This is a genomic window from Marinobacterium rhizophilum DSM 18822 (assembly GCF_000378045.1).
Taxonomy (GTDB): Bacteria; Pseudomonadota; Gammaproteobacteria; order Pseudomonadales; family Balneatricaceae; genus Marinobacterium_A; species Marinobacterium_A rhizophilum.
Genome location: NZ_KB899102.1, coordinates 1 through 57195 on the forward strand (window position 1 = coordinate 1; position 57195 = coordinate 57195).

54 protein-coding genes are annotated in these 57195 nt (G+C 58.0%); 28 read left to right on the forward strand and 26 right to left on the reverse strand.

The features are described 5' to 3' along the window. On the reverse strand, nucleotides 1-209 hold a 209-nt coding region (locus F451_RS28715; protein WP_156826507.1), incomplete at its 3' end, for a transposase. 339 nt (nucleotides 210-548) lie between these two features. Here F451_RS28715 and F451_RS0114950 point away from each other — a divergent pair. Then, nucleotides 549-803, forward strand: coding sequence for an FAD assembly factor SdhE (locus tag F451_RS0114950; protein WP_026291792.1), 255 nt, complete (start codon nucleotides 549-551; stop codon nucleotides 801-803). A gap of 22 nt (nucleotides 804-825) precedes the next feature. Continuing rightward, nucleotides 826-1230 carry a hypothetical protein gene (locus tag F451_RS28840; protein ID WP_420835278.1) on the forward strand — a complete coding sequence of 135 codons (405 nt, stop codon included), beginning with the start codon at nucleotides 826-828 and terminating at the stop codon, nucleotides 1228-1230. Here the strand turns inward: F451_RS28840 and nadB are convergent. After that, on the reverse strand, nucleotides 1199-2809 hold the full coding sequence (gene nadB, locus F451_RS0114960; protein WP_020682198.1) for an L-aspartate oxidase: 1611 nt from the start codon (nucleotides 2807-2809) through the stop codon (nucleotides 1199-1201). The genes F451_RS28840 and nadB overlap by 32 nt on opposite strands. Before the next feature lie 259 nt (nucleotides 2810-3068). On the opposite strand from nadB, the gene rpoE reads away from it, so the two are divergent. From rpoE to rlmB, 20 genes are all read left to right on the forward strand, one after another. Then, nucleotides 3069-3656, forward strand: a complete 588-nt coding sequence (gene rpoE / locus F451_RS0114965; RefSeq protein WP_020682199.1) for an RNA polymerase sigma factor RpoE — start codon at nucleotides 3069-3071, stop codon at nucleotides 3654-3656. A 43-nt stretch (nucleotides 3657-3699) separates the two neighbouring features. Beyond that, nucleotides 3700-4554, forward strand: a complete 855-nt coding sequence (locus F451_RS26775; RefSeq protein WP_020682200.1) for a MucB/RseB C-terminal domain-containing protein — start codon at nucleotides 3700-3702, stop codon at nucleotides 4552-4554. Then, a complete protein-coding gene (locus F451_RS0114975; RefSeq protein ID WP_020682201.1) occupies nucleotides 4555-4989 on the forward strand; it encodes a SoxR reducing system RseC family protein in 435 nt (144 codons plus the stop codon). It abuts the gene before it with no gap. A gap of 23 nt (nucleotides 4990-5012) precedes the next feature. Then, nucleotides 5013-6413, forward strand: coding sequence for a DegQ family serine endoprotease (locus tag F451_RS0114980; RefSeq protein WP_020682202.1), 1401 nt, complete (start codon nucleotides 5013-5015; stop codon nucleotides 6411-6413). Between the two features lie 192 nt (nucleotides 6414-6605). Next, nucleotides 6606-8405: a translation elongation factor 4 gene (gene lepA / locus F451_RS0114985; RefSeq protein ID WP_020682203.1), complete on the forward strand. Its 1800-nt coding sequence runs from the start codon at nucleotides 6606-6608 to the stop codon at nucleotides 8403-8405. A gap of 9 nt (nucleotides 8406-8414) precedes the next feature. Further along, nucleotides 8415-9227 carry a signal peptidase I gene (lepB, locus tag F451_RS0114990; RefSeq protein ID WP_020682204.1) on the forward strand — a complete coding sequence of 271 codons (813 nt, stop codon included), beginning with the start codon at nucleotides 8415-8417 and terminating at the stop codon, nucleotides 9225-9227. A 32-nt stretch (nucleotides 9228-9259) separates the two neighbouring features. After that, entirely contained in the window at nucleotides 9260-9643 is a 384-nt protein-coding gene (locus F451_RS0114995) for a DUF4845 domain-containing protein (RefSeq protein ID WP_020682205.1), read from the forward strand. Beyond that, nucleotides 9640-10329: a ribonuclease III gene (gene rnc, locus F451_RS0115000; RefSeq protein WP_020682206.1), complete on the forward strand. Its 690-nt coding sequence runs from the start codon at nucleotides 9640-9642 to the stop codon at nucleotides 10327-10329. Before F451_RS0114995 ends, rnc begins: the two co-directional genes overlap by 4 nt. Beyond that, on the forward strand, nucleotides 10322-11254 hold the full coding sequence (gene era / locus F451_RS0115005) for a GTPase Era (protein ID WP_020682207.1): 933 nt from the start codon (nucleotides 10322-10324) through the stop codon (nucleotides 11252-11254). The genes rnc and era overlap by 8 nt, the downstream gene beginning before the upstream one ends. Before the next feature lie 98 nt (nucleotides 11255-11352). Beyond that, nucleotides 11353-12078: a DNA repair protein RecO gene (recO, locus tag F451_RS0115010; protein WP_020682208.1), complete on the forward strand. Its 726-nt coding sequence runs from the start codon at nucleotides 11353-11355 to the stop codon at nucleotides 12076-12078. 19 nt (nucleotides 12079-12097) lie between these two features. Beyond that, nucleotides 12098-12868 (forward strand): pyridoxine 5'-phosphate synthase, encoded by a 771-nt coding sequence (gene pdxJ, locus F451_RS0115015; RefSeq protein WP_205624022.1) that lies wholly within the window; start codon nucleotides 12098-12100, stop codon nucleotides 12866-12868. Then, nucleotides 12865-13245 carry a holo-ACP synthase gene (locus tag F451_RS0115020; RefSeq protein WP_020682210.1) on the forward strand — a complete coding sequence of 127 codons (381 nt, stop codon included), beginning with the start codon at nucleotides 12865-12867 and terminating at the stop codon, nucleotides 13243-13245. Before pdxJ ends, F451_RS0115020 begins: the two co-directional genes overlap by 4 nt. A 75-nt stretch (nucleotides 13246-13320) precedes the next feature. Continuing rightward, nucleotides 13321-14220: a cysteine synthase CysM gene (gene cysM, locus F451_RS0115025; protein WP_020682211.1), complete on the forward strand. Its 900-nt coding sequence runs from the start codon at nucleotides 13321-13323 to the stop codon at nucleotides 14218-14220. A 285-nt stretch (nucleotides 14221-14505) separates the two neighbouring features. Then, a complete protein-coding gene (gene relA, locus F451_RS0115030) occupies nucleotides 14506-16779 on the forward strand; it encodes a GTP diphosphokinase (protein ID WP_020682212.1) in 2274 nt (757 codons plus the stop codon). Nucleotides 16780-16817: 38 nt separating this feature from the next. Continuing rightward, on the forward strand, nucleotides 16818-17627 hold the full coding sequence (mazG, locus tag F451_RS0115035; RefSeq protein ID WP_020682213.1) for a nucleoside triphosphate pyrophosphohydrolase: 810 nt from the start codon (nucleotides 16818-16820) through the stop codon (nucleotides 17625-17627). Between the two features lie 291 nt (nucleotides 17628-17918). Further along, entirely contained in the window at nucleotides 17919-20522 is a 2604-nt protein-coding gene (gene ppc, locus F451_RS0115040; RefSeq protein WP_020682214.1) for a phosphoenolpyruvate carboxylase, read from the forward strand. A 328-nt stretch (nucleotides 20523-20850) separates the two neighbouring features. Further along, the gene (gene adk / locus F451_RS0115045) at nucleotides 20851-21501 is read left to right on the forward strand and encodes an adenylate kinase (protein WP_020682215.1); all 651 of its coding nucleotides are present in this window, start codon (nucleotides 20851-20853) and stop codon (nucleotides 21499-21501) included. A gap of 157 nt (nucleotides 21502-21658) precedes the next feature. Beyond that, nucleotides 21659-22129 (forward strand): thiosulfate oxidation carrier protein SoxY, encoded by a 471-nt coding sequence (locus tag F451_RS25680; protein WP_169434520.1) that lies wholly within the window; start codon nucleotides 21659-21661, stop codon nucleotides 22127-22129. Then, nucleotides 22126-22416 (forward strand): thiosulfate oxidation carrier complex protein SoxZ, encoded by a 291-nt coding sequence (locus F451_RS0115055; protein WP_083928444.1) that lies wholly within the window; start codon nucleotides 22126-22128, stop codon nucleotides 22414-22416. The genes F451_RS25680 and F451_RS0115055 overlap by 4 nt, the downstream gene beginning before the upstream one ends. 446 nt (nucleotides 22417-22862) lie before the next feature. After that, a complete protein-coding gene (gene rlmB, locus F451_RS0115060; protein WP_020682218.1) occupies nucleotides 22863-23606 on the forward strand; it encodes a 23S rRNA (guanosine(2251)-2'-O)-methyltransferase RlmB in 744 nt (247 codons plus the stop codon). 118 nt (nucleotides 23607-23724) lie between these two features. Here rlmB and F451_RS0115065 read toward each other — a convergent pair whose 3' ends face one another. The 4 genes from F451_RS0115065 to F451_RS0115080 form a co-directional block, all read right to left on the reverse strand. Beyond that, entirely contained in the window at nucleotides 23725-24918 is a 1194-nt protein-coding gene (locus F451_RS0115065; RefSeq protein ID WP_020682219.1) for an acetate/propionate family kinase, read from the reverse strand. A 30-nt stretch (nucleotides 24919-24948) separates the two neighbouring features. Continuing rightward, the gene (locus F451_RS0115070) at nucleotides 24949-25896 is read right to left on the reverse strand and encodes a bifunctional enoyl-CoA hydratase/phosphate acetyltransferase (protein ID WP_020682220.1); all 948 of its coding nucleotides are present in this window, start codon (nucleotides 25894-25896) and stop codon (nucleotides 24949-24951) included. Next, a complete protein-coding gene (locus F451_RS27800) occupies nucleotides 25883-26062 on the reverse strand; it encodes a hypothetical protein (RefSeq protein WP_156826508.1) in 180 nt (59 codons plus the stop codon). Before F451_RS27800 ends, F451_RS0115070 begins: the two co-directional genes overlap by 14 nt. Before the next feature lie 68 nt (nucleotides 26063-26130). Continuing rightward, nucleotides 26131-27051 carry a LysR family transcriptional regulator ArgP gene (locus F451_RS0115080; RefSeq protein WP_020682222.1) on the reverse strand — a complete coding sequence of 307 codons (921 nt, stop codon included), beginning with the start codon at nucleotides 27049-27051 and terminating at the stop codon, nucleotides 26131-26133. A gap of 124 nt (nucleotides 27052-27175) precedes the next feature. Here F451_RS0115080 and F451_RS0115085 point away from each other — a divergent pair, with 124 nt between their 5' ends. From F451_RS0115085 to acnA, 3 genes are all read left to right on the forward strand, one after another. Then, nucleotides 27176-27790, forward strand: a complete 615-nt coding sequence (locus F451_RS0115085) for a LysE/ArgO family amino acid transporter (RefSeq protein ID WP_020682223.1) — start codon at nucleotides 27176-27178, stop codon at nucleotides 27788-27790. A gap of 53 nt (nucleotides 27791-27843) precedes the next feature. Then, complete coding sequence (locus tag F451_RS0115090) at nucleotides 27844-28260, forward strand: VOC family protein (RefSeq protein WP_020682224.1); 417 nt, start codon at nucleotides 27844-27846, stop codon at nucleotides 28258-28260. A 129-nt stretch (nucleotides 28261-28389) separates the two neighbouring features. Then, entirely contained in the window at nucleotides 28390-31074 is a 2685-nt protein-coding gene (acnA, locus tag F451_RS0115095; protein WP_020682225.1) for an aconitate hydratase AcnA, read from the forward strand. A 219-nt stretch (nucleotides 31075-31293) separates the two neighbouring features. Here acnA and F451_RS25685 read toward each other — a convergent pair whose 3' ends face one another. Continuing rightward, the gene (locus F451_RS25685; protein WP_020682227.1) at nucleotides 31294-32520 is read right to left on the reverse strand and encodes a Bcr/CflA family multidrug efflux MFS transporter; all 1227 of its coding nucleotides are present in this window, start codon (nucleotides 32518-32520) and stop codon (nucleotides 31294-31296) included. Between the two features lie 289 nt (nucleotides 32521-32809). Between F451_RS25685 and F451_RS25690 the strand changes: the two genes are divergently transcribed. After that, nucleotides 32810-33571 carry a glycerophosphodiester phosphodiesterase family protein gene (locus F451_RS25690; RefSeq protein WP_020682228.1) on the forward strand — a complete coding sequence of 254 codons (762 nt, stop codon included), beginning with the start codon at nucleotides 32810-32812 and terminating at the stop codon, nucleotides 33569-33571. 89 nt (nucleotides 33572-33660) lie between these two features. On the opposite strand, the gene F451_RS0115115 is transcribed toward F451_RS25690, so the two are convergent. The 19 genes from F451_RS0115115 to aroQ form a co-directional block, all read right to left on the reverse strand. After that, nucleotides 33661-34023, reverse strand: coding sequence for a histidine triad nucleotide-binding protein (locus F451_RS0115115; protein WP_020682229.1), 363 nt, complete (start codon nucleotides 34021-34023; stop codon nucleotides 33661-33663). Between the two features lie 45 nt (nucleotides 34024-34068). Continuing rightward, complete coding sequence (locus tag F451_RS0115120) at nucleotides 34069-35595, reverse strand: SpoVR family protein (RefSeq protein ID WP_020682230.1); 1527 nt, start codon at nucleotides 35593-35595, stop codon at nucleotides 34069-34071. Then, nucleotides 35592-36878 carry a YeaH/YhbH family protein gene (locus F451_RS0115125; protein ID WP_020682231.1) on the reverse strand — a complete coding sequence of 429 codons (1287 nt, stop codon included), beginning with the start codon at nucleotides 36876-36878 and terminating at the stop codon, nucleotides 35592-35594. The genes F451_RS0115120 and F451_RS0115125 overlap by 4 nt, the downstream gene beginning before the upstream one ends. A 108-nt stretch (nucleotides 36879-36986) precedes the next feature. After that, nucleotides 36987-38909, reverse strand: coding sequence for a PrkA family serine protein kinase (locus tag F451_RS0115130; protein ID WP_020682232.1), 1923 nt, complete (start codon nucleotides 38907-38909; stop codon nucleotides 36987-36989). Nucleotides 38910-39111: 202 nt separating this feature from the next. Beyond that, on the reverse strand, nucleotides 39112-40221 hold the full coding sequence (locus F451_RS0115135) for a dihydrolipoamide acetyltransferase family protein (RefSeq protein WP_020682233.1): 1110 nt from the start codon (nucleotides 40219-40221) through the stop codon (nucleotides 39112-39114). After that, the gene (locus F451_RS0115140) at nucleotides 40218-41201 is read right to left on the reverse strand and encodes an alpha-ketoacid dehydrogenase subunit beta (RefSeq protein ID WP_020682234.1); all 984 of its coding nucleotides are present in this window, start codon (nucleotides 41199-41201) and stop codon (nucleotides 40218-40220) included. The genes F451_RS0115135 and F451_RS0115140 overlap by 4 nt, the downstream gene beginning before the upstream one ends. Before the next feature lie 48 nt (nucleotides 41202-41249). Then, a complete protein-coding gene (gene pdhA / locus F451_RS0115145; protein ID WP_020682235.1) occupies nucleotides 41250-42338 on the reverse strand; it encodes a pyruvate dehydrogenase (acetyl-transferring) E1 component subunit alpha in 1089 nt (362 codons plus the stop codon). Beyond that, nucleotides 42316-43413 (reverse strand): Leu/Phe/Val dehydrogenase, encoded by a 1098-nt coding sequence (locus F451_RS0115150; protein WP_020682236.1) that lies wholly within the window; start codon nucleotides 43411-43413, stop codon nucleotides 42316-42318. Before F451_RS0115150 ends, pdhA begins: the two co-directional genes overlap by 23 nt. Nucleotides 43414-43822: 409 nt before the next feature. Further along, the gene (locus F451_RS0115155; RefSeq protein WP_020682237.1) at nucleotides 43823-44911 is read right to left on the reverse strand and encodes a tetratricopeptide repeat protein; all 1089 of its coding nucleotides are present in this window, start codon (nucleotides 44909-44911) and stop codon (nucleotides 43823-43825) included. A 102-nt stretch (nucleotides 44912-45013) separates the two neighbouring features. Further along, nucleotides 45014-45628 (reverse strand): homoserine/homoserine lactone efflux protein, encoded by a 615-nt coding sequence (rhtB, locus tag F451_RS0115160; RefSeq protein WP_020682238.1) that lies wholly within the window; start codon nucleotides 45626-45628, stop codon nucleotides 45014-45016. Nucleotides 45629-45784: 156 nt separating this feature from the next. Beyond that, nucleotides 45785-47074: a phosphoribosylamine--glycine ligase gene (gene purD / locus F451_RS0115165; RefSeq protein WP_020682239.1), complete on the reverse strand. Its 1290-nt coding sequence runs from the start codon at nucleotides 47072-47074 to the stop codon at nucleotides 45785-45787. Between the two features lie 18 nt (nucleotides 47075-47092). Beyond that, a complete protein-coding gene (gene purH, locus F451_RS0115170; protein WP_020682240.1) occupies nucleotides 47093-48682 on the reverse strand; it encodes a bifunctional phosphoribosylaminoimidazolecarboxamide formyltransferase/IMP cyclohydrolase in 1590 nt (529 codons plus the stop codon). A gap of 42 nt (nucleotides 48683-48724) precedes the next feature. Further along, nucleotides 48725-49012 (reverse strand): DNA-binding transcriptional regulator Fis, encoded by a 288-nt coding sequence (gene fis / locus F451_RS0115175; protein ID WP_026291796.1) that lies wholly within the window; start codon nucleotides 49010-49012, stop codon nucleotides 48725-48727. A gap of 26 nt (nucleotides 49013-49038) precedes the next feature. Beyond that, nucleotides 49039-50025 (reverse strand): tRNA dihydrouridine synthase DusB, encoded by a 987-nt coding sequence (gene dusB / locus F451_RS0115180; protein ID WP_020682242.1) that lies wholly within the window; start codon nucleotides 50023-50025, stop codon nucleotides 49039-49041. A 147-nt stretch (nucleotides 50026-50172) separates the two neighbouring features. Beyond that, a complete protein-coding gene (locus tag F451_RS26780; protein ID WP_020682243.1) occupies nucleotides 50173-51552 on the reverse strand; it encodes a DUF3426 domain-containing protein in 1380 nt (459 codons plus the stop codon). A 4-nt stretch (nucleotides 51553-51556) separates the two neighbouring features. After that, on the reverse strand, nucleotides 51557-52450 hold the full coding sequence (gene prmA, locus F451_RS0115190; RefSeq protein ID WP_020682244.1) for a 50S ribosomal protein L11 methyltransferase: 894 nt from the start codon (nucleotides 52448-52450) through the stop codon (nucleotides 51557-51559). Nucleotides 52451-52641: 191 nt separating this feature from the next. Continuing rightward, on the reverse strand, nucleotides 52642-53982 hold the full coding sequence (accC, locus tag F451_RS0115195) for an acetyl-CoA carboxylase biotin carboxylase subunit (RefSeq protein ID WP_020682245.1): 1341 nt from the start codon (nucleotides 53980-53982) through the stop codon (nucleotides 52642-52644). A 31-nt stretch (nucleotides 53983-54013) separates the two neighbouring features. Then, nucleotides 54014-54484: an acetyl-CoA carboxylase biotin carboxyl carrier protein gene (accB, locus tag F451_RS0115200; RefSeq protein WP_020682246.1), complete on the reverse strand. Its 471-nt coding sequence runs from the start codon at nucleotides 54482-54484 to the stop codon at nucleotides 54014-54016. Nucleotides 54485-54566: 82 nt separating this feature from the next. After that, nucleotides 54567-55004 (reverse strand): type II 3-dehydroquinate dehydratase, encoded by a 438-nt coding sequence (gene aroQ, locus F451_RS0115205; RefSeq protein WP_020682247.1) that lies wholly within the window; start codon nucleotides 55002-55004, stop codon nucleotides 54567-54569. Between the two features lie 295 nt (nucleotides 55005-55299). Here aroQ and F451_RS0115210 point away from each other — a divergent pair, with 295 nt between their 5' ends. Both F451_RS0115210 and F451_RS0115215 read left to right on the forward strand, forming a co-directional pair. Beyond that, nucleotides 55300-56334, forward strand: coding sequence for a DUF2333 family protein (locus F451_RS0115210; protein ID WP_020682248.1), 1035 nt, complete (start codon nucleotides 55300-55302; stop codon nucleotides 56332-56334). 22 nt (nucleotides 56335-56356) lie between these two features. Next, nucleotides 56357-57121: a ParA family protein gene (locus tag F451_RS0115215; protein WP_020682249.1), complete on the forward strand. Its 765-nt coding sequence runs from the start codon at nucleotides 56357-56359 to the stop codon at nucleotides 57119-57121. Nucleotides 57122-57195 lie beyond the last annotated feature (74 nt).

The window sequence follows — 57195 nt, forward strand, 5'->3', positions numbered from 1 at the left end:
AACGCGATCGGCAAGAAAGACGGGGATGGCGACGGTTGCCGCGACGCTCGGATCCATTTATGGACCAGGTTGGCGTTGAGTCCGTGGTCCAGGGCAATCCGGGCGACCGATGCCCCTGGTTGCTGGCAATCCGCCACGATCCCGGCTTTAAACTCGGCAGTGAAGCGGCGACGCTTATGTGGGGCTTCCGGTGGTCTTAGCAGTGTCATATTAGGTGTCCACTTATGAATAGGTGGACACTATCGCCAGCGGCCGGCCGGGGGCTCAAGACGGGTTCGCCGGACGCTTACGCAGAACCCGACGTAAAAAAGTCACCTGATCCCATCCGTGCGAGTAATGCACCAGGCATTTAATGGCGCAACGCTGACGTTTCTGTCGCTGCATTTTTGTATCTGGCGTCAAAGCAGCATTATTTCGCGTTACTTTCAGTGCTTTATTTTTGTACTTGTCCTGAAAAACTATAGTTAAATACCATCTCAAGCTTTGCCATTGGGCCTGAACGTGCTAAAACGCCTGCATCTTTCACATGAATGGTATTGAGAGTCTTTATGTATAGTGATGAAGATATTAGGCGCCTGAGATGGCAAAGCCGTCGGGGCATGCTTGAACTCGACGTGCTGCTGGTGCCTTTTGTTGATGAGGCATTCAGGCAGCTGTCGCTGGAAGATCAGGCAAGCTTTGAGAAGCTGCTTGCGTGTGAGGACCAGGATCTGTTCGTCTGGTTCATGCAGCGGGAGCTTGCTTCGGATCCTGAAATTGCGCGCATGGTGAAGATGATACTGGATCGTGTTCAGCCCGCTTGAGGTTGAGATTAAGCCTTCCCATATGCTTTGGTGGCTGCAGCTATTGAGCCACTTGGGCTTCGTTGTACTGCTCGTTCAGTCTGTATTTCCAGCGCCTGTTATCCTGTGTCTGATCGCTGTTTCGGGCCTCAGCCTCGTTATTGGCTATCGTCAGCGGGCGGCTGGTGTTCAGGGGCTGCGCTGGGATGCAGATTTGCAGAGTGTCGCTCTTTTGGAGCCTGGGCAGGGCTGGGTGGCGGCAGAATCGCTGGAATCGATACTGGCCTGGCGTTGGCTGCTTGTATTGCGGATTCGTGCAGGCGGCCGGCACAGGCGACTGGTGCTTTTACCCGATAGCGTAACAATTGCCGCGTTCCGGCGCCTGAGCGTGATAGCCAGGCTTGCGCCAATGAAGCTCAATGCACCTGATCAGGCCACTCATAATTGATGGGTGTGAGAATGGTATCGCGTGCCTCGGGCGCAAGGCCAGGGTAGTCGAGAGTGTAATGCAGGCCCCGGCTTTCAGTGCGCTGCATGGCTGAGCGAATAATCAGGTCGGATACCAGTGCAAGGTTGCGCAGCTCCAGCAGGTCCCGGGTGATGCGATAGTTGCTGTAGTACTCCGTGATTTCCTGTTGTAGCAGGTCTACCCGGTGTTTGGCGCGCTGCAGGCGCTTGTTGGTTCTGACGATTCCAACATAGTCCCACATGAAACGGCGCAGCTCTTCCCAGTTGTGGGAAATGATGACGTCCTCGTCCGAGTCGGTGACCTGGGATGAGTCCCAGGCAGGGATGCTGATGCTGCTGTCCGGAGACACTGTCTGGTTGGCGGCTATGTCGGTCGCGACCGCATTGGCAAATACCAGGCATTCCAGTAAGGAGTTGGACGCCAGGCGGTTTGCGCCATGCAGGCCGGTAAAGGCGGTTTCTCCGATGGCATAGAGGCCTGGTATATCGGTGCGTCCATGAATATCGGTAATGATGCCGCCACAGGTGTAGTGCGCCGCCGGCACTATGGGAATGGGGTGGCGTGTTATGTCGATGCCGAGCTCCAGGCACTTCTTGTAAATGGTCGGGAAGTGGCTCTTGATAAAGTCAGCGGGCTTGTGGGATATGTCGAGATACAGGCAGTCGCAGCCCAGGCGTTTCATTTCGTGGTCGATGGCTCTGGCGACGATATCACGGGGCGCCAGCTCGCCGCGTTCATCAAAACGTAGCATGAAACGTTCGCCGTCCGGCAGTAGCAGGTGCCCGCCTTCTCCACGCACGGCCTCGGATACAAGGAACGACTTGGCCTGCGGATGGTACAGGCAGGTCGGGTGGAACTGGTTGAATTCCATGTTGGCAACCCGGGCGCCTGATCGCCAGGCCATGGCAATACCATCTCCCGAGGCACCATCCGAGTTGCTGGTGTAAAGGTAGGCCTTGGAGGCTCCACCGGTGGCGAGTACGACCTGGCCGGCTCGGAAAAGCTGGACCTCGCCGGATTTGCTGTCCAGTACATAGGCGCCGACGCAACGCTTGTTGGGCAGGCGCAGCTTGTCACGGGTAATCAGGTCAACGGCAATACAGTTTTCGAACAGGGTGATGTTGCTGGCAGACTGGGCCTGCTGAATCAATGTTTCCTGAACGGCTTTCCCGGTCGCGTCGGCAGCATGGATAATACGTCGGTGAGAATGACCACCTTCCTGCGTCAGGTGCAGGTGGCTGTTTTCGCGAGTAAAGGGCACTCCCTGCTCAATCAGCCACTGGATGCTGCGATTACCCTGGGTCACGGTGTACTCGACCGCTTGTGGGCGGCTCAGGTCTGCCCCGGCAGTCATGGTGTCAATGTAGTGGGCCTCGGGTGTGTCCCCCTCATCCAGCACCGCCGCAATGCCACCCTGGGCGAGCCAAGTCGAGCCGCTGGTGAGCTGTCCCTTGCTTAAAACTGCGACGCGTAACTCCGCGGGAAGCTGCAGGGCCAGCGTAAGGCCGGCAGCTCCGCTACCGATGATCAAAACGTCATGTATATGTTCGCTGGCCATGCTCAACCTTGAAAACTTTAGTGCGGGATGCCTAAAGGTAATTATGCAATGCAGGGGCGGTGGGCGTGAACCTTTTGTGTCAGTTCGCGGGATATTTTTGATAATTGGCCGGAACTAACCATTCACGCACGGTTCATATTGAGTAGCTTGCGATACCCGGCTCTTGAGAGGTTGCAATGACGTAGTCGCCACAGCCATACTCTCGTCATTAAATCCCCTGCTTTAAGGGGAGTAGTACCTTGGAACATAAGGATCTGGAGTGTCAAACGAGAGTCAGAGCGCGATTGACGGGCAGCTGGTGAAACGTGTGCAGGCGGGTGATAGTCGAGCCTATGATTTGCTGGTGAAAAAGTACCAGCACAAGATTATCGGCTTGATTGGGCGTTATGTGTATGACCAGCATGAAGCACTTGACGTGGCCCAGGAAGCTTTCATAAAGGCGTATCGAGCCTTGCCGAAATTCCGTGGCGACAGTGCTTTTTATACGTGGTTGTACCGAATTGCGATTAACACGGCTAAAAACCACCTGGTTGCGAAAGGGCGCCGCCCGCCGGATGTCGATGTGACGGTCGAGGATGCACATTATTTCGGCGGAGACAGTGAGCTCAAGGATATTGAAAGTCCCGAGAACAATCTTTACAGGGACGAACTGGAAGCCATCGTTAAGCGTGTGCTCGATAAGTTGCCCGAGGATCTTCGGGTGGCGCTGACGTTACGTGAGTTCGATGGTTTGAGTTACGAAGATATCGCCAATGTCATGGATTGCCCGGTGGGGACAGTACGTTCCCGTATTTTCAGGGCGCGAGAGGCGATCGATAAAGAGATAGTGCCTTTTCTTGCGGATTAACGGACATCCGCCGGGAACATGAGAATGTGTTTGAGGGATAACCATGAGTGATCAGTTCAACGATACCCTGTCGGCGCTTGTGGACGGAGAGGCCAGTGACTTTGAGATGCGCCGACTGTTATCTACTCTGGATGAGCAGCCGGCACTGGGTGAAAAGTGGCGCCGCTACCATCTGACGCGGTCGGCCCTGAAAGGTGAACGGGATACGGTATTTGCCGATATCAGCGCGGGCATTATGGCTCAGATTGACAGTGCAGCTGTAGAGCCCGAGCCTGCGGCTGATACCGGCAGGCAGGATGAACAGGGAGTGGTCGCTCCTCGCAAGGTCGACAGCGGGCGCTATTGGAAGCCGCTGATAAGCATGGCTACAGCAGCCTCGGTTACCGCTGCGGTAATTCTTGGCGTGCAGGGCTTTAATGCGGAACCGGTAAACACGGTTGCGAGCAATCAGCCACAGTACGTGTTGCCCTCGCTCGGCAGTTCCGAAGATTTCGTACGTGCCCGCTACGGGCATGAAAGCAGTTACGCCACTCAGGGCGTACCGCAGGCGGACGTGATACGACTGTCTCGTGGGCTTGAACGCTATATCAACCAGCATCAGCACATGCTCGGCGCCAGGCAGCCCGGTTGGCGCGCCCAGTGGCTGCCGGATGGCTTCACCAAAGTGCGGCACGAAGTGATGCCTGATGCCGAGGTGATGCTGTTTTCCGACGGACGTCACTCTGTCTCTGTCTGTATCGAACCGTTCGGACGTCAGACGGTCGCAGCCGGTGCTGCTCAGTCAAAAGACATGATTGCGGTCGGCAAGCGTCGTGGGGACGATTTTGTTACGGTGGTGGGTGATGTGCCATTGATGGTCGCTGATCGCATTGCCGCCTCGGTTCAGGCGCGCAATTAAATGATGGAAGAAGAGGCGATTGTTGTCGCGGTGGATGCCGGGGGTATCTGGGTTGAGTCTGACCGGACTGGCGCTTGTCAGAGCTGCAGCGCCAGCAAAGGTTGCGGTCAGCGTGCATTGGCGGAATACGCCAGTAAACGCAGTGAGCGCCTGCTGATTGATAATCCCCACGGCCTTGTGGCGAGGGTCGGTGACAGGGTCAGGGTTGGCATTGAAGAAGGCAGCTTCCTGCAAGCCTCCATTCTGTTGTACACCCTGCCGCTGGTCTTGCTTTTTCTGGGTGGTTATCTGGGCTCTTTTTATGGCACGTCTGAGCTGCCCTCTGTTGTAGCTAGTTTCGCTGGCTTGGCTGCAGGGTTGTGGCTAGCCAGAAGTGCCGGACAGCGTCTGGCGCGCTCCTGTCGTTACCAGCCTGTACTGATGAATATTATCTAGTGTGCCCTCAAAGGTTTGAATCCATGCAGTCGATAAAAATAGTATTCAGTATTTTGTTGTGCCTGGTGTGGTTTCCTGCGCATGCGGAATTGCCTGATTTTAAAAGTCTGGTAAAGGAAGCAGCGCCCGCAGTGGTCAATATCAGTACGGTACCTAAAGAGAAGAGCGGTCAGGGGTCTGCCCTGAACCCTTTTGAAGGGCCTGATGCTGAACAGATTCCGGAGATGTTCAGGCATTTTTTTAAGCAGTTTCCGGAGCTGGGAGATCAGCCACGTCCTGCGCCGCGTTCGCTAGGTTCCGGATTTGTCATTAGTGATGATGGTTACATCCTTACCAATCATCATGTGGTCAAGGGCGCGGGGAAAGTGCTGGTTCGCCTCAGTGACAGGCGTGAGCTTGAGGCACAGGTGATTGGTTCCGATGAGCGCTCCGATGTGGCTGTGCTGAAGATTGATGCGACTGATTTGCCGAGTGTACGCATAGGTTCCTCTGAAGCACTGGAAGCGGGGGAGTGGGTTCTGGCGATCGGGTCGCCGTTTGGATTTGACCATTCGGTGACCGCCGGAATTGTCAGTGCTACCGAGCGAGCATTGGCCAACGAGACCTATGTCCCCTTTATCCAGACCGATGTGGCGATCAATCCGGGTAACTCCGGTGGTCCGCTATTTAACCTGAATGGTGAAGTTGTCGGTATAAATTCACAGATTTACACCCGTTCGGGCGGCTTTATGGGGTTGTCCTTCGCTATTCCAATCGATGTCGCGATAGATGTTGCCGAACAGCTCAAGAGCCAGGGGCATGTTACACGCGGCTGGCTGGGCGTAATTATTCAGGAAGTGAGCCGTGATCTGGCTGAATCTTTCGGACTGGATAAACCTGCCGGTGCCTTGATTGCAAAGGTGCTGCCTGGAAGCCCGGCTGAGAAGGCAGGCTTTATGGAAGGGGATGTGATTTACCGTTTTGATGGCAGGGATATCGATTTGTCCTCAGACCTCCCGCCTCAGGTGGGCCGCGTCAAACCCGGCGAGTCCGTCTCAATTGATATTGTGCGTAACGGCAAGCATGAAGAGCTTGATGTCACTATTGAGGCACTGCCTGAGAATAGCGATCAGCTTGCAGCCTCCGGCCATACCGGTGAGTACAAGAGCAACCGACTTAACCTGGTGGTTGGCGAGCTGGATCATGAACGCAAGGAAAAGTGGAACCTGCGCTCAGGGGTTGTTATCCGCGCGGTAAATCCGGGGGCTGGCGCTGATGCAGGGCTCGTGGCCGAGGATGTGATTACCATGGTCAACGGTGAAGTTATTGAGAGTGTGAAACAGTTCGAACAGGCGCTGGAAGACCTCCCCGTGGATCGGCCGGTGCCACTGCGCATTGTGCGTCGCGGCAGTCCGATGTTTATTCCCCTCAAGCTCGAGCAATGACAGACAGGGGCCTGCCGGGCCCCTGCTTCGTTTTGGTTGTCGTCAGTTGTCAGTTTTGACCGAATCCGTCCAGCGCAGAGGTCTTGCAGGCCGCATGCATTCGATAGCCGAGCTGCGGTAAATACGGTAAACTTCGTCGCTTTGAATTATCGCCCTAACATCCAGGGTCTGCTGATCCCGAGTATCCTACACGTGAGCAATCTCGATCATATTCGCAACTTCTCCATCATCGCCCATATCGACCACGGTAAATCGACCCTGGCCGACCGCTTCATTCAGACCTGTGGTGGTCTGGCTGAGCGGGAAATGGCCGCTCAGGTTCTGGACTCGATGGAGCTGGAACGCGAGCGTGGCATCACGATCAAGGCCCAGAGTGTAACGCTCAAATACACGGCCAAGAATGGAGAAACCTATCAGCTGAACTTCATCGACACCCCCGGGCACGTCGATTTCTCCTATGAGGTGTCTCGTTCTCTTGCCGCCTGCGAAGGTGCATTACTGGTGGTGGATGCCGCTCAGGGCGTAGAAGCCCAGTCAGTCGCCAACTGTTACACGGCCCTGGAACAGGGACTGGAAGTGCTGCCCATCCTGAACAAGATGGACCTGCCCCAGGCTGAACCTGAACGCGTGCGTGAAGAGATCGAAGAAGTTATCGGTATCGACGCCAGTAACGCTGTTGCCTGCTCAGCCAAGAGTGGCATGGGGGTTGGCGATGTGCTGGAGGCGCTGATTGAACACATTCCGGCGCCGGTTGGCGACCTGGATGGGCCGCTGCAGGCGCTGATTATCGATTCCTGGTTCGACAAGTATCAGGGGGTTGTCTCTCTGGTACGGGTTAAGCACGGTGTTTTGCGTCGCAAGGAAAAGGTTCTGGTGAAATCCACCGGGCTGTCCTATCCCGTTGATCAGGTGGGTATCTTTACGCCCAAGCAGACGCCGACCAATGAACTCAAGGCGGGGGAGGTCGGCTACATAATCGCCGGCATCAAGGATATTCACGGCGCCCCGGTCGGGGATACCCTGACCCACGCCAAGACGCCCGATACGCCCACGCTGCCGGGCTTTCAAAAGGTCCAGCCGCAGGTGTATGCCGGGTTGTTTCCGACCGACGCGGATGACTACCAGGATTTTCGTGACGCTCTGGACAAACTGACGCTTAACGATGCGTCGCTGTTTTTCGAGCCTGAAACTTCTGATGCGCTGGGCTTTGGTTTCCGCTGTGGCTTTCTGGGCATGCTGCACATGGAAATCATCCAGGAGCGGCTGGAGCGTGAGTACGATCTGGACCTTGTGACGACGGCCCCCACCGTTGTCTATGAGCTTGAGCTCAACAGCGGCGAAGTGGTACACATCGACAGCCCGTCCAAACTGCCGGACCCTGGGGCGGTGCGCGAAATGCGCGAGCCCATCGTGGAGGCCAATATACTGGTGCCGCAGGAGTTCCTGGGGCAGGTAATTGGCCTGTGCGTTGAAAAACGAGGCGTTCAGAAAAACATGCACTATGTCGGGCGACAAGTGCAGGTGAAGTATGAGCTGCCCATGGCCGAGGTTGTACTCGACTTTTTTGACCGGCTTAAGTCTGTCAGTCGCGGCTATGCATCACTGGAATACAACTTTATCCGTTTCGAAGCGGCCCGCCTGGTGCGCATGGATATCCTCATTAACGGCGAGAAGGTCGATGCCCTGGCGGTCATCCTGCACAAGGATAATGCCGAATACCGTGGCCGCCAGTTGTGCGAAAAGATGAAGGAGTTGATTCCGCGTCAGATGTTCGACGTGGCGATTCAGGCGGCGCTCGGTGGCAAGGTTATAGCCCGTACCACAGTGAAGGCGCTGCGCAAGAACGTGCTGGCCAAGTGCTATGGCGGTGACGTAAGCCGCAAGAAAAAATTGCTCTCCAAGCAGAAAGAAGGCAAGAAGCGCATGAAACAGGTCGGTCGGGTCGAAATTCCGCAGGATGCTTTCCTCGCCGTACTGAAAGTTGACAGTTAAGGACAGACGATGAATTTCGATTTTGCTTTGGTACTCGTGGTTGCGACCTTCCTGGCCGCAATCGGCTGGTGTGTTGATAAATTCTGGTTGGCGCCGGCCCGCAGTGCCCGAGTTCAGAAGGCCGAGCTGCAGCTGGCCGGAGGCCTCTCGCAGGATGCGCTTAGCAAGCTTAACCACGTGCCCGGCTGGATCGATTTTTCCCGTTCCCTCTTTCCTGTGCTCTTCGTGGTGCTGATGCTGCGCTCCTTTCTGGTTGAGCCATTTCAGATCCCGTCGGGTTCCATGCTGCCGACCCTGAACATTGGTGACTTTATTCTGGTGAATAAATACCACTATGGTTTGCGCCTGCCCGTGCTGAATACAAAAGTCGTCGAGCTTAACGACCCCAAGGCCGGGGATGTCGTTGTGTTCAAGTACCCGCGTGACCCTTCGATCAATTACATCAAGCGCGTCATCGGCCTGCCGGGGGATCGAATCCGCTATCAGAACAAGATGCTGTTCGTGAACGGTAAGCCGCAGGCACAGCAGCTCTTGGCGCAACTTCCGCCGCTTAAGCCAGAGCAGTTGCTGCTGACGGAGAATCTGGACGGCATCCAGCACCAGGTCTACCATGACGTTGCCAGTAGCGGAATCGTCGGAGAGTGGGTGGTGCCGCAAGGGCAGTACTTTGTCATGGGTGACAACCGTGACAACAGCAATGACAGCCGTTACTGGGGCTTCGTACCGGACGAGCTGCTGGTAGGCAAGGCTTTCGCCGTCTGGATGCACTGGGAAACCTTTTTCAGTCTTCCGTCGTTCGGTGATGTGCGTCTGATCAAGTAATTGTGTATCAGCCTGATGAATAGGGGATTGTTATGATCAAGGCAGCGAAGAGGGAACAGGGTGCGTCGTTTGTCTCTATCCTGATAGTGATGATCATGGTCGGCGTATTTCTGGCCGTTGGGTTTAAGCTGTTTACGCCATACAAGGATCACGCCACCGTTAAATCCATTCTCGAGAATGTGATCTACGATCCTGATCTTGTGGGCAGGGATTCACGTTCAATTCGAAGTACCATCAGTAGCCGGGCTACTATTAACCAAGTCCGTACAGACCTTTCGCGCGAAGACTTCCTGAAGATTGAAAATATAGACGGCAAGATTCATTTTGATCTTGTCTACGAAGAGCGGGTTCCGATGTTTTATAACGTGGATGCCGTGGTTAAATTTAATGAGCATTACGAAGTTATAAAACCTTGATCAAACCGACCACAGATCTTAGCCGGCGCCTGGGCTATACCTTTAACGATCCGTCCCTGCTGGAACTCGCACTCACCCACCGCAGCTGCGGCAAGCGCAACAATGAGCGGCTCGAGTTTCTTGGCGATTCCATTGTCAATTTTGTCATCGCAGATGCACTGTTCAGGCAGTTTCCGCAGGCGCGCGAAGGCCAGCTGAGCCGGCTTCGGGCGCGGTTGGTCAAGGGTGAAACCCTGGCCGAGATTGCCCGTGAACTGAACCTGGGCGATTACCTGCGCCTGGGTTCCGGTGAGCTGAAAAGCGGTGGCTTTCGACGCGATTCCATCCTGGCCGATGCTACCGAGGCCGTGATGGGCGCCATCTATCTGGATAGCGACCTGGAAACCTGCCGAGGCTTTATTCATCGCTGGTTTGAGGAACGGCTGCATGAGCTCGATCTGAACGAATCGCTGAAAGATGCCAAGACACGTCTGCAGGAGCACCTGCAGTCGAGACGCCTTGCCCTGCCTGATTATGAGCTGGTGGCTGTTGATGGCGAAGCGCACTCCCAGACGTTTTTTATACGTTGCCATGTGACCGGTTTGAGCGCTCCCAGCGAAGGTGTCGGCAACAGTCGCCGGCAGGCGGAGCAGGAGGCTGCGAGACTTGCTCTGGTGGGACTGCAGGTGGAGAAGGCGCATGAGTGACGACTTTGAAATGCCAGAAGGCGAGTCTTACGACGGTGACCAGCGCTGCGGCTTCGTTGCAATCGTTGGACGACCCAATGTAGGCAAGTCGACGCTGCTAAACCATATTCTTGGCCAGAAACTGAGTATTACCTCGCGTAAGCCTCAGACCACGCGGCACCAGATTCTGGGTATCAAGACGGAAGATGACCTGCAGGTCATTTACGTTGACACGCCGGGCCTGCACCGGGATCAGGGCAAGGCGTTGAACCGCTACATGAACAAGACCGCCGCGGATGCAGTACGCGATGTCGACCTGGTGATATTTCTGGTTGATCGTACCGCCTGGACCGATGAAGACGATCTGGTGCTGGAGAAGCTCACCTGGGTACGCTGCCCGGTAGTGCTGGTGGTTAACAAGGTTGATCAGCTCAAGGACAAGGCGGAGCTTTTGCCGCACCTGGAGATGATCACTGCCAAACGGGAATTTGCTGAAGTCATCCCCATCTCCGCCAAGAACGGACACAACGTGCCGCGCCTGGAAACGCTGGTCGAGCAGCATATGCCTGCCGGCGAGCATTACTATCCAGAGGATCAGATTACTAACCGCAGCTCGCGCTTTGTCGCCGCCGAGCTGGTGCGCGAAAAGCTGATGCGTAACCTGGGGGAGGAAATTCCCTACGGCACGACGGTCGAGATTGAGCAGTTTGTCCAGGACGAGTACGGCCTGCTGACGATCAGCGCGCTGATTCTGGTCGAGCGGGAAGGGCAAAAACGTATCGTGATTGGCGACAAGGGTGCGCGCATGAAGACCATCGGGCGGGATGCCCGGCTGGACATGGAGCGCATGTTTGACAGCAAGGTCATGCTTAATCTCTGGGTCAAGGTACGCAAGGGCTGGGCCGATGACGACCGGGCGTTGCGCAGCCTGGGTTATGACGACTAAGCATGTAGCCTGCAGAGCGCCCCGGCGGCGATCTGTACCGTTATCGATGGCCTGCATGCTCCACGTTCGAGCCTTGTCATGAATACTGAGCACTGCTGATGGACTATCGCCTCGACGGGCAGGCCGCTTATGTGCTGCATGCCCGTCCCTACCGTGATACCAGCTTGCTGGTAGACTGCTTTACGCTGGAGTACGGCAAGGTCAGTCTCGTTGCCCGCGGTGCACGTCGCCCGGGCTCCCGGTCCCGTGCCAGTATTCAGTCTTTCGTTCCGCTGCAGCTGGGCTGGTCCGGGCGCAGCGAGCTGAAGACTCTCAGCCAGGCCGAGGCCGTTGCGCCACCGGTGTTTCTGCAGGGGCGGGCCCTGTTGTGCGGGCTCTATCTCAACGAGTTGTTGCAGCGCCTGCTGCAGCCGATCGACCCCCATCCCAGACTTTACGTCTACTACCAGTATGCGCTTAACGAGCTGCTCTCAGGGCAGGACATCGAGGGAGCACTGCGTACCTTCGAGCGGCATTTGCTGAGCGAGCTGGGTTATGCGCTGGAACTGAGTGGTCTTGACGCCCGAGCATTATACGTTTTAAGACCCGAAGGCGGGCTGCAGACTGTTGTCGCACCCACCGATACCGAGCGGCAGCGTTGTTTTGTCGGTGAGCAGTTGCTGGCCATTGGCGAAGATGACTATAGCGAGCCGCATACTCGCCGGGCGGCCAAAAGGCTGATGCGTCTGGCACTTGATCAGATGCTGGGCGGCAAGGCATTGAGAAGCCGTGAACTTTTTCAGCGTCCTGCCGAGCCTGCGGGCATTGGCGCAGGGCACTCTTGAATGAAAGGAGATAAATGTGATTGAGCCAAGCCGCTTGCTGCTGGGAGTCAACATCGATCATATCGCTACCCTGCGCCAAGCTCGGGGCACCCGCTATCCGGACCCCGTGCAGGCTGCGCTGCTGGCCGAAGAGGCTGGTGCCGACGGCATTACGGTGCATTTGCGTGAGGACCGGCGTCACATTCAGGAGCGAGATATTCGCCTCTTGAAGGAAACCCTGCAGACCCGTATGAATCTGGAAATGGCCGTCACCGACGAAATGCTGGCTTTTGCGGAAGAGATTCGTCCGGCGCACAGCTGCCTGGTACCGGAAAAGCGCGAAGAACTGACCACCGAAGGTGGCCTCGATGTCGCTGGGCAGGAAAGCAAGATGAAGGCTGCCTGCGACCGCCTTGCGGCAGCCGGTATCGAGGTTTCGCTGTTTATCGATCCCGATCGCGCGCAGATTGATGCGACAGTGCGCTGCGGTGCTCCGGTTATCGAACTGCACACCGGCGCCTATGCCGATGCGACGACGTCAAAGGCGCAGCGGGCGGAGCTTGCACGCATTCGTGATGCCGCCCGCTATGCGTGGGAGCAGGGTCTGATCGTGAATGCGGGGCATGGCCTGCACTATCACAATGTCGAGCAGATTGCTGAAATTCCCGAGCTGAACGAGCTTAATATTGGTCATGGCCTGATTGCCCGCGCGCTCTTTGTCGGCCTCAAGGATGCGGTTGCGGAGATGCGCAGGCTGATGCTGGAAACCCAGGTGCGGGTGCAGTCGCAGCGGGATGCGCTGAGCCGATGATCGCCGGTATCGGTACCGATCTGGTACAGATTGACCGCATAGCCAAGGCCCTTGCCCGTACCCCCGGCCTGGCGGAACGGATCCTGAGGCCGCAGGAGCTGGCAGGGTTCACCACCAGCAGGGACCAGGCGCGGTATCTGGCCAAGCGTTTTGCGGCCAAGGAGGCGGCAGTCAAGGCGCTGGGTACGGGTATTGGTCGTGGTGTGAGCTGGCAGCACCTTGAAATCGGACACGATGCCCTGGGCAAGCCCTGTTTGCATCTCACGGGGGGCGCCGAGGCCCGTGCGCTCGAGCTGGGGGTGAGTCGCCTGCACCTGTCCTACAGCGATGAGCAGCAGCTCATAGTCGCTTTTGTGGTCGCCGAGCAGAATGCCTGAGCCTAACGGGTGCTCAGTTCGCCGATCGGGTCACCCTGTTTCGTCAATTTACGTATTTAGTCACCGGTGATAGACATGACTTCAGAATTCCCAACCATTGAACACTATGTCGGCAAAACGCCCCTGGTGCGGTTGCAGCGCCTGCCGGGCGATACCTCGAATATTATTCTGTGCAAGCTTGAGGGCAATAACCCGGCGGGCTCGGTCAAGGACCGTCCGGCTCTGAGCATGATTCAGCAAGCAGAATCTCGCGGTGATATTCGTCCGGGGGATACGCTCATTGAGGCCACTTCGGGCAATACGGGGATCGCGCTCGCCATGGCGGCAGCCATCAAGGGTTACAAGCTGATTCTGATCATGCCGGACAACGCCAGTGCCGAGCGCAAGTCGTCCATGACGGCCTACGGTGCAGAGCTCATTACGGTTACGCCGGAACAGGGTATGGAAGGAGCGCGTGACCTGGCGGAACAAATGGAAGCGGCCGGCAAAGGACGGGTGCTGGACCAGTTCGCCAATCTGGACAATCCGGATTCGCATTACCTGGGGACCGGTCCGGAAATCTGGCAGCAGACCCATGGCCGCGTGACCCATTTTGTGTCTTCCATGGGTACCACGGGCACCATTATGGGGACGTCCCGTTACCTGAAAGAGCAGAATCCGAATATCCAGGTGATCGGGTTGCAACCCAGCGACGGTTCGCAGATTCCGGGCATACGGCGCTGGCCCCAGGCTTACCTGCCCAAGATCTTCGACCCGGCGCGGGTGGATCAGGTGCTGGACATCGAGCAGCGCGAAGCTGAAGACTGTATGCGTGCGCTGGCACGCCAGGAAGGTATCTTTTGCGGCGTCTCGTCGGGCGGGGCCGTTGCCGGCGCCTTGCGCCTGTCGGCTCAACTGGAGAATGCGGTGATCGTCTGCATTATCTGTGACCGGGGTGATCGTTATCTGTCGACCGGTGTCTACAGTCAGGCATAGACCTTGCTAGCGAGCGCACCGTGCTGGGACGTCACACTGACATTCGTGTGAATGTCAGTCCGGGGGGTTAGCCGTACATTGAACTTGCTCGCGAACACAGGTCATAACGACTAGAATGTGCCGCTTGTTGGCAGGGGCCATTTTTTTCTAGGTATTGTCAGGTGTACTTGGCCCCGAAGAAAAATAAATAGCAGAGATTCATGGCAAGCCGACGCGATGGGACCGGGCTCAGGTTGTTCCCCGGATTCCCGTCAACGGCTTCCAGACTATAGGAGTGGCTCTGCCATGGTGAAAGTCAGAGAAGATCATCCCATTCGAGAGGATGGCACCGTGGATCTGGACCTGTGGCTGCTAAATCTGCAGCGGCAGGTCGACATTACCGATATCAGTCAGATCCGCCAGGCCTGCGAGATGGCCAAGGCCGCTGAGCAGCGCGCGCATGCGGTAAACGAAGATGATATGTGGTCAAAGACCAGCCTTGGCAGTTACCGCACGGGCCTGGACATGGCCAACATCCTGGCCGAGTTGCAGCAGGATTCGGTGACCCTGGTGGCGGCCATTCTGTACCGCGCGGTGCGCGAGAACAAACTTTCTCTCAAGCAGGTTAGCGACAAATTCGGTGCCGAGGCGGCACAGCTCATTGACGGCGTGCTGCAGATGGCGGCGATCGGTACCCGCAAAAACCCCCGCTTTGAAGAAGGCGTTCTGGGCACGGGCTCGAACCAGGTCGATAACGTCCGCAAGATGCTGGTGGCGATGATCGACGATGTGCGGGTCGCGCTGATCAAGATTGCCGAGCGCACCTGCGCCATTCGCGGCGTAAAGACCGGTACTCGTCGCAAACGCTATCTTGTCGCGCGTGAAGTCTTCGACATCTATGCACCGCTGGCGCACCGGCTGGGTATCGGGCATATCAAGTGGGAACTTGAAGATCTGTCGTTCCGTTATCTCAAGCCTAATGACTACAAGGACATCGCCACGCTGCTGGATGAGAAGCGGCTGGATCGGCAGGAATTCATCAATACCGTTGTCGCCAAGCTCAAGCAGGATCTGAAAGCCGTTAACATTGACGGTCAGGTGATGGGGCGAGCAAAGCATATCTACAGCATCTGGCGCAAAATGCAGCGCAAGAACATCGAGTTCAGTCAGGTCTACGATGTGCGGGCGGTACGTATTCTGGTGCCGGAAACCCGCGACTGCTATACCGCGCTTGGCATCGTTCACGGCCTGTGGCGCAATATTCCGCATGAATTCGATGACTACATCGCCTCGCCCAAGCCCAACGGATACCGCTCTCTGCATACCGCGGTGATCGGCCCGGAAGGCAAGGTGCTGGAAATTCAGATTCGCACCCATGCGATGCATGAAGAAGCGGAACTCGGTGTCTGTGCGCACCATCTCTACAAGGGGACCGATCTTAATAGTCGCAGTTCGTCCTATGAGGACAAGATCGCCTGGCTGCGTCAGGTTCTGGAATGGCACGATGACCTGGGCCAAAGCGAAGCTTTCGGCGACATGTTGCGTGGCGATGTGACGCAGGATCGAGTCTATGTCTTCACGCCCGAGGGCCACGTGCTGGATCTGCCCCATGGTGCCACGGCGTTGGACTTCGCCTACCGTGTCCATACCGAGATCGGACATCGCTGTCGCGGCGCCAAGGTTAACGGGCGCATCATTCCCCTGACCCGCCCCCTGAAAACGGGCGATCAGGTTGAAATCATGACCGCGAACGAAGAGCGACCGCGACGGGACTGGCTCAACACCAACCTGGGCTATGTGACCACGTCCAGAGCAAGGGCCAAGATTGCGCACTGGTTCAAGGAACAGGCGCGGGATCAGAACGCGGAAGCTGGCCGGCATATTGTCGAGCGCGAGTTCAAGCGCCTGGCGCTGGATATCAGGGAAATCAATCTGGAACGGATTGCCCATGAGCTGAGTTATCGTCAGGCTGAAGACATGTTTGCCGGGCTGGGCGCGGGGGATTTGCGTCTGTCGCAGATCATCAATGCGGCCCAGCGACAGGTTGAAGTTGAGCACACCGACGAGCAGCTGGATCTGGCACTGCCGGCGATCAGCACTGCCAAGGTCAAGGGTGACGACCGCATTCGGATTCGCGGCGTGGGCAACCTGCTCACGACGATGGCATCCTGCTGCAAGCCGGTACCGGGGGACCAGATTGTCGGTTATATAACCCAGGGTCGAGGGGTGTCGGTCCACCGCGAAGACTGCAGTAACGCCTTGGCGCTGCGCGAGCATGAAAGGGAGCGCATGATCGAGGTCGACTGGGGCGAAGAGGGTGAGGCAACCTACCCGGTGGATATCTTCATCGAGGCCTACGACCGCTCTGGGTTGCTGCGTGACATCATGATGGAACTGGCCAACAGCAACCTCAATGTGCTGGCCGCCAATACCCTGACGGATTCCAAAAGCAATGTGGCGCGGCTGTCGATCACGGTGGAGATTTCCCGCCTTGAGATGCTTGGCCGCATCATGGACAAGATAAACCAGATACCCAACGTCATTGACGTGCACCGTCAACGCAGCGGCTTCACTACCTGACAGGAGCGACCTGATGAGCCCCTCTACAGAGAATGCCAATGGCTGAGTACAACCTGGACGATTTGCTTACCCTGATGGCGCGCCTGCGTGACCCCGAGGATGGCTGTCCCTGGGATCTCAAGCAGAACTTTGCCAGCATCGTGCGCCATACACTGGAAGAAGCCTATGAGGTGGCAGACACCATCGAGCGGCAGGACTGGCCTCATCTCAAGGACGAGCTTGGTGATTTGCTGTTCCAGGTGATTTTTTACGCCAGGCTCGGCGATGAGAGCGGTCATTTCGACTTTTCCGATATTGTCGATAATCTCGTTCGAAAGCTGCTGCGCCGTCATCCCCATGTGTTTCCGGCCGGCACCTTGGCATCCCGTGCCGGCGACATGCAGCGCAGCGAACAGCAGGTCAGCGAAACCTGGGAGCTGATCAAGCAGGAAGAGCGTGAAGGCAAGGCCAGCCTGGGTGTTCTGGATGATATACCGGCGGCGCTGCCGGGCCTGAGCCGCGCGGTTAAACTGCAAAAGAGAGCGTCCGGGGTCGGGTTTGACTGGAATGACCCGTTGCTGGTGCTCGACAAGATCGAAGAGGAAATCAGCGAGCTGCGTGAAGCCATCGCCCGCGGCGCGCAGGATGAAATCACCGATGAAATGGGGGACCTGCTGTTTGCTCAGGTCAACCTTGCGCGCCATCTGGGGGTTGATCCCGAAACGGCTGTGCGTAGCACCAATGCCAAGTTTGTGCGCCGCTTCGGGTATATCGAAAGTGTCGTAAAGGCCTCGGGGCGTGACTGGGACAGCTTTAGTCTCGATGAGCTCGATTCGTTCTGGAATCAAGCCAAGGTGCGCGGTCTCTAGGACGGCGCCAGGCGCGCAGGTTCCCCGTTTTTGTGTGCTCCTTTTTGCGCCCTCTATTGCACCAGACCGGTGCGTTTGAGGCACGTCTTCTCCCGCCTGTTCGCGCTGTTGCGAGTGATACGTTGTCCCTGACCGGCGCAGCCCTGCGTCGGTTTGTAAAATCTACCAAAAACTGCGATCTTCTATATTTTCCGTTTACCTTATCGGCTGCGAATCCATTATGCTCGAAGGGCAGATGCGACTGGGCCCGGGCGTTAAACCCGGCTGATTTTCATCAAAGGGAGAGATTGGATGGCTGATCTGCATGAAGCGTTGCGTGATGATGTTCGCATGTTGGGGGATTGCCTTGGGCAGACCATTGAGAACCAGCTTGGCGAGGCTTTTCTGCAAAAGGTAGAGCGCATTCGCAAGCTGGCCAAGGCCGGGCGCCTTGAAGACAACAGTGAATACGCTGAGCTCCTCAGCGCCCTGAAGGAACTGAGCGAAGATGAGGTACTGCCGGTCGCGCGGGCCTTTACCCAGTTTCTAAATCTGGCCAATATTGCCGAAGAGCACCACCGGGTGCGCCGGCGCCTGGAGGACAAGGGCAAAGACGCCCCCGAGTCGCTGGCTCAACTGTTTAACCGCCTGAGTGACCGTGGCTTCAGCGTGCGCGAGATTGCCGATGGCCTTGGCAAGCTGAGCGTAGACCTGGTGCTGACCGCGCATCCGACCGAAGTTAACCGCCGTACGCTGATTCAGAAGTTCGATGATATTGCCGACTGCCTCAAACGTCTCGATCGGGGTGAAAAGGTGCAGCATCGCCTGCGCGAACTTGTCAGTGAGATCTGGCACACCGACGAAATTCGTCAGCAGCGCCCAACGCCGGTGGACGAAGCCAAATGGGGCTTCGCCGTGATTGAAAACTCTCTCTGGAAGGCCGTACCCAAGTTCCTGCGTGCCCTTGATGAGCAGCTGCAGGAAGTGCTGGGTGAAGGCCTGCCGCTGGATTGCTGCCCGGTGCGTTATTCATCCTGGATGGGCGGGGATCGTGATGGCAACCCCAATGTGACCGCCAGCGTCACCCGTGAAGTACTGCTCGTATCGCGCTGGATGGCTGCGGATCTGTATTACCGGGATATCGATCAGCTGCGGGCCGAACTCTCGATGAACCAGTGCAACGCCGAAATGCGGGCGCGGGTCGGGGACGCATCCGAACCCTACCGTAAACTGCTGGGTCAGGTGCGGGCCGCACTGGGTCGCACTAAAGTCTGGCTCAAGGCGCAACTTGATGGTAAACCGGTGCCCGCCGGGGATGTGCTGTTGCACGAACAGGATCTGTTGCAGCCGCTATTATTGTGCCACCAATCGTTGCAGGACTGTGGCATGCAGATTATCGCCCAGGGCCGGCTGCAGGATGTGATCAGACGCATTGCCTGTTTCGGAATGACACTGGTCAAACTGGATATTCGCCAGAATGCCGATCGCCATGCGGGCGTGTTTGATGAACTGACCGACTTCTACGGTCTGGGCTGCTACAGCGACTGGGATGAGGCGAAGCGCCAGCAGTTTCTGTTGACCGAACTGAACAGTCGGCGTCCTTTGCTCCCCAGGGCCTGGCAACCCTCCGCGCTGGTGCAGGAAGTGCTGGACACGTGCAAGGTGGTGGCGGCCTCCGAGGTGAACTCGCTGGGCAGCTATGTGATCTCCATGGCCAGTCAGCCCTCCGACGTACTCGGTGTGATCCTGCTGCTGCAGGAGGCGGGCATCGGGCACAACATGCGCGTGGTGCCGCTGTTTGAAACCCTGTCGGACCTTCAGGGGGCGCATGGTTGTATTGATGCGTTACTGTCGCTGGACTGGTACCAGGATTACATTCAGGGCCACCAGGAAGTCATGATCGGCTATTCTGACTCCGCCAAGGATGCCGGTCAGCTGGCGGCCGCCTGGGGGCAGTTCCAGGCTCAGGAAGAGCTCACTGCCGTGTGCCGCAAGCATCAGGTTCAGCTGACCCTGTTTCACGGCCGTGGTGGTACTGTGGCCCGTGGTGGTGGCCCGAGCCATACCGCCATTCTGGCTCAGCCACCGGGGTCGGTGGACCATGGTTTGCGGGTTACCGAGCAGGGCGAGATGATTCGCTTCAAATTCGGGATTCCGGAAATCGCTATCCGCAACATGGAGCTGTATACCGCGGCCGTACTGCAGGCAACGCTGGACCCGGCGCCGGGTCCGCAGCCGCAATGGCGCAGTCAGATGGAGCGCATGGCAAAGCGCGGACTGAAGGAATACCGTGCTGTGGTGCGCGAGGATGAGCATTTTGTGCAGTACTTCCGATGCGCGACACCGGAGCAGGAACTGGCCAAGCTGCCGCTGGGTTCGCGTCCCGCCAAACGACGCACAGACGGTGGTATCGAGAGTCTGCGCGCAATACCCTGGATCTTTGCCTGGACACAGACTCGCCTGATGCTTCCGGCCTGGCTGGGGTCGGACAGTGCGTTGCAGGAGGCGGTAGCGGATCAGCTGCCCTTGCTGCACACCATGTATCGTGACTGGCCGTTTTTTCGTGCCAATATCGACATGCTGGAAATGGTGCTGGCCAAAAGTGATCCGGACATTTCGGCTTACTACGATGCACGCCTGGTATCCGAAGAGCTGCGGGTGCTCGGTTCGAGTCTGCGCAGTCGCCTGCGCAACAGTGTCGAACTGGTGAAGCAGGTCAGGCAGCAGACGCAGTTATTGGCCGAAAATCCGGTGATTCGTCAGTCGATCGAAGTTCGTAATCCCTATATCGATCCGCTGCACTTTCTGCAGGCTGAGTTGCTGTTGCGTGATCGTACTCAGCCTGACAGTCGGCTGGAGCGGGCTCTGATGGTGAGCATGTCAGGTATCTCGGCGGGTATGCGCAATACGGGCTGATTTTTGGTCAGGACCACTGGCGGGGTTGATGACGACCCCGCTTTTAGCATACCCTCAATACCCTTTTTACGTGCAGGTAGCGCCTGTGCGTATGCTAAGACGCTAGTTTACTGACGAAAAATCGCGTGCCAGGCATCGCCGCAGGCGGCAGCTTTCATCGCTGTTGCACTGCTTTTTCCTCAGTGTGTTAGTGCTAATGTCGCATTGTTCCAGAGCATTGGACTCGCTACTGTCCAGAGCATGGGTTATCAGTTGCTGACGGCCGTGCAGCTACGCGAAGCAGATTTTTAGTGTTTTGTGATTTAATAAGAGTAGGAGCCAACCGTTAATGCGTATTATTCTTCTGGGCGCCCCTGGCGCCGGTAAAGGCACACAGGCGCAGTACCTTACCGAAAAATTCAACATTCCGCAGATCTCTACCGGTGATATGCTGCGCGCCGCTGTCAAGGCCGGCACCCCGCTGGGTATCAAGGCCAAGGCCGTAATGGATGCAGGTCAATTGGTGTCCGATGACATCATTATCGGTCTGGTACAGGAGCGTATTACTGAGGATGACTGCGCCAATGGATTCCTGTTTGATGGTTTCCCGCGCACCATTCCCCAGGCTGATGCGCTCAAGGATGCCGGCGTGAAGATTGACGCCGTGGTGGAAATTGACGTCGACAATGAAGAAATCATCAAGCGCATGAGCGGCCGTCGCGTTCACCCGGGTTCGGGCCGTACTTACCATGTTGTTTTCAATGCGCCCAAGGTTGAAGGCAAGGATGATGTAACCGGCGAAGACCTGATTCAGCGTGAGGACGACAAGGAAGAGACCGTACGGGCTCGCCTGAAGGTATACGATGAGCAGACCGCACCGCTGATCAGCTACTACAAGAGCTGGGCTGAGGCTGATGCTGCGAGTGCGCCGCGCTATGTTTACATTCCGGGTGTCGGCTCTGTCGAGCAGATCCGCGACAATATTTTTGCCGCGCTCTGATTCTTCGCGTCGCCGAGCCAAGGGCCGCTGATCTCAGCGGCCTTTTTGTCTCTGGCCTGAATACAGGCCGTTGTCGCAAAGGCTGCCTCAATCCGGGCTTTAAGGTATTCTCGCCGTGATGTCAGGGGGTGAGAATCACAGAGCAGGGAGTCTTTGCATGCGACGTCGAGTGTTTGTTGGGCGGTTGGGTGTTGTTATGTCGGCGCTGGTGCTGGTGCCGCTGCGTGCATTGGCCAACTGGAACGCGCATGCGTTTGACAGTGCGGGCATGGATGCAGCGCTCACCGCGGCCTTTGGTCGCAGCGATACGGTGACCGCGCTGGAGATCGAATTGAAGCTACCCACCACGGCTCATCAGGGGGGGCTGGTCCCGGTTATGGTGCAGACCCACTTGCCCAATGTATCCCGCCTTGCCCTGTTGGTGCACGAAAACCCGCGGCCGCTGGCGGCATTGTTCGAGTTCGGACCTAATACCCTGCCCGAGATCGCGGCCCGTATTCGTTTAGCCAGATCCAGCGAGGTCTCGGTGGTGGTGGAGTCCAATGGTCAGCTGTTCAGAAACAGTCAGCCGGTGCGAGTTGTTCTTGATGGCTGTACAGGCGGGCTAAACGACGAGGGTGCACAGTGAGAATCGAGACCACGATCAGTGGGGACATCGTCACTGTTCGCCTGTTTCTGGAGCACGCAATGGCGGCTCAATCTGGCTGTATGGCTGATGCAGCGCAGGCTGTGTTTATTCGTATGCTCAATGTGCGTTACCGGGGCGAGAAGGTGTTTGGCGCCGAACTCTCTCCGGCGGTGTCGCAGGACCCCTTTCTGCGCTTTCGCTTTCGGGGTACAGCTGGCGGTACCCTGGTTATCAGCTGGAGCGACAGTCAGGGAGCAAATGGTTCTCACAGCCACGAGATTACCTAACAGCCTGGTGGGCCTTTGGGCACTCATTCAGTGTTAAGTCCGACAGGCTTATCGCAGATGCCAACCCCGGCTGGCAGGCTTGCGTCTCGCTCCAGCATCCTCGATCAGACCGCTTAAACGGCGTCCTGATGGCTTTAGTCGTCGAGGCTGGCGCTGGCCTTCACTCAGGGGCAGTCTTAGCCATCATCAGACGTCGTCAGGCGCTGGGTTTTTTGCCCCGAGTTGGGGATAATACGCGCCCTATAATGCACCCCTGACAACATCTCAGGCCGTTGCCGTGTTCGCTGGTGCGTCATGCCAGGGGATGAGGCCGCAGATCAACGTGGCGGCAGGCATGCGAAATCACTGCGCGTGGCCACAGTACGTGCAAACACGATTAACCCGAGCGGGATCTGGAATCCTGGCCCGGCATCCCGGTACTCAAGCCGGGTACAGGAGCAACTCCAATGGAAGACGAAATTCTGTTCGGCCAGCATGCGGTACGTACGGCGCTGAAACGGGACTCCAAACGTATCAAGCGCCTGCTGGTGCAGCAGGGGCGCAATGACGAGCGTATCCAGCAGGTGATTGACCTGGCGGCACCGGTGCATGTGCGGCCCGAGCGCGTCAGCCGTCAGGAGCTGGACCGTCTGTCGGACGGCGGTGTGCATCAGGGTGTGCTCGTGCTCTGCGATCCCATTTTGTCCAAGGATGAAGGCTTTCTGGATCAGTTACTGGATGGGCTGGAGGCAGCACCCTTTCTGCTGATTCTGGATGGCGTCACGGATCCGCACAACCTGGGCGCCTGTCTGCGCACGGCAGATGCGGCCGGCGTGCAGGCGGTGATCGCGCCAAAGGACAAGTCGGCGCCGTTGAACTCCACTGTTTCCAAGGTGGCCTGCGGTGCTGCCGAGGTTGTGCCCTATGTGCAGGTAACCAACCTCGCGCGCACGTTGCAGATGCTACAGCAGCGCGGTATCTGGATTACCGGTACGGCGGGGGAGGCCGAGCAGATGGTCTATGATGCCAGCCTGACCGGGCCCATGGCGCTGATCATGGGCGCAGAAGGCAAGGGAATGAGGCGCCTGACCCGTGAAAACTGCGATCACCTGGTCAAGATTCCGATGTCCGGTGAGGTCAGCAGTCTGAACGTATCAGTGGCCGCAGGCGTGTGCCTGTTTGAAGCGGTGCGTCAGCGTCGAGAGGCCTGATACGACCGCGGTCGTGCATGTTGCACCTGGATGAAGATACCCCTGCTCGGCTGCGGAGCCTGCCCCGGGTTCCGCAGTTCGCGGTTAATCAGGCACGGATGCCGGGTTGGCTGACAGGTTAACGGCACCCGTTGCTGTACAGCAGTTCATGGCAGTGCTGGGCGATCATCGCCCCTTCGTGTGTGGGGATCACCAGCACATCGACCTGGCTATCAGGCCCGCTGATCAGCGTTGAGCCGGCGGCATTGGCTGCGGGATCCACCGTTACACCGAGCCATTTCAGGCGCTTGAGAATGCGGGCGCGGACATCCGCATCATTTTCGCCCACACCGCCGGTGAAGACCACGCGATCAAGGCCTTCCATGGCTGCACTGAGACGCCCGGCCTCCAGCGCAGCGCGATAGCAGAACATGTCGATAGCGGCCTCGGCTGCCGGTGTGCCACTGGCATGCAGCTCGAGCATATCCGAACTGACCCCCGATACGCCCAGCCAGCCGCTTTGCTTGTTCAAAATCTGCTCCAGGGCATCGATATCCAGTGCATAGTGGCGCATCAGGTAGAGCAGTACGCCCGGGTCAATGTTGCCGCAGCGGCTGCCCATGGGCAGGCCATCGAGGGCGGTAAACCCCATGCTGGAGGCAACCGAAAGGCTGTCGCGTACGGCACACATGCTGGCGCCGGAGCCGAAGTGGCAGATCAGGCTGCGCCCCAGGCCCCGGCGCTGTGTTTCAAGCTGGCGCTGGATGTACTGATAGGACAGGCCATGAAAGCCATAGCGGTGAATACCATCCTGGGTATAGCGGGCCGGGATGGCGTAATAACGTTCCAGTTCGGATTGACCGACATGAAACATGGTGTCAAAGCAGGCGACCTGCGGTATCCCCGGTAAATATTTCTGGCAGGCTCGAATCAGCGCAATATTGTACGGCTGGTGCAGCGGTGCCAGTGAGCTGAGCTGGTGCAGGCTTTCGATCAGGGTATCGTCAACCAGGGTGGGGGCGGAAAACTGCTCGCCGCCGTGCACAACACGGTGTCCCGCTGCCTGGATCTCGATCTCGGGCAAGTGTGTTGCGATCCAGTCAAGCACCAGTTTCAGCTCGCTTAGGTGACGCTGGCTGGAGGGAACCTGGCTGAAGTCGGGATTTAGCTGTGCGAGCTGGTGGCCCTGACCGTCAGTAATCGCCAGACTCGGCGTACCCAGTGCATCACTGAGCTTGAAGCGATAGCGCAGCTTCGATACACCCTTGCCGGGTTCGTAAAGGCCGCACTTCAGGCTGGAAGAGCCGCCATTGACCGCCAAAATACACTTCATGCTTGAGATGATCCTTATTCAAGTAGGGAGTCAGGGAACCCTTATGGTTTCACGTTCGTGCACAATATGAGAGGCGAGGGCGCAGGAGGCCAGGCGTGTCAGTGTGTTGTCGGACCGGCTGGTCAGGATGATCGGTACCCGGGCCCCCAGGGCGATTCCGGCTGACTCGGCATTGGCAAGGTAGACCAGCTGCTTGGCAATCATATTGGCGGACTCGAGATCGGGCGCCAGCAGGATATCGGCTTCGCCTGATACCTGCGACTCTATGTGCTTGTCGAGCGCGGCCTGGCGGGAAATGGCATTATCAAATGCCAGCGGGCCATCCAGGATGCCCCCCGTGATCTGACCCCGGTCCGACATCTTGCACAGCGCGGCTGCATCCAGCGTACTTTGCATACTCGGAACTATTTTCTCGACCGCAGCAAGGATGGCAACGCGCGGCCTTTCAATGCCCAGGACCTGGCAGAACTCGATGGCATTTTGCACGATGTCCCGTTTGACCGACAGATCGGGTGCCACGTTGATGGCGGCATCGGTAATCACCAGCGGCTTGTGATAGTTGGGTATATCAAATACAAACACATGACTCAGCCGTCTTTCGGTTCTGATGCCCAGTGTCTTGTGAAGCACCGCGCTTAACAGTTCCGACGTGGCCAGAGCGCCTTTCATGAGTGCCTCGACGCTGCCTTCGCGTACCAGGTCGCAGGCTTTTTCCGCCGCTGCATGGCTATGGGGCACATCGATGATTTCAATGTTAGCCAGCACCAGCTGTTCCCTGTCGGCGAGGTCCTGAATACGATGCTGCGGGCCAATCAGAACCGGTTCGATCAGACCCTGATCGGCGGCGCTCAGCGCGCCGGCCAGAGCGTTGTGATCAACTGGATGCACCACAGCGGTACGGATGGGACGCGCCTGACGGGCCTGGCGGATAAAAAACTCGAGCTGTTGCTGTGCGGGCGGTTTTTCAATGGTTAGCATGCGTCAACGCTCCTGTCGGCTTTTCCAGAGACACGATGATCTCATTATTATGATGCAGTTCAAAAAAGCCGGGACTGATCTGGATCATGATCCCTGCCTGAGCAGGCTGCTGGACATTTACCTGCGGTGCCGAATGCAGTGTTAAAAGCAGGCTCAAAGTGCTCATTTAGCTCACTAAACCCAGCTGTTTTTGTCGCAGCCTCGGCTGCCTTGATGACGCTTTTCAACACCCGGTTAGGGGTGCGTAAGGACAGGGTGCGCGGAAAAGGGGTCGAGCAGCTTTTGCGCACCGCGTAACAGGGTATCAGTGAGGCGCCGTGCCAGCGGGGTCTTCAGGTTCCAGACGTGCCAGTACAGCGGAACGGCGAGGTAGTTGCCGGGGGCCAGATCCACCACCAGGCCTTTGGCCAGAAAGCTGCTGCTTTGTTGGTCCGGCACCATGCCAGCGCCAAAGCCCCGTACGATCAGGTCAATAAATGCGTCGGGCGAGGGAACGCGGTGACGCGGGAAGTCGCCGGCCGCCAGTCCGTAAAAGCGTTCCAGGTAGCGACAATGCAGCGCATCTTTGTGGTTATATTCCACTGCCGGAGCCCTGCGCAGGCCTTCGGCCGTCACCGTGCCACCCAGATAATTTTCTATGTAGGACGGCGATACCAGGCAGCGGTAAGGGGTGACGCCCAGTGGAATGCAGTTGCAGCCCTGCATTGCCTGCGGGCTGGCGGTGATGCAGCCGATAACCTCACCGGTGCGCAGCAGATGGTGGGTCTGATCCTGGTCATCGACTTTTAAATCCAGCAGAATTTTTTCCGTCTCCAGCAAAGGTTGCAGTGCCGGCAAAAACCAGCTGCTCAGGCTGTCGGCATTGAGTCCCAGGGAGAGGCGGGTAAAGCTGTTGTCTTCGGCGTTATAGACTTCTTTGAGCAATTCCTTTTGCAGCAGGCTGACCTGGCGGTAGTGTTTTAGCACCTGTTGGCCTGCTGACGTTACCCGCACCGGGCTGGAGCGCACCACCAGCGCCTGGCCGAGTCGTTCTTCGAGTTGCTTGAGGCGCTGTGATACGGCCGATTGGGTGATATGCAACGAGGCCGCGGCGCGCTCAAAACTCTGCTCTTCAATCACGGCGGCCAGCGCCTGAATCTGTCGATAATCCAGCATTATTAGTTCTGCTAATTTGTTATCAGAAATATCAGTTTTACTTACTTTGTCGTGGTGGTCAATATTGCGCGCATCTTCACTCTCTCGCCCGAAAGGGGCGGGTTTCGATTACGGGAAATACTTGATGAATACTGCACTTCAGTCCAGCGTCCTGTTGCAGGGGTTTGTTACGGGGGGCGGCCTGATCATTGCCATCGGCGCACAGAATGCCTTTCTGCTGGCACAGGGAGTACGACGCCAGTATCACTGGCCCATCGCTCTGCTGTGCAGTTGCAGCGATACGCTGCTGATCTGCCTGGGGATTTTGGGCATGGGTGTGTTGATCAGCGAATCGCCGCTATTGCTGGAATTGGCGCGTATGCTTGGTGCGCTCTTTTTGTTCTACTACGGTTACCGGGCGTTACGCAGTGCGCTGCAGCCGGCGGGCCTGGAGATGACGGGGCACGGTGCCGGGTCCCTCAAGTCGGCCCTGCTAACGACGCTGGCAGTCAGTCTGCTGAATCCTCATGCCTATCTGGATACGGTTGTGCTGCTTGGCGGTGTCGCGACCCAGTACGGCGACAGCCTGCGCTACTGGTTTGGTGGCGGTGCCGTTCTGGCATCCTTTACATGGTTTTTGATGTTGGGCCTGGGCGCTCCGAAGCTGGCGCCGCTGTTTCGCAACCCTCGTGCCTGGCGGGTGCTCGACAGCTTCGTGTGTCTGATGATGTGGAGTATTGCACTGAGCCTGGTGCTTTAGTCGGGGCGCTCCTGGCTGCTACTATTCAGGGAGTCAGACAGGGCAGGATACGCATGATTCACATACGGGATATCGACCACCTGGTGTTGCGGGTGAAGCAGCTCGAGCCGATGCTGGACTTTTACTGTCGAGTGCTTGGCTGCACGCTTGAGCGGGCAAAGGCGGATTTGGGGCTTTATCAGCTGCGTGCCGGGCGTGTACTGATTGACCTGATTACGGTTGATGGGGAGCTGGGGGCGGCGGGTGGCAGAGCCGCGGGTGTCGAGGGCCGTAATATGGATCACTTTTGTCTGCGGCTAGAGCCTTTTGATGCTCAGGCTATTCGCGCGTACCTCGTGGCCGAGAATATTGACGTCAGTCCCATTGAGTCGCGTTACGGTGCCGAGGGTGCCGGGCCCTCGTTCTATATCAAGGATCCGGAGGGCAATACACTGGAACTGAAAGGGCCTGTCCAGATGGGTGGGGACTAACCCACTTTCCGTCACATCTACATCGCAAAAGTTCTTACACCGGGCTGAACGGCAATGGGGTTGTGTTGTCGGTTAGAAAGATAGCGGCTGCCGGTGGGGTAGGCGGTGGCTCAAACAGGGAGACGATGTATGAACAACAGCTTTGGTGCGCGCGATACGCTCGATCTGGGTGACAAGACCTATGAAATCTACAGGCTGGACGTGCTGGAGGCTCAGTATGGTATCAGTCGGTTACCCTACAGCCTCAAAATTCTCCTGGAAAATCTGCTGCGCCTGGAAGATGGACTGAACGTGCGGCCGTCCGATATAGAGGCGTTGTGCCGCTGGCAAGCGGGAGCTGAGGCCAGCGATCAGATTGCCTTTACACCGTCGCGTGTCGTGCTGCAGGATTTCACCGGCGTGCCGGTGGTGGTGGATCTTGCCGCCATGCGGGACGCAATGGTCAATCTAGGCGGTGACCCTGAGTTGATCAATCCGCTGCAGCCGGTGGATCTGGTGATCGATCATTCGGTCATGGTGGATCATTACGGCTCTGATCAGGCGCTGGATTTGAATACCCGTATTGAGTTTGAACGTAATGCCGAACGCTATCAGTTTCTGCGCTGGGGCCAAACGGCGTTTGCCAATTTCCGCGTCGTTCCGCCCGGCACCGGTATCGTGCATCAGGTTAACCTGGAATACCTCGCCCAGGTCGTGATGACTCAGGAACGTGACGGCGTGCTGCAGGCCTATCCCGATACCCTGGTTGGTACAGACTCTCACACAACCATGATTAATGGCCTGGGTGTGCTGGGCTGGGGCGTCGGCGGTATTGAGGCGGAAGCCGCGATGCTGGGGCAGCCCGTCACGATGCTGTTGCCAAGCGTCGTGGGCGTGCGATTGCAAGGGCGCCTGTCGCAAGGCGCTACGGCGACCGATCTGGTGCTACGCGTGACAGAAATGCTGCGCAGTCATGGCGTAGTCGGCAAGTTTGTCGAATTTTTTGGCGATGGCCTGGGCGAACTGCCGCTGGCAGACCGTGCCACCATTGCCAACATGGCGCCCGAGTACGGTGCGACCTGTGGCATCTTTCCGATCGACAGCGAAACCCTGCGTTACCTGGAGTTATCCGGCCGCAGCGCCGAGCAGCGCAGATTGGTGGAAACCTATGCACGGGAACAGCAGCTCTGGCACGACAGCTCCAGCGCGCAGGCTGAGTACAGCGAAGTGCTGGAGCTCGATTTGGCGTCAGTAGTGCCCAGCATTGCGGGCCCCAGACGGCCTCAGGACCGCATTGACCTGACTAATGCCAAGCGAGCGTTTGTCAGCGCGCTGCGGGAGGAGAACGGCACGGTCGATCCAAAAGTCCCGATGCAGGATGGCGGTGTTGCCTGTGAACTCGATGGTGAACAGCACCTGTTGCGCCACGGTGATGTGGTCATCGCGGCCATTACATCCTGTACCAACACGTCCAATCCTGCAGTGATGCTGGCAGCCGGCCTGGTGGCCAAAAAGGCCCATGAGCTGGGGCTGAAAACCAAGCCCTGGGTCAAAACCTCGCTGGCGCCGGGTTCCCAGGTGGTAAGCGCCTACCTGGAGTCCGCCGGACTGATGAAGCCATTGGCCGCGCTGGGATTCAACCTGGTGGGCTTTGGTTGCACCACCTGTATCGGCAACTCGGGGCCGCTGCGGCCACAGATCAGCCGGGCGATTGCCGACGGAAACCTGATGGTGTCGTCGGTACTGTCGGGCAACCGCAATTTTGAGGGACGGATTCATCCCGAGGTCAAAACCAACTATCTGGCATCACCACCGCTGGTGGTGGCCTATGCACTGGCCGGCAGCATGACGGTGGACCTGTATCAGGATCCACTGGGGCAGGATTCGAAAGGCAAGCCCGTCTATCTGAAAGACATCTGGCCCGAGCAGCAGGAAATACAGGCGCTGTTGCATAAATGCATCAATGCGGACATGTTTCAGCGCCGTTATGCCGATGTTTTTGAAGGGCCTGAATTCTGGCGGGCGCTGCCGCTGCCCCAGGGCACAACGTATCAATGGCCTGATTCCAGCTACATCAAACATCCACCGTATTTTGACGGCATGAGTGCACAGCCGGTGCCGCCAAAGGCGGTGCAGGGGGCGCGCTGCCTGGTGCGTGTGGGCGATTCCATTACCACTGACCATATCTCGCCAGCAGGCGCCATCAGCGCAGACAGCCCGGCGGGCCAGTATCTGCAGCAGCTGGGTGTTCAGCCGGCCGATTTCAACAGCTATGGTTCCAGGCGGGGCAACCACGAAGTGATGATGCGCGGTACCTTTGCCAATATACGGCTCAGAAACCAGCTGGCACCTGGCACCGAGGGCGGCTGGACTACACACTTTCCCTCCGGTGAGCAGCTCAGCATCTTTGATGCGGCAATGCGCTATCAGCAGGAGGCTGTCCCCCTGGTTGTGCTGGCGGGCAAAGAATATGGCACGGGCTCCAGTCGTGACTGGGCGGCGAAGGGGACGCGGCTGCTGGGTATTGGAGCCGTTATTGCCGAGAGTTTCGAACGTATCCATCGCTCCAACCTGGTGGGCTTTGGCGTACTTGCCCTGCAGTTCAAGGAGGGTGAGTCTGCCGAGAGCCTGGGGCTGCACGCCCAGGCGCTGTTTGACATTGGCCCGGTCGACGATGAACCGGCCGAGATCGAGGTCAGGGCCACGGCGCCGGATGGCAGCCAGTGCCGTTTCCAGGTCAGGGTACGCATCGATACGCCAGTTGAGTGGGAATACTATCGCCACGGCGGCATTTTGCAGTATGTGCTGCGCAACCTGGCCGGCGCCGCACACTGATCATTGTTAACGTGGCGGACAAGCAGGCTCCCTGCCTATTTGTCCGCCACCCCTGATGCTCTTTAACCCGAAAGCGTGGGTGCAAGTGGGTGAACGTGCTGGATTCTTAGAAGCGGAAGAGGTGGGGTTCGCATTGGGCCATCTTTTTCAAAAGAAGGCCCAGTGATGAAACATACCTGCTTCATGTAGTAACCCGCAGGGTTAATAGCAAGAAGCCTGTCAGGCTGCCTTGATGGAGGTATCAGCCTGTACATCCGTCTCGACAGGATCTGGCGCGGGGGGTTGGCCGGCTGCCAGGAAGGAGACAACGGCCAGGATTCCGCACGCGGCCATGACCAGGGTCATCGGCACCGAAGTACCGTTGTGGAGCAGCCCGACAGCTGCTCCACCCAGCGACCCAACACCAAAACGCAGTGAGCCACCCAGCGCCGAGGTGCTGCCCGATATAGTGGAAAAGCGATTCATGACCTCCGACAAAGTGTGCGCACTAATGATGCCGAAGGTGCCGATAAAGAATACACAGGCCAGCACAATCAGCGCCAGCGCGGGTTCTGTAAGGACACTGAGCACGATCAACAGCGTGCTCACCAGTGTGATTAGCACAAAGGTCAGCTGCAATAAGCGTTTTGAACCCAGGTGTGTAAAGCGGTTAGCCAGCATTGTGAGCGCCATCAGGGCGATGACATTCAGGCTGAACAATAACCCATAGTGCTCTGCGGCAACGCCAAACAGTTCGATATAGACAAAGGGAGATGCTGCAACGAAGGCCATCATGCCGGCAAACATGAAGCCTGCACTGAGCATGTGGCCCAGCGCGTGGCGATCACGCAGCAGGATGCCGTAGTTGTGAATCAGGACGGCCGGGCGCAGTGGTGTGCGCTTTTCTGGCGCCAGCGTTTCGTCGACATGGCAGTAAAATAGCGTCAGCCCGATGGCCGCAACCAGCACAAGCACCCAGAAAATCATGCGCCAGCTTGCGAGATAGAGTACCAGTGCTCCCAGCATGGGGGCGATCAGCGGAGCGACCGCCATGACCATCATGATAACGCTCATGGTGCGGGCAAAATCCGCCCCCTTGAAACGGTCCCTGACCAGTGCCGGCACTGTTACGGCCATGGCTGCAGCGCCAGTCGCCTGCAGCGCACGGGCTATCAATAGCCCGTTTATATCCGTGGCGAGGGCGCACAGAACACTGCCCAGGATAAACAGCAGTACGCCGGCAATAATGACGAAGCGCCGCCCCAGGGCATCGGACAGTGGGCCAAAAAAGAGTTGCGGCAGAGAAAATCCAATCAGGAAGACGGTCAGGCTCTGCTGTACCGCTTCGGTGGAGGCGTCAAGCCCGCTGGCGATGGTCGGCATGCTGGGCAGGTACATGTCGATTGCCAGCGGTGTGAGCCCGATCAGCAGGCCGAGGATGACGATAAAGGTTTTGTTGCTGCTCATAGTTACGTTATCTGCAGTGTAAAGGGGGACTATCTAGACGTGAGATACCGTGACGATAACGTCAGAAAACTGAATCGATCCGTCGCATACGGGTTCTGGTGCTGCTGGGTCAGTGAAGCTGGTAATCACACAAACTGAAAAAGTGACGCCAGTCGGACTAAACTGGGTAATGAGAAGCATTCTATCACCCCGCGGGTGATATTGCCGGCGGTGTTTTGCGAACTGACTGTTGCAGTATTTGCGCTAATGTCGGTTTGTTCTGATCCAATAAATGTACAGAGGAACGGACATGATGGACATTCCATGGTCAGATCGTCTGGTTGCACATCGCGGTTATGCCGCCCGTTATCCCGAAAACACACTGCTGGCGGTGCGAGAAGCCCTCAATGCCGGTGCGCAGTTTGTGGAAGTCGATATACAGCTCAGTGCTGATCGTGTTGTGGTGGTCTTCCACGACGATGACACGCAGCGTCTGTGTGGGCGCGGCGGTACCGTTCAGGCGCTGCATCGCGCCGAGCTGTCGGCGCTTTCCTGCCATTATCCGTCTCGCTTTGGAGAGGCCTTTGAGGGGGAGTCCCTGGCAACCCTGTCCGGTCTGCGTCTGCTGATGCAGCAGTTTCCCGACGTGGTTTTTTTCATCGAGCTCAAGCGTGGATCCATTGAGCATTTTGGACGGCGCGAATTTTTACAGGCAGCGGCATCAGGGCTCGCCGCGGTGATGGATCAGGTCGTGTTGATCAGTTACGACCGCGAGATTCTGCAGCAGGCAGCTGCGCTGGGGTGGCGTATCGGCGTTGTGCAGGATCAGTGGCCCGAGGCCGACGATCAGCAGTTACAGCAGCTTATGCCAGAGTTCCTGTTTCTTGAGGTCAGCGCGTTGCCGGAAGGTCCGCTGGCGTGGCAGCAAGCCCGGTTGGCCGTGTTTGAGGTCGCCCAGGCGGGAATGGCGCAGGCACTGATGCAAAGAGGGATCGAACTGGTGGAAACCTTCGACATCGGAGAGATGCGTTATGCACTGAACTGCGAGCAGGAAGCGCGCGATGCGCACTAGTGGCTGCCTTGGCCGGTCTTATTAACCGGGCTATGACCCTGCAACAGTACAGTGACTGTCGCAGGGCCGGTGCTGGTGTTCAACAGCCGTTATAGCGTCTTGAGTTTTGCCTGGTAGGGTGGCCACCCCATGGCCTTGCCACCCAGCACATGCAGGTGAATATGGAAGACCGTCTGGCCACCATGCTCGTTGCAGTTAAGAACCGTGCGGTAGCCATCACCGGCAAAGCCCTGTTGTTCGGCGAGCTTTGCGGCCACCATGATCATGTGGCCTACAAGCTCGCGATCCGGTTCAGTAATATCGTTTAGCGTCCTGATGTGCTGGCGTGGAATAACCAACGCATGAAAGGGCGCCTGCGGATTGATATCGTTGAATGCAATCACTTTTTCGTCTTCGTAAATGATCGCGGCCGGAATTTCCTCTTGTATTATTTTGCAGAACAAACAGTCCATATCAGCCCTCTTGGCGCCAGAATTGAGTTGGCCGCCGCCAAGGTATCATAGCGTTTCGAGCACTTCGCGCGGCGGACAATGATATTGCGCACAGACGGTATCGTCGGCCTTGACGGATTCGAGGTGGACGTCAAAACCCCAGAGCCTGTGCAGATGCCGCAGGACTTCTTCCGAACTTTCCCCCAGCGGCTGATTATTATACATGTAGTGGCGCAGGGTCAGGGAGCGGTCTCCGCGAACATCGACGTTATAAACCTGAATGTTGGGTTCCCGGTTGCCCAGGTTGTACTGGGCCGAGAGGTCCTCGCGAATACGCTGGTAGCCTGCTTCATTATGGATAGCCGACACCTTGAGTGTGGGACTTTCGGCATCGTCGTAAATTTCAAATAGTTTGAGTTCCCGAATCAGGGCCGGTGAGAGGTATTGCTGGATGAAGCTCTCATCCTTGAAGTTCTGCATGGCGTAATGGACGGCATCAAGCCAGTCGGTGCCGGCCAGCTGTGGGAACCATTCGCGGTCTTCGTCCGTGGGATGCTCACAGATACGGCGAATGTCCTGCATCATGTTGTAGCCCAGGGTGTACGGATTGATACCATTAAAATAGGGTGAGTCAAACGGCGGTTGGTAGACCACGCTGGAGTGGCTGTGCAGAAACTCCATCATGAAGCCGTCGGTCACCAGCCCCTCGTCGTACAGGCCATAGAGCAGGTTGTAGTGCCAGAAGCAGGCCCAGCCCTCGTTCATGACCTGGGTTTGCTTCTGCGGATAAAAGTACTGCGAGATCTTGCGCACAATGCGCACGATTTCCCGTTGCCAGGGTTCCAGCAGCGGTGCATTTTTCTCGATGAAATAGAGGATGTTTTCCTCAGGATCCTTGGGAAAGTGTGAAACCCGGTGAGTTTCCTGTTCTTCCTTCTGCGGGATCGTGTTCCAGAGGTCGTTCAGGTGGCGCTGGATGTATTCTTCCCGGTCGCGCTGGCGCTGGCGCTCTTCCTCTGCGGTCAGCGGCTGGGGCCGTTTGTAGCGGTTAACGCCGTAATTCATCAGGGCGTGGCAAGAGTCCAGCAGTTCCTCCACCGCTTCTGCTCCGTAGCGTTCCTCACAGTCGGCAATATATTTCTTGGCGAACAGCAGATAGTCGATGATGGCGGAGGCATCCGTCCAGGTTCGGAACAGGTAGTTGCCCTTGAAAAAAGAGTTATGGCCGTAGCAGGCATGGGCAATGACCAGAGCCTGCATGGTCATGGTGTTCTCTTCCATCAGGTAGGCAATGCTGGGGTTGGAATTGATGACGATTTCATACGCCAGCCCCATTTGCCCACGCTTGTAGCGTTGTTCGGTTTCAACGAACTGCTTGCCAAAGGACCAGTGGTTGTAGTTCAGCGGCATGCCGATGGAAGAGTATGCATCCATCATCTGTTCAGACGTAATGATCTCTATCTGGTTGGGGTAGGTGTCCAGGCGAAACCCCTTCGCCAGACGGGCAATTTCCCGGTCATAGGCCTCTATTAGCTCAAAGGTCCATTCTGAGCCGGTGGATAGCGGTTGTTTTTTCTTTGCCGGACGACTCATGCGGCACCTTCCATTTTCCGTGCAAACAATTTTCGAAAGACTGGGTAAATGTCGGACGCTTCCTCGATCTGGTGCATCGCAAAGGTTTCCGGGTAGGCTTCGCGTACCCGCTCGTATTCCAGCCAGAGGTTCTGGTGCGGCCCGGTGGTGATTTCGACGTAGGCATAATACTGCACGTACGGCAGTACCCGGTTGATCAGTATCTGGCGGCAGGCATCGGAGTCGCCATCCCAGTTATCGCCATCGGAGGCCTGGGCGACATAGATGTTCCAGTCGCCCGCCGGGTAGCGGTCTCGAATGACATCGCCGGTCAGTGTCAGGGCGCTGGACACGATAGTGCCGCCGGTTTCCCGAGAGTAAAAGAATTCTTCTTCGTCCACTTCCTTGGCGTGGGTATGGTGGCGAATAAAGACCACTTCAATCTGTTTGTAGTTCCGGGTCAGGAACAGGTAGAGCAGGATAAAGAACCGTTTGGCCATGTCCTTAATGGCCTGTGTCATGGAGCCGGACACGTCCATGACACAGAACATGACCGCCTTGCTGGACGGTACCGGCACCCGCACCAGGTTGGTGAATTTCAGATCAAAATCATCGATAAAGGGCAGCTTGCGGATTTTCTTTTCGAGTGCGTCGATTTCCGCCCGCAGCAGCTCGCGGCGTTTGGTATTTTCAGGGTCTGTAGGCGCGTCTTCGAGCTTCCATAGTTCTTTCTTCAGCTCACGTACCTGGCGCCGCTCTTTGCCAGACAGCGCAATACGCCGTGCATGTGCGGCCCGCAGGGAACGAACGATATGGAGCTTTTCCGGCGATCCCGAAGTGGTAAAACCCGCCCGTCGTGTTTCGGTCTGGGTGGCATCGCGCAGCTTCTTTTTGACCATGTAAGGCAGCTCAAGACCTTCAAACAGGAAGTCGAGAAATTCTTCCTGGTTGATGTTGAAGGTAAAGTCATCCATCCCTTCGCCCTGGTTGCTGGCTTTCCCCTTGCCACTCCCGCTTCCGCCTCCACCCTGGGGCCGTCGAAATTCATCACCCTCCATGTACTCCTTGTTACCCGGGTAAATCCGTTGCCGCTGGCCTCCGTCACCGTGGTGAAAGATGGGCTCAGAGATGTCTCGACTGGGAATCGTGACCTGGCCACCCTGTTCTATATCCCTGATTGAACGTTGATTGACCGCTTCTTCTACCGCCCGTTTAATATGCTTGCGATAGCGACGCAGGAAGCGCTGCCGGTTTACGGTGCTCTTCTTTTTTGCGTTAAGGCGGCGATCAATAATGTAACTCATACCCTGCTCCTTAGCCGACGTCCCCCGCTACACCGGCCGATGCGGCGTAACAGGGGACATCGAGCCCGTGTTGGGGGCGACAGCAACCAGTGACAGGCAAGATGCCGTTTACTGGGACTTACGTACGCGAATGTACCATTCACTCAGCAGGCGTACCTGTTTCTCGGTGTATCCACGATCGATCATGCGTTTGACAAACTCGCCATGCTTGCGCTGATCGTCCGACGAGGCCTTGGCATTGAAAGAGATGACCGGCAGAAGATCCTCGGTATTGGAGAACATCTTCTTCTCGATCACGGTGCGCATTTTCTCGTAACTCATCCAGGTCGGATTATTGCCGTTGTTGTTGGCCCGGGCGCGCAGCACAAAGTTGACCACTTCGTGGCGGAAGTCCTTTGGATTGCTGATGCCCGCCGGTTTCTCGATTTTCTCCAGTTCCTCATTGATGGCCTGGCGGTCCAGAATGTCGCCGGTTTCGGGGTCGCGGTATTCCTGGTCCTGAATCCAGAAATCGGCGTAGGTGCAGTAGCGATCAAAAATATTCTGGCCGTATTCCGAATAGGATTCGAGGTAAGCCGTCTGAACTTCCTTGCCGAGGAATTCGATGTACTTGGGTGCAACAAACTCTTTCAGAAAACCAATGTAGCGCTCCTGGGTTTCAGTCGGGAACTGCTGCTGTTCGATTTCCTTTTCCAGCACGTAAAGCAGGTGCACCGGGTTGGCGGCAACCTCGGTCGGATCGAAGTTGAATACCTTGGACAGAATCTTGAAAGCAAAACGGGTTGAAAGCCCGGTCATGCCTTCATCGACACCGGCGGCATCCTTGTACTCCTGCAGCGACTTGGCCTTGGGATCGGTGTCTTTCAGGTTCTCGCCGTCATAAATGCGCATTTTCGAGTAGACGCTGGAGTTTTCCGGATCCTTGATGCGGGACAGCGTGGTGAACTGCGCCAGCATGTTCAAGGTATCGGGCGCGCAGGGCGCTTCGCTGAGCGAGCTGTTTTCCAGCAGTTTCTCGTAAATGCGGACCTCCTCGGAAACCCGGGTGCAGTAGGGCACCTTGACGATGTAAACACGGTCAATGAAGGCTTCGTTGGTCTTGTTGTTCTTGAATGACTGCCATTCCGATTCGTTGGAGTGGGCCATGACTATGCCGTCATAGGGTATGGCACCCATCCCTTCGGTGCTGTTGTAGTTGCTTTCCTGGGTGGCCGTGAGCAGCGGGTGCAGCACCTTGATTGGTGCCTTGAACATCTCGACGAACTCCATCATGCCCTGGTTGGCGCGGCATAGCGCGCCAGAGAAACTGTAGGCATCCGGGTCGTGCTGCGGAAATTCTTCCAGCTTGCGGATATCAACCTTGCCGACCAGGCTGGAAATATCCTGGTTGTTTTCATCGCCTGGCTCGGTTTTGGCCAGGGCGATCTGGTTCAGGATCGAGGGGTAGAGTTTGACGACCCGGAACTGGCTGATATCGCCACCGAACTCCTTCAGTCGCTTGACGGCCCAGGGAGACATGATGCCCTTGATGTAGCGTCGCGGTATGCCGAACTCCTGCTCCAGGATTTCGCCATCCTCTTCGGGGTTAAAGAGCCCCAGCGGTGATTCAAATACCGGTGAACCCTTGATGGCGTAAAAGTGAACGTGCTCCATCAGGTGCTTGAGTTTTTCGGCCAGGGACGACTTGCCGCCGCCAACAGGGCCGAGCAGGTAGAGAATCTGTTTGCGCTCTTCCAGTCCCTGGGCAGCGTGCTTGAAGTAAGAGACGATATTTTCGATCGCTTCTTCCATGCCATAAAATTCGCTGAAGGCTGGATAGCGCTTTATAACCTTGTTGGAAAAGATGCGGCTTAAACGCGAGTCTCGGGAGGTATCTACTGATTCTGGGCTGCCGATGGCCTGGAGCATGCGTTCGGCCGCACTGGCGTAGGCCATTGGATCTTCCTTGCACAGAGCAAGGTACTCCTGCAGGCTCATTTCTTCCTGCTGCGTCGAAGAATAACGCGCTTTGAAGTGCTCAAAAATACTCATAATCGGCTACCTTCTCTGTCTCATTACCACTTGATTGGTAAAGTTTTTAGTCTCTTAGACCTGTCCTTTTAGCCCGCTGTTGATTCAAGTGTAGCCCACCTTTGGTGTGCCGGTGGATGTTCGCACCAATTTTGCCAGAAGCATTTCCGTCACCCCTTTGATAGCGCCAAAGGGAGCAAGTTCAGGCCCTGAGCAAAACCTTTTAAAGGCGAAGCGCCTCCATCATTCCCTGCAGGAATCGGGCCGCTTCACCACCAGTCGCGGCCCGGTGGTCAAATGTTATCGACAGCGGCAATATTCGGTGGCCCTGAATGCTGTCACCGACCATAACCGGTTCACGTCGTATCGCACCGGCGCCGATAATGGCGACCTGGGGTGGCACGACGACAGGTGTGGCATAGCGACCGCACAAAGTGCCAAAGTTACTGAGCGTGATACTGGCCCCCTGTAGCTCGGCGGGAGGGATGGTGCGTGCCTTCACGTCGCCGCGCAGCCGGTTCAGGCCTTCGCGAAGGTCGTCGCTGCTGCGATTGCCGATATCGCGCAGGACCGGCACAAAAAGCCCGTGCTCCGTATCGACCGCTACACCCAGGTGTACGGCTTTTTGCAGGCGCCGGTTCAGGTGCTGGCCGTCAAACCAGGCATTGAGTGCGGGCTCGAGGGCGCAGGCGGCGGCAATGGCCTGAACCAGCCGCATGCTGATATCGGTTCCCGCGGGCCAGTGCTCAATATCGACGTCATCAAATAGGCTGACGGGAACGACCTGAGCGTGGGCCAGGGCCATGGTACGCGCCATTTGCTTGCGTACACCGCGCAGCGGCTCCGGAGCGCCGAGGCTGCGATTCTGGCTGGCAGCCTGCTCCACATCCTGAGTGCTGACCTGTCCATGACGCCCTGTGCCGCTGATACTTTCAAGATCGACGCCCAGGCGCTGGGCCAGGTTGCGTACCGCGGGCGTTGCCCGCGCAGCCTGGTGCGCCAGTGTGCTGGGGGAAGCACCGATAATAAAGTCGTCATGGCTACTGTCACCTTGGGCGGTCTGTATCTGTCCGACCACGGTTGTGCTGTCATCACTGTCGCTGCTTTCGAATTCAATCAGGGGTTCGCCCGTGTGAATGGTGTCCCCTGGCGCACCAAACAGGTGCGCTATCACGCCATCTTGGGGCGACGGAACCTCGACAATGGCTTTGGCCGTTTCAACCGATACCAGGACCTGATCGACACTGACGCTGTCACCTTCCTTTATATGCCACTGCACTATTTCAGCTTCTGGCAGGCCTTCGCCAAGATCTGGCAGCTTGAAATATTTCATACGAACTCCAAAGTTTGTCTGGCCGCCTCGACAATGTCTGCGCTGTTGGGCAGGTACTGATTTTCGAGCCTGTAGTAGGGCATTATGGTGTCGAATCCGGTCACGCGAGCCACGGGTGCCTTGAGGTCGAGGAGGCCGCGCTCGGCAAGGGTCGCGGAGATTTCTGCGCCCATGCCACCATGGTGGGGCGCCTCGTGCACTATTACGCACCGACCGGTTTTGCTGACCGAAGCCAGCAGCGTAGCGTGATCGAGCAGATTCAGGGTGGCGACATCGATAACTTCGCAGCTGATACCGTCCTGCGCGAGCTGGTCGGCGGCTTCCAGGGTTTCCTTGATCATGGCACCCCAGCTGATCAGGGTAATGTCGTTGCCTTCGCGCAGCGTAAAGCAGGTGTCCAGCGGCAGGGCGATGCCGTTGTCGCTCACCGGTTGCTTGACGGCGCGATAGATCCGTTTGGGTTCCAGAAAGATGACCGGGTCAGGGCAGCGAATGGCCGCCAGCAAGAGGCCATAGGCGCGTGCGGGGGAAGACGGAATCACTACCCGCAGGCCGGGTATGTGGGCTAACAGGGCTTCGGTGCTTTCTGAATGATGCTCGGGGGCATGGATGCCGCCGCCAAAAGGGGCTCGAATGACCAGTGGACAGCTGAGTCGCCCGCGTGTGCGGTTTCGCATGCGCGCGCCATGGGCGATAAGCTGTTCCATGGTGGGGAAAATGAACCCCATGAACTGAATTTCCGCCACGGGCTTCAGCCCCTGGCTCGCCATACCAATGGCCAGCCCCGCTATGAGGTTTTCCGCCAGCGGTGTATCCATGATGCGGTGCGGTCCGAAACGCTCAAGCAGACCGGCAGTGGCGCGAAAAACGCCCCCGTTTACGCCGATGTCCTCGCCGAGCAGTACTACATCGGTATCCTGTTCCAGCTCATGGGCCAGGGCCAGATTCACCGCATCGACCATTGTCATGCTTTCACTCATCGGTATTTCCTCCCGGCAAATCGCTCCTTCGGGGCTGGTTGGCCAGAACTACTCATGGTGGCGTCCTCCCGGCTCAGCCTGGCGGATGGCCCGTTCGCGCTGTTCGGACAGTTGAACGGGCAGCGTGGCATACAGATGATCGAACTGTGCGCCGGCACTGTCCGGCGCGGTGGCCAGGTAATCCTGCACTGCCTGTTGAACGCGTGCATTGGCCGTCTGCTGCCACTGGGTTTCGCGGTTTTCATCCCACCAGCCGCGATCGTGCAGATAGTTGCGCAGGCGCTTGATCGGTTCCCTTTCCCAGGCGGCCTTCAGCTCTTCGTTGCTGCGGTAGCGGGTGGCGTCATCAGCGGTGGTGTGGTCCGACAGCCGATAGCTGATGGCCTCGATCACACTTGGGCCTTTACCGGCCCGGGCCCGTTCCAGCGCGCGCGATACGGCCTGGTGTACCGCGATCACATCGTTGCCATCCACCTGCTCGCCGCGTAAGCCGGCCCCTAGGGCTTTCTGGGCCAGGGTCGGGGCACCGCATTGCATGGCGCGGGGAACCGAGATGGCCCACTGGTTGTTGTTGATGATGAATACCAGTGGCAGTTGCCAGGTGCCGGCGACATTGAGCGCTTCCAGAAAATCACCCTTGGAGGTGGCGCCATCGCCGCACAGTGTCACAGCCACCCGTTTTTCGTCCCGTATTCGAAAGGCCGCTGCGACGCCGCAGGCATGCAGGCACTGGGTTGCAATCGGTACGCAGTTGGGCAAATCCTGCCCTTGCGCAGGGTTGGCGCTGCCGCGTTCATCTCCGCCCCAGTAAAGAAGCACGTCGCGCCATTCGATACCGCGCATAACCTGCATGGCATGGTTGCGGTAGTAGGGAATCAGCACATCTTCGGCCTGCATCAGGGCGGCGGTTGGAATATCGATGGCTTCGCCCCCCAGCATGGACGGGTAGGTACCCAGCTGGCCGGTACGTTGCAGGGCAATGGCCTTGCTGTCGAACAAACGGGCCAGTGTCATTTGGCGGTAGTACTCAACCAGCGTATCAGGCTGTTCGGCCCACTCTGGTACGGTGTCAACGGCTTTGCCTGTGGCATCCAGGTAACGAGAGAACAGAATTTCACCCTGATACGCGATGGTCATTGCTGCTTTCCTCTGTCGATTCTGCGGGCTTCTCGTCGCCTTCAGAGCTGTGTCTGGCGGCCTCGATAATGGCCTCTGCCCGCCGGTTGGCCAGTACGCTGGTGGGCGTGTTCAGGGCGTCTGCCTGCCTGAACAGGCCTTCGAGCTCAGCGCCGATACTATGTATCTTTGCGGTGATTGCCTCGGCGGATGCCCTGGCATGGTTGAGGGCCACAAAAATCAGGCCGCCGGCATTGATAAGGTAATCGGGCGCATAAAGAATGCCGCGCTGGTGCAGCATTTCGCCATGGCGCTCTTCGGCCAATTGATTGTTGGCAGAACCCGCGACGATGCTACAGCGTAACTGCGGGATGCTGTCGTCATTGAGGATGGCGCCCAGCCCGCAGGGGCTGAAAACATCCGCCTGCACCTGGTAAATGTCGTTGACATCGACACATTGGGCACCGAAGGCCTGCCTTGCCGCGATGCAACGCCGGTTATTCAGATCGCACACGATCAGTTGGGCGCCAGCTTCATGCAGCAGCCTGGCTACCTCAAAGCCGACATGACCAAGACCCTGCAGCGCGACCTTGATGCCGCACAGTGAGTGATGTTCGAGCTTGTGGCGCACGGCACAGCCAATCCCTTCAAAGACGCCCAGTGCGGTGGAGGGCGAAGGGTTACCGGTGCGGCTGGTGCAGCTGACCCATTGGGTGCGGGTGGCAATGGCATCCATGTCCTCAACCAGAGTGCCGCTGTCCATGGCGGTGATGTAGCGCCCGCCGAGGTTATTGATAAACTGCCCAAATGCAGCCATCAGGGCGCCGCGATCATAGTCGCCCGGGGGCTGCATGATGACGGCCTTGCCCCCCCCGTGGGGGAGACCCGCCAGGGCCGCTTTATAGCTCATGCCCCGGGCGAGGCGAATGGCATCGGTGATGGCCTGTGCATCGCCGGCATAGGGTATGAAGCGGCAGCCACCGATAGCGGGTCCGCGAACGGTGGAGTGGATGGCGATAATGGCACGCAACCCGGTATCAGGGTCCGCGGCAAAGTGAAGGTCTTGCAGACCGGTGCTTTCCATCTGTTCAAACATGACCAGATCCTCCGTGCACAGCCAGGGCGCGGGGGTGCTCTGAGCGGATTTTATGCGCGGGCTGCTACCTTTTGGATAGCACAGGTTTTACTAAAGTTCAGGCGCTAAATTGAAAATAAGTGTTTGATTTTGCAGGTGCGAAACAGGTGGTTGATAGCGCTGGCGGGGGCTGCGGCGGTATTTGGCCGAGCGCAAAATAAAACGCGCCTTTCATGGCGGGCGTGACTTCTGCCTGAGCTGGGCAGGCCCATGCACGGGGGGATCACTGTATTTATTTCAGGATGGGGTGAAGCCTGTCGGGCCTTGGTCCACGACTGCCGGGATGCAGGAGATAGCGCAGCTATGCAGGAAGTAGCACAGCGCTTGGAGCCGTTATCGAGTCGATCCGTGTTGAGCAGTCGACAGGCAGCTAATGGAACGGTTGCTCAGCGCTGATGAGCCAGTCCGAGTCGATACGGATAAGGCTTAGCACGCGCTGTACGGAGTCACCTTCCTCGGGGGGAACCGGGCCTGCCTGCAAGGTTACTTCGACCCAGTCCGACGTCATGATTGCCAGTTCATAGGCCTGCAGTTGCAGGGCGGCGGCCGGCTGCGCCAGTGATTGCAGCCACTGTGCATGGTTGGTCTTGTTGCTGGGGCGAAAGCCTGGAATGTAGAGCGCGGCGCGTTGTTGGGTTTCCAGCGCCTGGCTTCGTGCCCAGGCTTCGAGGGCATCTGCGATCTGAGCCGTAATTGCGCGGGCATCGGCGGCATCGAGGCTACTGTCCAGGGTTTCGAGCTGTGGTGCCGGACGTTTTCGGCGCACACCCAGGGCATTGCTGTAAGTGTTGCCTGCCAGCTCGGCGTAAAGGCTGCGCAGGTTGGCGTGAATCCGGGCGTAATGGGGGTGCGTTGCCAGGGCCTTCTGGAGCTGGTTGATGGCCTCACTGTACTGGCCTGATTCCGCCAGCATGACGCCAAGGTTGTTGTAGGCTTCGGGACGATCGGGATAGAGCGCGATCAGCTGCATAAGCTCCGACTGGGCATGCTGAGGAAATCCCTCGCGGTACAGCAACTGTGCTTCATACAGTGTCTGACGGTAGGGCGCATCGGCCAGCAGCGTCGGCAGTGGCGGGGGAGGCTCGGGCATGCGTTCCTGCTGCGGTGCAGCGGGGGGCGGAAGCACGATATCGGACTCGTCGCGGCTATCCGTGCTGTCTGCATGCTCGACTTTTTCACTGCTGAGCCAGCTTTTTATCCTGGCCAGTTCGGCGTAGAGCGCATCATCTGTCACATTGCCGTTTTCCGGCTCGGCGTCCTGGCGGAGCGCTTGATGTGTCGGGGCGGTGTCTGCCGGTTCCTGTGCATCGCAGCTGAAGGACTCGACACTGCCGCCGCGCAGGCAATAGGGAGAGTCGGGCCTTGCGATACTTTCCTGGCGGGTGCTGCAGCCAGCCAGCATGGCTGTCAGCAGGGTGCTGAGCAGCAGGGCTGCTACCGTGCGTCGTTCCATATGCATAGTGTTATCCATTCCCTGCGGGGCCCTGTATCGGCCGCGGCTGTGCTTCGACAAGCCGCGGAGCGAAACGGTGACAGTCGGTTAGCGGTCAATAGCCAGTATTCAGTGCTGTGCACCAGACAGAACCAGACCCGCACCTATCAGCGCACTGCCAGTAACCCGGTTCTGCGTTCTGCGTGCTCGAGGGTTCTGCATCAGGTGGCGCAGCCTTGATGCCAGCAGACTATAGCCGGTCATGACGCACCAGTCGACGGCCACCAGCGTGGTACCGATAATCAGTAGCTGCGGTGCTTGCGGCTGCGCGGGGTCGAGAAACTGAGGAATCAGTGCGATCAGGAACACCAGCCCCTTAGGGTTGGTGATATTGATCAGCAGGCTCTGGCCAAAGGCGCGGTGCCAGCCTGACGGACGCCCCTGATCCAGTTCCAGTTCTCCCCGGTCACGCCATTTCTGGATACCGAGCCACACCAGGTAGGTAACCCCCAGCCACTTGATGGCGCTGAACAGGGTAACAGACGCTGCGATCAGGCTGCCAAGCCCGACGCCCACGATGATCATCTGGATGCCATAGCCGCAGATCAGGCCGAGGATCGCCGGTTGGGCACGGCCCACGCCCTGGCTCAGGCCGTAACTCATGGCTGTCACGGCACCGGCACCCGGTGACAGGCTGATCAGGGTGGCGGCGGCCAGTAGCGTGAGCCAGATCGTATAAGTCATGCTAGTACCTTGTCGGATGAACGCGTGTCCGGCCTGAGCCGGGGGCGATGCGCGGCTGTGTGGAATCTGCCTATCATAAAACAAAAACAGCCGCCCGAAGGCAGCTGTTTTGCGCAGTCTTGGTATTCATTACTGCGGCTCAAACGGACGAATGCCTTAACTTTCGGCCTGTTCGCGTGCGATGGCACGGTAAGCGATATCGGTGCGGTAATACGCGCCTTCCCAGCTGACCTGCTGCAGCAGCGCATAGGCCCGCTGCTGGGCATCGGTGACGGTATCGCCGAGTGCCGTAACGCATAGAACCCGGCCGCCGGCCGTGACCACCTGACCATCACGCAGGGCGGTGCCGGCATGGAACACCTTGCAACCTTCCGGTGTCTGCGCAGGCTCGCTGATGACATCGCCCTTGCGGTAGTCGCCGGGATACCCCTCTGCGGCCATGACAACACCCACGGCGGGGCGGGGATCCCACTCGATGCTGACCTGATCCAGACGACGCTCTATGGCCGCCATGCACAGATCCGCCAGGCTGGACTTGAGGCGCAGCATGATGGGCTGGGTCTCCGGGTCGCCAAAGCGGCAGTTGTACTCGATGACCTTGGGCGTGCCATCGGCCATGATCATGAGGCCGGCATACAGGAAACCGGTGTACTCGTTGCCTTCAGCCGCCATGCCACGCACCGTCGGCATGATGACTTCGTCCATGGCACGCTGGTGGATTTCGGGTGTCACCACCGGCGCCGGTGAGTAGGCACCCATGCCACCGGTGTTGGGACCGGTATCGCCATTGCCCACGCGCTTGTGGTCCTGGCTGGTGGCCATGGCCAGAACATGCTCGCCGTCCACCATGACGATGAAGGAGGCTTCTTCGCCATCAAGGAATTCCTCGATCACCACGCGGCTGCCGGCTTCGCCAAAGGCGTTGCCGGCCAGCATGTCGCGGATGGCGTCTTCGGCTTCTTCGAGGGTCATGGCAACGATCACGCCCTTGCCGGCGGCCAGGCCATCGGCCTTGATGACGATGGGGGCACCTTTTTCACGCACATAGGCCAGGGCCGGCTCTATGTCGGTGAAATTCTGGTATTCCCCCGTCGGGATCTGATGCCGGGCCAGGAAGTCCTTGGTGAAGGCCTTGGAACCTTCAAGCTGCGCGGCGGCAGCGCTGGGACCAAAGATGGCGAGGCCTTCGGCGCGAAAGCGGTCCACGACACCGGCCACCAGCGGCGCTTCAGGGCCGACAATGGTCAGGTCGATGGCGGCTTTGTGCGCAAAGGCCACCAGGCCGTCCAGGTCGAGCACGTCGATAGCGACGTTCTCGATCTTGGCTTCCAGGGCCGTGGCGGCATTGCCGGGTGCCACGAAGACTTTCTCGACACCGGCGTCGCGTGCTGTACTCCAGGCAAGGGCGTGTTCACGCCCGCCGGAGCCGATGATCAATACTTTCATGGAATCTCCCTGCACGCCTTAGTGGCGGAAGTGACGCATACCGGTGAAGACCATGGCGATACCCGCCTCGTCGGCGGCCTTGATCACTTCGTCGTCGCGCATTGAACCGCCGGGCTGGATCACTGCAGTGATGCCGGCCTTGGCCGCGTTGTCGATACCGTCGCGGAACGGGAAGAAGGCATCGGATGCCATCACGGCGCCCTCAACCTGCAGCCCTGCGTGTTCAGCCTTGATGCCGGCAATGCGAGCCGAGTTGACGCGGCTCATCTGGCCGGCGCCCACACCGATGGTCTGGCGGTTCTTGGCGTAGACGATGGCGTTGGATTTAACGAACTTGGCCACTTTCCAGGCGAAGATCAGATCGTGCACTTCGGCTTCGGTGGGCGCGCGCTGGGTGACGATCTTGAGATCGTCCGCACCGATCATGCCGGTATCGCGGCTCTGGACCAGCAGGCCGCCGTTGACGCGCTTGTAGTCCAGGTCGTTAATGCGCTCGGCAGACCACTGGCCGCACTCGAGCAGTCGTACGTTTGCCTTGGCGGCAACCACGGCACGGGCTTCCTGGCTGATGCTGGGGGCAATGATGACTTCGACGAACTGGCGATCAACGATGGCCTGCGCCGTGTCGGCATCCAGTTCACGGTTGAAGGCGATGATGCCGCCAAAGGCCGATTCGGTGTCGGTGGCATAGGCCAGCTCGTAGGCCTGGCGAATGCCGCCTTCCGGGCTTACACCGACACCGCACGGGTTGGCGTGCTTGACGATGACGCAGGCCGGCTTGACGAAGCTCTTGACGCACTCAAGCGCGGCATCGGTATCGGCAACGTTGTTGTAGGACAGTTCCTTGCCCTGCAACTGGCGCGCGGTGGCGATGCCGATGTCCGCCGGATTGGCCTCAACGTAGAAGGCCGCTTTCTGGTGCGGGTTCTCGCCGTAGCGCATGTCCTGAGCCTTGATGAACTGGGTGTTGAAGGTGCGCGGGAATTCGGCCGGCGCCTCTTCGCTGCCATCGACGATGGCGCCCAGGTAATTGGCAATCATGCCATCGTAGGCGGCGGTGTGCTCAAAGGCCTTTACGGCCAGGTCGAAGCGGGTCTTGTGAGTCAGGCCGCCAGCGTCCTTCAGTTCGGCCAGAATGGCGTCGTAGTCGCTAGAATTGACGACGATGGCAACATCTTTATGATTTTTGGCAGCGGATCGCACCATGGTGGGGCCACCAATGTCGATATTCTCGATTGCCATGGGCAGATCGCAATCCGGGCGAGCGATGGCCTGGGCGAAGGGGTACAGGTTTACCACCACCATATCGATCGGGGCGATGCCATGATCCTGCATGATGGCATCATCGATGCCGCGACGGCCCAGAATGCCACCATGGATCTTCGGATGCAGGGTTTTGACGCGCCCGTCCATCATTTCGGGAAAGCCGGTGTGGTCGGATACTTCAACGGCGTTGATGTTCTGCTCGCGCAGCAGCTTGAAAGTGCCGCCGGTAGAGAGAATTTCGACGCCTTCGGCTGCGAGGGCCCGTGCAAACTCGACGATGCCTGTCTTGTCCGATACGCTGATCAATGCGCGGCGAACCTGGGTGCTGTGTTGCTCTGCCATGGTAGTTCGGGTTTCCGGTTTCCGGTTAACGAATTGGATCTATTACAGCAGTCCGTACTGCTTCAGCTTCTTGCGCAGGGTACCGCGGTTCAGACCGAGCAGCTGGGAAGCCTTGGTCTGGTTGTCCTTGGTATAGGCCATGACGGTTTCAAACAGCGGCGCCTCGACTTCTGCCAGAACCATCTGGTAGACGTCGGTGACGGGTTGGCCGTCCAGCTGCTTGAAGTAGTGCGTCAGAGACTGGTGCACATTGTCACGCAGCGTTTGATTGCGCGTGTCCTGTGGCTGTTGCGTGGCAAGTGTCGGCTGTTTAAGTTCTTTAATATCCACTTTGGGTGTCTGTCCATTGCCTGTGATCAGGCCGCTGTGCCGCTTTGTGCCCATTGGGCAAAAAAGTCGTCAATAGCGGCGAACTGGTCGTCTGCTGTTTCCAACTGATTGAATGCTTGTCTAAAGCAATTGCCACCCTGTTCGGCCTGCAGGTACCAGCCTACATGCTTGCGTGCAATGCGCACGCCCATGTAGTCACCGTAAAACTGGTGTAGTCCCTGCACATGCTCGAGCAGAATTCCCTTGATTTCAGCCAGGCTCGGAGCCTTAAGCGTATGCCCGAAACGCAGATAATGATCTATCTCGCGCAGCACCCAGGGCCTGCCCTGTGCGGCGCGTCCAATCATGACCGCGTCGGCGCCGGTGTAGTCCAGCACCGCGCGGGCCTGTTCGGGGGTGCGGATGTCGCCGTTGGCGAATACCGGCAGTGATACCGCCTGTTTTATGTCTCTGATGGTGTCGTATTCGACCTCGCCCCTGTAATTGCAGGCGCGTGTTCTGCCATGCACGGCCAGGGCACTGATACCCGCATCTTCCGCGATCTTCGCCACATTAAGCCCGTTGCGGTTGGAGGTGTTCCAGCCGGTGCGGATTTTCAGTGTGACGGGTACGTCGACTGCTTCGACCACAGCATGCAGGATGCTGCGTACCAGCGGTTCGTCCTGCAGGAGCGCTGAACCTGCCGCCTTGTTGCAGACCTTTTTCGCCGGACAGCCCATGTTGATATCGATGATCTGGGCACCGCGCTCCACGTTCATGCGCGCTGCCTGGGCCATCATCTCAGGGTCGCCACCGGCAATCTGCACTGAACGGGGTTCAGGCTCACCGGCATGGTTCAGACGATTAAGGGATTTTCGGCTATTCCATAGCCTTGTATCGGAGGTCACCATTTCGGATACAACCATGCCGGCACCGAGTCGTCGACAGAGCTGACGAAAGGGCCTGTCGGTAACACCTGCCATTGGTGCCAGAATGACCTGACTGTCAATGGTGTAGGGGCCGATTTGAAACATGGAAGACCTTATTTCAGAGAAAAAAACACCGCGAAACCCAAAAGGGTTTCGAACCTGGTTCACTCAAGGAAGGTGGGCAATGATACCGCTTCAGGCGAACGCGTCCAACCCGTATGTGATGAAAAAATGAACAAAAACGCGCTTGCGCTAAAGCCGGGCTGGTGCTAGCTGGACCTCGTAGCTGACGGCGCGTCGACCCGGGTCCAAAATGGCCAGATTGACCTGGAAGGGCTGTGAATGCTCCATCTTCAGCGGATTGAGGGCGTCGTCGAGATAGTCCTGTGGTTGCAGCACGCGGCGGGCAACGGTGCGGCCGCGAATGTCGGAAAAGCTGAGCTCGATGGCGGGGAAGGGCTGGGTAAAGTCCGCCGTGTTTTCCAGCAGCAGGTCGATACTCAGCGCGTCCTGGAAGCGGGGATGCGCACGCACCACCAGCTGGCGGTTGCGGATAAGTTCAATGGCCTGACGGGGGGGGATGGCGCACTCCACCTGGTTACAGAGAATGTCGTAGTATTCGGCCAGTGCCGGTGCTCGGGACCACTCGATGCGGTTGTACCAGGCCAGTTGTGCTGCCAGCAGCACGCAGGCGGCCAGGCAGCCGAGGCTCCATCCCAGGATGGCGCCGGCCGGTGCGGGGGCAGGCGGGTGCGTGAGCTCCAGTGGCTCGGCGTGCAAATCCTGCAGGGCGGCCAGTCCCTGGGGCTTTGGTGTCTCTGCGAGTGGTGCCGCTGTTTGTGGTACCGCTGTTTGTGGTACTTCTGGGGGCGTCGTCTCTGTCTCGGTCGCGGTTTCTGGCTGCGCTGTCTGCGTTGCATCAGCCATGGGCAGGGCCGATTGTGTGGCGGTTGTATCCTGCGCTGCTGTATCGCGATTGCGGGCCGGTGTGGCCGTTTCGGCGTCACCCTCGGTGTGCGTACCGGCCTGTTCGTGGCTGGTGGCTTCGCTGGATGGCATCGCGGCGAGTGGTTCAGCCTGTGGGCGAGCAGGCTGCTGTACAGCGGGTTGTACAGGCTCCTGCTCGTGCTGCTCTGAAGGATCGCGCAGCAAGCCGGCTATCGGGATTGGTCCGGCCGCGCTCGGTCGGGCCGGGGGCGGCTCCAGCGATGGCGTCCCCACCGAAGGCGGTCCCACCGATCTATCGAGGGCGGTATCGAGCCCTTGTGCCGGCGCTGAGCCTTGGCCTGCCGCGTGCGGCAGGCTGCTTACTTCAAGCGGGGCATCCGGATCGAACGATTGTGCAGCTGCGTCAGGGGCTAGGGCCTGGGAAGCTGCGGTTCTGGAAGGCGCATCGGTCTGCGGAGTGTCGGCATGGCGCACATGCAGGGAGTATGTCTGCCCAGGTTTACTCTGTTGAGCACTGCTGTTCGTTTGGACGCCGTCTTGCGAGTAAGGCTGCTGTGCCCTGGCATCAAACACCCGCAGGCAGGCGCCGCATCGAACCTTGCCATCGGCCAGCTTGAGCTGGCCGTCACTGACATTGAAGCGTGTTTCGCACTCCGGACATTCGGTGACGATGCCGTCATTCATCACATTAGAGCCTCGTGCCGGAGATCCTTATCCAGCCATCCCGCTCGACGACCGGATCCAGCTTGAACCACTGACCATAGGCCGCGCCTATATCGCCGGCCTGGCGTTCCAGCAGGCCCGACAGCGCGATGCGCCCGCCGGTGCGTACCCGTTCGGCGAGGGTCGGGGCCAGCTCGACCAGCGGGCCGGCCAGGATGTTGGCGACCAGCAGGTCGGCTTCCAGTGCCGGGGCCTGAGGTGGCAGGCAGGTGGTCAGGCGGGCGGGGTCGAGCTTGTTGCGCTCCAGGTTGCTGTTGGTGGCCTGTAATGCCTGCGGATCGATATCGACTGCCAGCACGTGGCGTGCTCCAAGCAGCAGGGCTGCGATGCCCAGGATGCCGGAGCCGCAGCCGTAGTCGATCACCTGCTTGTCCTGCAGCGGTTCGCTGTCGAGCCATTCCAGGCAGAGCGCCGTGGTGGGGTGGGTGCCGGTGCCAAACGCAAGACCCGGATCCAGCATCATGTTCACCGCTTCAGGCTCGGGCGCTTCACGCCAGCTGGGGCAGACCCACAGGCGCTGACCAAAGCGCATGGGGTGATAGTTGGCCATCCATTCCCGCTCCCAGTCCTTGTCTTCCAGGATTTCAGCCTTGAGTTCAGGCATGGGCTTGCCGGCGAACAGCTGTTCATGTGCCTGGCGCACGAACCGGGTGGTTTCATCCAGGTCATGTTCGGTGGCAAACAGGCCGGTAATGGTGGTGTTCGACCACAGTGGCGTGGTGCCCAGATCCGGTTCGAAAATGGGTTCGTCGGCCGAGTCCTGGTAGGTGACAGCGGCGCAGCCGGCGGCTAACAGGATGTCCTCATATTGCTCGGCGACATCCGGTTCGATGGATAGCTTGATTTGTAACCAGGGCATGGCGGATCCGTATTCGTAGTGTTATCGCTGAGTATGGCTGATTCGTGCAGTACAGGAAACCATGCGGCTGTCCCGTGCTACGCGTCTTGGTCAGGGCATAGGCAGCGCAAATACAAAAGCCCGCTGCGGCGGGCTTTGTCGGGTGCCGCGGCGGACTCCTGCTGAAGCCGCCGCGGAAGGATTCCAGGCTTTTAGAGGCCCAGTTTCTTTTCCAGGTAGTGAATGTTTACACCACCGCGGCCGAAGTTTGTATCGCGCACAATGTCCTGATGCAGCGGGATGTTGGTGCGAATGCCTTCAACCAGCATTTCGTCCAGCGCATTACGCATGCGGGTCAGGGCGATGTCCCTGTCATCGCCAAAGGTAATCAGCTTGGCGACCAGTGAATCATAGTGTGGCGGCACGGTGTAGCCGTTGTACAGGTGCGAGTCCACTCGAATGCCGAAACCGCCAGGCGTGTGAAAGTGCTTCACGGTACCCGGGCTTGGCAGGAAGGTTTTCGGGTCTTCGGCATTGATGCGGCATTCAAAGGCATGGCCGCGCACGACGATGTCTTCCTGCTTGTAGAACAGCGGCAGGCCGGAGGCGATGCGCAGTTGTTCCTTGACGATGTCGACGCCGGTGATCATCTCGGTTACCGGATGCTCAACCTGAACGCGGGTATTCATCTCGATAAAGTAGAAGTGGCCGTCTTCGTACAGGAACTCGAAGGTACCTGCACCGCGGTAGCCAATCTTAATACAGGCATCGACACAGGCTTTCAGTACGCGCTGGCGGGCCTCTTCATCGATATGCGGTGCGGGGGCTTCCTCGACGACCTTCTGATGCCGGCGCTGCATGGAGCAGTCGCGGTCATACAGGTGGATCGCATTGCCCTGGCCATCGGCCAGAACCTGCACTTCCACATGGCGCGGGTTTTCGAGGAATTTTTCCATGTAAACCGTATCGTCACCAAAGGCGGCTGCGGCTTCGGACTGAGTGACATGGATGGAGTTCAGCAGTGCCGCTTCCGTATGGACGACACGCATACCGCGACCGCCGCCACCGGCAGCGGCCTTGATAATCACCGGGTAGCCGATACGGTGCGCGATGGCATAAATCTCATCGGGATCTTCGGGCAGCGGGCCGTCGGAGCCAGGAACGGTCGGTACATCGGCCTTTTTCATCGCCTTGATGGCTGAAACCTTGTCGCCCATCAGGCGAATGGTTTCTGACTTCGGGCCAATGAACGCGAAGCCCGAGCGTTCAACCTGCTCGGCGAAGTTGGCGTTTTCCGCCAGGAATCCGTAGCCGGGGTGAATGCCGCCGGCATCGGTCACTTCGGCGGCGCTGATGATCGCCGGAATATTCAGGTAGCTGTTTTTGGATGGAGCAGGGCCAATGCAGACGGCTTCGTCTGCCAGGCGTACATGCATCAGATCGCGGTCTGCGACAGAATGCACGGCGACGGTTTTAATGCCCAGCTCTTTACAGGCTCGCAGAATTCGCAGCGCGATTTCGCCTCGGTTGGCGATGACGACTTTTTCAAGCATCGGGTCAATTCCTTGATCGGGCGAAGAGTCGTTAGACGATGGTGACGAGCGGCTGGTCATATTCGACCGGCTGGCCCTCTTCAACCAGAATGGCTTCCACTACACCGGCTTTGTCGGCTTCAATCTGGTTCATCATTTTCATCGCTTCAACGATGCAGATAACATCACCAACCTTGACGGTCTTGCCCACTTCGATAAAGGCTGGCGAGCTCGGAGATGGCGCGCGGTAGAAGGTGCCCACCATTGGCGAGCGCACAACATGCCCGTCTACTTCTGTTGTCGCGGCAGGCTCGGCGGCGGCTACAGCAACCGGCGCGGCAGCAGGTGCAGGTGCAGGTGCCGCAGTCATCTGGGGATAGCCGGCCGGCATCATCATCTGGGCGGGTACGGACTGAGCCATGCGGCTGATGCGCACAGACTCTTCACCCTCTTTGATTTCGATTTCGTTGATGTTGGACTCTTCCAGCAGTTCGATCAGCTTCTTGACTTTGCGGATATCCATATGGGTTCTCTTTGTTAATGCTTGAAATGGCTAAATAAGTGGGTTCAGGAACCTGTCAGGCGACGATCAGGCCCCGTGTTGATTACGCCAGGCCGTCAATGACGGCCTGCAGTGCAAAGTTGTACCCCTGGCTGCCAAAGCCGCAGATTACGCCCTTGGCGACATCCGAAAAATACGAATGATGACGGAAGGCCTCGCGAGCATGCACGTTGGACAAATGGACTTCGTAAAACGGAATATCCACGCCCAGCAGTGCATCGCGCAGAGCGACACTGGTGTGGGTAAACGCCGCCGGATTGATAATGATAAAGGCGACGCCTTCATCCCGTGCGGCATGGATACGATCAATCAGTTGAAATTCGGCATTGCTTTGCAGATGGCTCAACTGATGGCCGGCGGCCTGGGCCTGGCTTTCCAGCGAGCGGTTGATGTCCGCGAGCGTGGCTGCACCGTAAATACCGGGTTCCCGGGTGCCAAGCAGGTTCAGGTTGGGGCCGTGCAGCACCAGTATTTTTGCCATCAAAAACGCCTCGAAAATCAACAGACTTACGACATACAGGAGATATGACCGCCTAGTTTGCATGAATCCGGCGGCACTGTCTATCGCAAGTCATAATTTGCGGCGTTAGCAGCTATTTCAGCGAAGTTAACCTCGATTTCCTAGTCTGTTGTCTATCATTGATGATCTTTTTTTGTCCAGATGGCGCCTTTGCTGCATGGTCGGCCGGTGTGCGCGCCGGGGCGGACGTTGACGCTGTTAGGCAAATCGGAGATAGTGCGTTGCAGCATTAAAGGCACATCCAGGTATAAAGGGAATGGCATTGGAAAAACTGCAGCGCTGGTGGCTCGACAAGTGGGATCGAATAGCAGCGGGTCCGGGAACATCCGTCTGGCTCAAGGGTGCAGGCGTTTTGCTTGGCCTCTATCTGCTGGGTGCGCTGCTGGTCGGCATTTACTGGAGCTGGGAGCCGGGACATTTTAATGTCCGCGAAGTCGCCTCCAGGCAAGCGAGCACCTCTGCAGTCCCCGGTGCCCATACAACCGCTGCGCTGGTCACCATTGTGGAGACGCTGCTGGACAAGCCGGGCGGTTACTTGCGTAACGATCGCCTGCCGCCGGGTGTCTGGCTCGACAACGTGCCGCGCTGGGAGTTTGGCGTGCTGGTTCAGGCGCGGGATCTGAGCAGCGCCTTGCGCAAGTCATTCAGCCGCTCTCAGTCGCAGTCGACCGAGGACAAGGATCTGATCGAAGCCGAGCCGCTGCTGCATTTTGACAACAACAGCTGGCTGCTCCCACCGACCGAGCGGGAGTACCGCAAGGCGCTGACGCATCTTCGTTCCTATCAGGCCCGCCTTACCGATACTAATCAGCCTCAGGCCGAGTTCCATCCCCGGGCCGACAACCTGCACGACTGGCTGGGAGATGTCTCGACGCGCCTGGGCAGCCTGTCGCAGCGGCTCAGCGCCAGTGTCGGAAAGAATGCTCTGGCAGGCACTTTACTGGAAGGCGAATCGATGTCAGCGAACAGCCGGCAAGCCGAAATCCAGACGCCCTGGATGCAGATCGACAATGTTTTTTACGAGGCTCGCGGTACTGCCTGGGCACTGGTGCACATCCTGAGAGCGGTGGAAATTGACTTTTCCAACACGCTGGACAAAAAGGAAGCACTGGTTAGTTTGCAGCAGATTATTCGGGAGCTTGAGTCGACACAGGGCACCATCTGGAGCCCGTTTATCCTCAACGGCACCGAATTCGGACTGGTGGCCAACCACTCCCTGGTGATGGCCTCCTATATTTCCCGGGCCAACGCCGCCATTATCGACTTGCGAGCTCTGCTGTCGCAGGGGTGAGGCAAGTACGGAGAATAATAAAATGAAGCGTGTTGTATTCAACCAGAAAGGTGGTGTGGGGAAATCCAGTATCACCACAAACCTGGCGGCCATCAGTGCAGTGCGGGGGCTGAAAACGCTGGTGATCGATCTGGATCCGCAGTGCAACTCGACCCACTATCTGCTGGGTGAGAATGCGGCCCATACCCAGACGGATATTCGCGATTTTTTTGAGCAGATGCTGAGTTTTCAGCTCAAGTCCTCGGGCCCGGACGAGTTTGTGCATGAAACGCCCTACGAAAACCTGTTTCTGATTCCGTCCAATCCGGATGTCACGGACCTGCAGGCAAAGCTCGAATCAAAGCACAAGATCTACAAGTTGCGCGACGCACTGAAACAGCTGGATGATTACGATGCCATTTACATTGATACGCCACCGGCCTTCAATTTTTTCACGTTGTCGGCACTGGTGGCGGCAGAGCGTTGCCTGATTCCGTTCGATTGTGACGAATTTGCCCGCCAGGCGCTCTACAGCCTGATGGATAACGTGCGTGAAACCCAGCAGGATCACAACGACCTGTTGCAGGTCGAGGGCATTGTGGTGAACCAGTTTCAGCCGCGGGCAACACTGCCGCAAAAAATGGTGGCGGATCTGATAGCAGAAAACCTGCCGATGCTTGGCAGCAAAATTTCATCCTCGGTGAAGATGCGCGAATCCCATAACGAATCGCGTCCGCTGATCCACATGGCACCGAATCACAAATTGACCCAGGAGTTTGTCGCGCTGTTTGACGAACTGCATCCCTGAGCAAACACCATAAAAAGCCGACGCCGGTCTAACGAGCCCCGCGTCGGCTTTTTGGTTTCTGTGGCGTCTTGCGT

Excerpts from the sequence above, each read along its gene's own strand:
- F451_RS0114950 (WP_026291792.1), top strand. The coding sequence starts at position 549 with ATGTATAGTGATGAAGATATTAGGCGCCTGAGATGGCAAAGCCGTCGG.
- F451_RS28840 (WP_420835278.1), top strand. The coding sequence starts at position 826 with ATGCTTTGGTGGCTGCAGCTATTGAGCCACTTGGGCTTCGTTGTACTG.
- nadB (WP_020682198.1), bottom strand. The coding sequence starts at position 2,809 with ATGGCCAGCGAACATATACATGACGTTTTGATCATCGGTAGCGGAGCT.
- F451_RS26775 (WP_020682200.1), top strand. The coding sequence starts at position 3,700 with ATGAGTGATCAGTTCAACGATACCCTGTCGGCGCTTGTGGACGGAGAG.
- F451_RS0114975 (WP_020682201.1), top strand. The coding sequence starts at position 4,555 with ATGATGGAAGAAGAGGCGATTGTTGTCGCGGTGGATGCCGGGGGTATC.
- F451_RS0114980 (WP_020682202.1), top strand. The coding sequence starts at position 5,013 with ATGCAGTCGATAAAAATAGTATTCAGTATTTTGTTGTGCCTGGTGTGG.
- lepB (WP_020682204.1), top strand. The coding sequence starts at position 8,415 with ATGAATTTCGATTTTGCTTTGGTACTCGTGGTTGCGACCTTCCTGGCC.
- F451_RS0114995 (WP_020682205.1), top strand. The coding sequence starts at position 9,260 with ATGATCAAGGCAGCGAAGAGGGAACAGGGTGCGTCGTTTGTCTCTATC.
- era (WP_020682207.1), top strand. The coding sequence starts at position 10,322 with ATGAGTGACGACTTTGAAATGCCAGAAGGCGAGTCTTACGACGGTGAC.
- recO (WP_020682208.1), top strand. The coding sequence starts at position 11,353 with ATGGACTATCGCCTCGACGGGCAGGCCGCTTATGTGCTGCATGCCCGT.
- F451_RS0115020 (WP_020682210.1), top strand. The coding sequence starts at position 12,865 with ATGATCGCCGGTATCGGTACCGATCTGGTACAGATTGACCGCATAGCC.
- cysM (WP_020682211.1), top strand. The coding sequence starts at position 13,321 with ATGACTTCAGAATTCCCAACCATTGAACACTATGTCGGCAAAACGCCC.
- relA (WP_020682212.1), top strand. The coding sequence starts at position 14,506 with ATGGTGAAAGTCAGAGAAGATCATCCCATTCGAGAGGATGGCACCGTG.
- mazG (WP_020682213.1), top strand. The coding sequence starts at position 16,818 with ATGGCTGAGTACAACCTGGACGATTTGCTTACCCTGATGGCGCGCCTG.
- ppc (WP_020682214.1), top strand. The coding sequence starts at position 17,919 with ATGGCTGATCTGCATGAAGCGTTGCGTGATGATGTTCGCATGTTGGGG.
- adk (WP_020682215.1), top strand. The coding sequence starts at position 20,851 with ATGCGTATTATTCTTCTGGGCGCCCCTGGCGCCGGTAAAGGCACACAG.
- F451_RS25680 (WP_169434520.1), top strand. The coding sequence starts at position 21,659 with ATGCGACGTCGAGTGTTTGTTGGGCGGTTGGGTGTTGTTATGTCGGCG.
- rlmB (WP_020682218.1), top strand. The coding sequence starts at position 22,863 with ATGGAAGACGAAATTCTGTTCGGCCAGCATGCGGTACGTACGGCGCTG.
- F451_RS0115065 (WP_020682219.1), bottom strand. The coding sequence starts at position 24,918 with ATGAAGTGTATTTTGGCGGTCAATGGCGGCTCTTCCAGCCTGAAGTGC.
- F451_RS0115070 (WP_020682220.1), bottom strand. The coding sequence starts at position 25,896 with ATGCTAACCATTGAAAAACCGCCCGCACAGCAACAGCTCGAGTTTTTT.
- F451_RS27800 (WP_156826508.1), bottom strand. The coding sequence starts at position 26,062 with ATGAGCACTTTGAGCCTGCTTTTAACACTGCATTCGGCACCGCAGGTA.
- F451_RS0115080 (WP_020682222.1), bottom strand. The coding sequence starts at position 27,051 with ATGCTGGATTATCGACAGATTCAGGCGCTGGCCGCCGTGATTGAAGAG.
- F451_RS0115085 (WP_020682223.1), top strand. The coding sequence starts at position 27,176 with ATGAATACTGCACTTCAGTCCAGCGTCCTGTTGCAGGGGTTTGTTACG.
- F451_RS0115090 (WP_020682224.1), top strand. The coding sequence starts at position 27,844 with ATGATTCACATACGGGATATCGACCACCTGGTGTTGCGGGTGAAGCAG.
- acnA (WP_020682225.1), top strand. The coding sequence starts at position 28,390 with ATGAACAACAGCTTTGGTGCGCGCGATACGCTCGATCTGGGTGACAAG.
- F451_RS25685 (WP_020682227.1), bottom strand. The coding sequence starts at position 32,520 with ATGAGCAGCAACAAAACCTTTATCGTCATCCTCGGCCTGCTGATCGGG.
- F451_RS25690 (WP_020682228.1), top strand. The coding sequence starts at position 32,810 with ATGATGGACATTCCATGGTCAGATCGTCTGGTTGCACATCGCGGTTAT.
- F451_RS0115115 (WP_020682229.1), bottom strand. The coding sequence starts at position 34,023 with ATGGACTGTTTGTTCTGCAAAATAATACAAGAGGAAATTCCGGCCGCG.
- F451_RS0115120 (WP_020682230.1), bottom strand. The coding sequence starts at position 35,595 with ATGAGTCGTCCGGCAAAGAAAAAACAACCGCTATCCACCGGCTCAGAA.
- F451_RS0115125 (WP_020682231.1), bottom strand. The coding sequence starts at position 36,878 with ATGAGTTACATTATTGATCGCCGCCTTAACGCAAAAAAGAAGAGCACC.
- F451_RS0115130 (WP_020682232.1), bottom strand. The coding sequence starts at position 38,909 with ATGAGTATTTTTGAGCACTTCAAAGCGCGTTATTCTTCGACGCAGCAG.
- F451_RS0115135 (WP_020682233.1), bottom strand. The coding sequence starts at position 40,221 with ATGAAATATTTCAAGCTGCCAGATCTTGGCGAAGGCCTGCCAGAAGCT.
- F451_RS0115140 (WP_020682234.1), bottom strand. The coding sequence starts at position 41,201 with ATGAGTGAAAGCATGACAATGGTCGATGCGGTGAATCTGGCCCTGGCC.
- pdhA (WP_020682235.1), bottom strand. The coding sequence starts at position 42,338 with ATGACCATCGCGTATCAGGGTGAAATTCTGTTCTCTCGTTACCTGGAT.
- F451_RS0115150 (WP_020682236.1), bottom strand. The coding sequence starts at position 43,413 with ATGTTTGAACAGATGGAAAGCACCGGTCTGCAAGACCTTCACTTTGCC.
- F451_RS0115155 (WP_020682237.1), bottom strand. The coding sequence starts at position 44,911 with ATGCATATGGAACGACGCACGGTAGCAGCCCTGCTGCTCAGCACCCTG.
- rhtB (WP_020682238.1), bottom strand. The coding sequence starts at position 45,628 with ATGACTTATACGATCTGGCTCACGCTACTGGCCGCCGCCACCCTGATC.
- purD (WP_020682239.1), bottom strand. The coding sequence starts at position 47,074 with ATGAAAGTATTGATCATCGGCTCCGGCGGGCGTGAACACGCCCTTGCC.
- purH (WP_020682240.1), bottom strand. The coding sequence starts at position 48,682 with ATGGCAGAGCAACACAGCACCCAGGTTCGCCGCGCATTGATCAGCGTA.
- dusB (WP_020682242.1), bottom strand. The coding sequence starts at position 50,025 with ATGTTTCAAATCGGCCCCTACACCATTGACAGTCAGGTCATTCTGGCA.
- F451_RS26780 (WP_020682243.1), bottom strand. The coding sequence starts at position 51,552 with ATGAATGACGGCATCGTCACCGAATGTCCGGAGTGCGAAACACGCTTC.
- prmA (WP_020682244.1), bottom strand. The coding sequence starts at position 52,450 with ATGCCCTGGTTACAAATCAAGCTATCCATCGAACCGGATGTCGCCGAG.
- accC (WP_020682245.1), bottom strand. The coding sequence starts at position 53,982 with ATGCTTGAAAAAGTCGTCATCGCCAACCGAGGCGAAATCGCGCTGCGA.
- accB (WP_020682246.1), bottom strand. The coding sequence starts at position 54,484 with ATGGATATCCGCAAAGTCAAGAAGCTGATCGAACTGCTGGAAGAGTCC.
- aroQ (WP_020682247.1), bottom strand. The coding sequence starts at position 55,004 with ATGGCAAAAATACTGGTGCTGCACGGCCCCAACCTGAACCTGCTTGGC.
- F451_RS0115210 (WP_020682248.1), top strand. The coding sequence starts at position 55,300 with ATGGCATTGGAAAAACTGCAGCGCTGGTGGCTCGACAAGTGGGATCGA.
- F451_RS0115215 (WP_020682249.1), top strand. The coding sequence starts at position 56,357 with ATGAAGCGTGTTGTATTCAACCAGAAAGGTGGTGTGGGGAAATCCAGT.